This window comes from Bifidobacterium tibiigranuli (assembly GCF_022655035.1).
Taxonomy (GTDB): Bacteria; Actinomycetota; Actinomycetes; order Actinomycetales; family Bifidobacteriaceae; genus Bifidobacterium; species Bifidobacterium tibiigranuli_A.
Window position 1 is genome coordinate 57046 of sequence record NZ_JALCUA010000008.1, and the last position, 57671, is coordinate 114716.

The 57671-nt window shown below is 61.6% G+C and carries 43 protein-coding genes and 1 pseudogene (1 of these 44 running past the window's edge); 18 read left to right on the top strand and 26 right to left on the bottom strand.

Annotated features, from left to right (window positions below):
• The first annotated feature begins 301 nt into the window (after positions 1-301).
• From LKK40_RS08440 to LKK40_RS08460, 5 genes are all read left to right on the top strand, one after another.
• Positions 302-985: an MptD family putative ECF transporter S component gene (locus LKK40_RS08440; protein ID WP_304310261.1), complete on the top strand. Its 684-nt coding sequence runs from the start codon at positions 302-304 to the stop codon at positions 983-985.
• 74 nt (positions 986-1059) lie between these two features.
• Entirely contained in the window at positions 1060-1821 is a 762-nt protein-coding gene (locus LKK40_RS08445) for an energy-coupling factor transporter transmembrane component T (RefSeq protein ID WP_304310262.1), read from the top strand.
• Positions 1818-3650, top strand: coding sequence for an ABC transporter ATP-binding protein (locus LKK40_RS08450; RefSeq protein WP_304310263.1), 1833 nt, complete (start codon positions 1818-1820; stop codon positions 3648-3650). The genes LKK40_RS08445 and LKK40_RS08450 overlap by 4 nt, the downstream gene beginning before the upstream one ends.
• 131 nt (positions 3651-3781) lie before the next feature.
• On the top strand, positions 3782-5758 hold the full coding sequence (locus tag LKK40_RS08455) for an ABC transporter ATP-binding protein (protein WP_304310264.1): 1977 nt from the start codon (positions 3782-3784) through the stop codon (positions 5756-5758).
• Positions 5755-7485 (top strand): ABC transporter ATP-binding protein, encoded by a 1731-nt coding sequence (locus tag LKK40_RS08460; RefSeq protein WP_304310265.1) that lies wholly within the window; start codon positions 5755-5757, stop codon positions 7483-7485. Before LKK40_RS08455 ends, LKK40_RS08460 begins: the two co-directional genes overlap by 4 nt.
• A gap of 466 nt (positions 7486-7951) precedes the next feature.
• On the opposite strand, the gene LKK40_RS08465 is transcribed toward LKK40_RS08460, so the two are convergent.
• The 4 genes from LKK40_RS08465 to LKK40_RS08480 form a co-directional block, all read right to left on the bottom strand.
• On the bottom strand, positions 7952-8701 hold the full coding sequence (locus tag LKK40_RS08465) for a YaaA family protein (protein ID WP_152581620.1): 750 nt from the start codon (positions 8699-8701) through the stop codon (positions 7952-7954).
• 252 nt (positions 8702-8953) lie between these two features.
• Positions 8954-9898, bottom strand: a complete 945-nt coding sequence (locus LKK40_RS08470) for a class C sortase (RefSeq protein WP_152581621.1) — start codon at positions 9896-9898, stop codon at positions 8954-8956.
• Positions 9899-10302: 404 nt separating this feature from the next.
• Complete coding sequence (locus tag LKK40_RS08475; protein ID WP_152581622.1) at positions 10303-11979, bottom strand: SpaH/EbpB family LPXTG-anchored major pilin; 1677 nt, start codon at positions 11977-11979, stop codon at positions 10303-10305.
• A gap of 241 nt (positions 11980-12220) precedes the next feature.
• Positions 12221-14050, bottom strand: a complete 1830-nt coding sequence (locus LKK40_RS08480) for a Spy0128 family protein (RefSeq protein ID WP_304310266.1) — start codon at positions 14048-14050, stop codon at positions 12221-12223.
• Between the two features lie 778 nt (positions 14051-14828).
• On the opposite strand from LKK40_RS08480, the gene LKK40_RS08485 reads away from it, so the two are divergent.
• Together LKK40_RS08485 and LKK40_RS08490 are read left to right on the top strand one after the other, a co-directional pair.
• Positions 14829-15275, top strand: coding sequence for a hypothetical protein (locus LKK40_RS08485; RefSeq protein WP_304310267.1), 447 nt, complete (start codon positions 14829-14831; stop codon positions 15273-15275).
• Between the two features lie 125 nt (positions 15276-15400).
• Positions 15401-15793, top strand: coding sequence for a hypothetical protein (locus LKK40_RS08490; RefSeq protein WP_304310268.1), 393 nt, complete (start codon positions 15401-15403; stop codon positions 15791-15793).
• A 207-nt stretch (positions 15794-16000) separates the two neighbouring features.
• Here LKK40_RS08490 and LKK40_RS08495 read toward each other — a convergent pair whose 3' ends face one another.
• The 10 genes and pseudogenes from LKK40_RS08495 to LKK40_RS10725 form a co-directional block, all read right to left on the bottom strand.
• Positions 16001-16345, bottom strand: a complete 345-nt coding sequence (locus LKK40_RS08495) for a lectin-C (RefSeq protein ID WP_152581453.1) — start codon at positions 16343-16345, stop codon at positions 16001-16003.
• 111 nt (positions 16346-16456) lie between these two features.
• Positions 16457-16936, bottom strand: a complete 480-nt coding sequence (locus tag LKK40_RS08500; RefSeq protein ID WP_162000788.1) for a Fur family transcriptional regulator — start codon at positions 16934-16936, stop codon at positions 16457-16459.
• A gap of 493 nt (positions 16937-17429) precedes the next feature.
• Positions 17430-18197 (bottom strand): siderophore-interacting protein, encoded by a 768-nt coding sequence (locus tag LKK40_RS08505; protein WP_162000789.1) that lies wholly within the window; start codon positions 18195-18197, stop codon positions 17430-17432.
• Positions 18198-18599: 402 nt separating this feature from the next.
• Positions 18600-19046 carry a 50S ribosomal protein L9 gene (gene rplI, locus LKK40_RS08510; RefSeq protein WP_152581456.1) on the bottom strand — a complete coding sequence of 149 codons (447 nt, stop codon included), beginning with the start codon at positions 19044-19046 and terminating at the stop codon, positions 18600-18602.
• 14 nt (positions 19047-19060) lie between these two features.
• On the bottom strand, positions 19061-19309 hold the full coding sequence (gene rpsR, locus LKK40_RS08515; RefSeq protein ID WP_152581457.1) for a 30S ribosomal protein S18: 249 nt from the start codon (positions 19307-19309) through the stop codon (positions 19061-19063).
• A gap of 203 nt (positions 19310-19512) precedes the next feature.
• Positions 19513-20163, bottom strand: coding sequence for a single-stranded DNA-binding protein (locus LKK40_RS08520; RefSeq protein WP_152581458.1), 651 nt, complete (start codon positions 20161-20163; stop codon positions 19513-19515).
• Positions 20164-20253: 90 nt separating this feature from the next.
• Positions 20254-20550 carry a 30S ribosomal protein S6 gene (gene rpsF / locus LKK40_RS08525; protein ID WP_152581459.1) on the bottom strand — a complete coding sequence of 99 codons (297 nt, stop codon included), beginning with the start codon at positions 20548-20550 and terminating at the stop codon, positions 20254-20256.
• A gap of 300 nt (positions 20551-20850) precedes the next feature.
• Complete coding sequence (locus LKK40_RS08530; RefSeq protein ID WP_162000790.1) at positions 20851-22314, bottom strand: zinc ribbon domain-containing protein; 1464 nt, start codon at positions 22312-22314, stop codon at positions 20851-20853.
• Positions 22315-22449: 135 nt separating this feature from the next.
• Positions 22450-24948 (bottom strand): PASTA domain-containing protein, encoded by a 2499-nt coding sequence (locus tag LKK40_RS08535; protein ID WP_304310269.1) that lies wholly within the window; start codon positions 24946-24948, stop codon positions 22450-22452.
• Positions 24949-25083: 135 nt separating this feature from the next.
• Positions 25084-25197 (bottom strand): annotated as a pseudogene (locus LKK40_RS10725) (hypothetical protein); the annotation flags it as partial.
• Positions 25198-25312: 115 nt separating this feature from the next.
• Here LKK40_RS10725 and LKK40_RS08545 point away from each other — a divergent pair.
• On the top strand, positions 25313-27223 hold the full coding sequence (locus tag LKK40_RS08545) for a zinc ribbon domain-containing protein (protein ID WP_162000791.1): 1911 nt from the start codon (positions 25313-25315) through the stop codon (positions 27221-27223).
• Between the two features lie 244 nt (positions 27224-27467).
• Here LKK40_RS08545 and LKK40_RS08550 read toward each other — a convergent pair whose 3' ends face one another.
• Complete coding sequence (locus LKK40_RS08550; RefSeq protein ID WP_152581463.1) at positions 27468-28721, bottom strand: pre-peptidase C-terminal domain-containing protein; 1254 nt, start codon at positions 28719-28721, stop codon at positions 27468-27470.
• Positions 28722-29154: 433 nt separating this feature from the next.
• On the opposite strand from LKK40_RS08550, the gene LKK40_RS08555 reads away from it, so the two are divergent.
• Entirely contained in the window at positions 29155-30168 is a 1014-nt protein-coding gene (locus LKK40_RS08555) for a ribose-phosphate diphosphokinase (RefSeq protein WP_152581547.1), read from the top strand.
• A 603-nt stretch (positions 30169-30771) separates the two neighbouring features.
• On the opposite strand, the gene LKK40_RS08560 is transcribed toward LKK40_RS08555, so the two are convergent.
• A complete protein-coding gene (locus tag LKK40_RS08560) occupies positions 30772-31575 on the bottom strand; it encodes a potassium channel family protein (RefSeq protein ID WP_152581464.1) in 804 nt (267 codons plus the stop codon).
• Positions 31576-31685: 110 nt separating this feature from the next.
• Here LKK40_RS08560 and LKK40_RS08565 point away from each other — a divergent pair, with 110 nt between their 5' ends.
• On the top strand, positions 31686-32027 hold the full coding sequence (locus LKK40_RS08565; RefSeq protein ID WP_152581465.1) for a hypothetical protein: 342 nt from the start codon (positions 31686-31688) through the stop codon (positions 32025-32027).
• Positions 32028-32074: 47 nt separating this feature from the next.
• Here LKK40_RS08565 and LKK40_RS08570 read toward each other — a convergent pair whose 3' ends face one another.
• A complete protein-coding gene (locus tag LKK40_RS08570) occupies positions 32075-33148 on the bottom strand; it encodes a YeiH family protein (RefSeq protein WP_152581466.1) in 1074 nt (357 codons plus the stop codon).
• Between the two features lie 283 nt (positions 33149-33431).
• The gene (locus LKK40_RS08575) at positions 33432-34247 is read right to left on the bottom strand and encodes a LysR family transcriptional regulator (protein WP_304310271.1); all 816 of its coding nucleotides are present in this window, start codon (positions 34245-34247) and stop codon (positions 33432-33434) included.
• A gap of 111 nt (positions 34248-34358) precedes the next feature.
• Here LKK40_RS08575 and LKK40_RS08580 point away from each other — a divergent pair, with 111 nt between their 5' ends.
• On the top strand, positions 34359-34673 hold the full coding sequence (locus tag LKK40_RS08580) for a chorismate mutase (RefSeq protein ID WP_152581468.1): 315 nt from the start codon (positions 34359-34361) through the stop codon (positions 34671-34673).
• A 111-nt stretch (positions 34674-34784) separates the two neighbouring features.
• Here the strand turns inward: LKK40_RS08580 and LKK40_RS08585 are convergent, their stop codons facing one another.
• The 5 genes from LKK40_RS08585 to LKK40_RS08605 all read right to left on the bottom strand — a co-directional run bounded on the left by LKK40_RS08585 (position 34785) and on the right by LKK40_RS08605 (position 42633).
• Positions 34785-36365, bottom strand: coding sequence for a bifunctional phosphopantothenoylcysteine decarboxylase/phosphopantothenate synthase (locus LKK40_RS08585; protein ID WP_152581469.1), 1581 nt, complete (start codon positions 36363-36365; stop codon positions 34785-34787).
• An 83-nt stretch (positions 36366-36448) separates the two neighbouring features.
• Entirely contained in the window at positions 36449-37153 is a 705-nt protein-coding gene (locus LKK40_RS08590; RefSeq protein WP_304310272.1) for a Type 1 glutamine amidotransferase-like domain-containing protein, read from the bottom strand.
• A 15-nt stretch (positions 37154-37168) separates the two neighbouring features.
• Complete coding sequence (locus tag LKK40_RS08595) at positions 37169-38386, bottom strand: MalY/PatB family protein (protein WP_152581471.1); 1218 nt, start codon at positions 38384-38386, stop codon at positions 37169-37171.
• 286 nt (positions 38387-38672) lie between these two features.
• Positions 38673-39758 carry an alpha/beta fold hydrolase gene (locus LKK40_RS08600; protein ID WP_237564508.1) on the bottom strand — a complete coding sequence of 362 codons (1086 nt, stop codon included), beginning with the start codon at positions 39756-39758 and terminating at the stop codon, positions 38673-38675.
• A gap of 253 nt (positions 39759-40011) precedes the next feature.
• Positions 40012-42633, bottom strand: a complete 2622-nt coding sequence (locus LKK40_RS08605) for an alpha/beta fold hydrolase (protein ID WP_304310273.1) — start codon at positions 42631-42633, stop codon at positions 40012-40014.
• A 435-nt stretch (positions 42634-43068) separates the two neighbouring features.
• Here LKK40_RS08605 and LKK40_RS08610 point away from each other — a divergent pair, with 435 nt between their 5' ends.
• From LKK40_RS08610 to pknB, 7 genes are read left to right on the top strand one after another with little or no spacing between them, the layout of a single operon-like run.
• Positions 43069-43770 (top strand): FhaA domain-containing protein, encoded by a 702-nt coding sequence (locus tag LKK40_RS08610; RefSeq protein ID WP_152581473.1) that lies wholly within the window; start codon positions 43069-43071, stop codon positions 43768-43770.
• Between the two features lie 24 nt (positions 43771-43794).
• Positions 43795-44406, top strand: coding sequence for an FHA domain-containing protein FhaB/FipA (locus LKK40_RS08615; protein WP_304310274.1), 612 nt, complete (start codon positions 43795-43797; stop codon positions 44404-44406).
• Between the two features lie 8 nt (positions 44407-44414).
• Positions 44415-46061 carry a protein phosphatase 2C domain-containing protein gene (locus LKK40_RS08620; RefSeq protein ID WP_152581475.1) on the top strand — a complete coding sequence of 549 codons (1647 nt, stop codon included), beginning with the start codon at positions 44415-44417 and terminating at the stop codon, positions 46059-46061.
• A complete protein-coding gene (locus LKK40_RS08625; RefSeq protein WP_304310275.1) occupies positions 46061-47515 on the top strand; it encodes an FtsW/RodA/SpoVE family cell cycle protein in 1455 nt (484 codons plus the stop codon). The genes LKK40_RS08620 and LKK40_RS08625 overlap by 1 nt, the downstream gene beginning before the upstream one ends.
• Positions 47512-48978 (top strand): peptidoglycan D,D-transpeptidase FtsI family protein, encoded by a 1467-nt coding sequence (locus LKK40_RS08630; RefSeq protein ID WP_304310276.1) that lies wholly within the window; start codon positions 47512-47514, stop codon positions 48976-48978. The genes LKK40_RS08625 and LKK40_RS08630 overlap by 4 nt, the downstream gene beginning before the upstream one ends.
• A complete protein-coding gene (locus LKK40_RS08635) occupies positions 48975-50024 on the top strand; it encodes a serine/threonine-protein kinase (RefSeq protein ID WP_304310277.1) in 1050 nt (349 codons plus the stop codon). The genes LKK40_RS08630 and LKK40_RS08635 overlap by 4 nt, the downstream gene beginning before the upstream one ends.
• Positions 50021-52084 (top strand): Stk1 family PASTA domain-containing Ser/Thr kinase, encoded by a 2064-nt coding sequence (gene pknB / locus LKK40_RS08640; RefSeq protein WP_304310278.1) that lies wholly within the window; start codon positions 50021-50023, stop codon positions 52082-52084. Before LKK40_RS08635 ends, pknB begins: the two co-directional genes overlap by 4 nt.
• Before the next feature lie 565 nt (positions 52085-52649).
• Here the strand turns inward: pknB and LKK40_RS08645 are convergent.
• The 3 genes from LKK40_RS08645 to LKK40_RS08655 form a co-directional block, all read right to left on the bottom strand.
• Positions 52650-55472: a leucine-rich repeat domain-containing protein gene (locus LKK40_RS08645; RefSeq protein ID WP_304310279.1), complete on the bottom strand. Its 2823-nt coding sequence runs from the start codon at positions 55470-55472 to the stop codon at positions 52650-52652.
• Between the two features lie 843 nt (positions 55473-56315).
• Positions 56316-56963, bottom strand: a complete 648-nt coding sequence (locus tag LKK40_RS08650) for an anthranilate synthase component II (RefSeq protein WP_152581479.1) — start codon at positions 56961-56963, stop codon at positions 56316-56318.
• A gap of 261 nt (positions 56964-57224) precedes the next feature.
• Positions 57225-57671, bottom strand: the final stretch of a protein-coding gene (locus LKK40_RS08655) for a class E sortase (RefSeq protein ID WP_304310280.1). It continues 837 nt past the right edge of the window; only the last 447 of its 1284 coding nucleotides appear in the window; the start codon falls outside the window, past its right edge — the gene reads right to left on this strand; the stop codon is at positions 57225-57227.

Here is a 57671-nt window from a genome sequence, read left to right on the forward strand (position 1 = left end):
ACGCTCCGAAAAATAACGCCTCACGTAACGCAGATAGACCTCCGCGCGACCAAATTAACGCCTCATATAACGCAGATACACAAGAAATCGGCACTCCATGCCGTGAAAGTCGGAGCCTTGCCGCAAAACGCTACGGCTGGCACAGATAGCGCAGATAGAGAACGAGCAATCGCAAGGAAGCGATGCGACAGACGGCAACGGCTACGTCCCAATCCTTGACACGTAACATGCCGAGCTATATCATTTGCGTTGGAAACAAAACGAGAATCATTATCATGTATATGTGAAAGAAGTATTGGGCATGAGTTCCAGCAACGCACCATCCACACCATCCACGTCCCCCAGCCAAGACAGCACCGACGCTGCAGCCACAACCAGCCGCACGCCCGTCGTCACTACCAAGGCTGTCGGCAAGCTCGAACCGCGCACGCTTATTACTATTGGCGTCTTCGCGGCCATCTACTTCGTCGTCGCCTACGCCACCGGCATGCTGGGCCTCGTCAGCCCCATCGGCGAGGTGGCAGGGTTCATGCTCGGCACGCTTATCAACGGCACCGTGATCATGCTCTTCCTGGTCAAAACCCGCGCATTCGGCGCGATGACCATACTCGGATTCCTTGTCGGGCTGGTGATGATGCTGCTCGGCGAATACTGGGCGGTGCTGCCGATTTCCATCATCGTCGGGCTGCTCGCCGACCTCATCGTGCGCTCGGGCCGCTACCGCTCCAAAGTCCGCAACATCCTCTCCTACCCGGTCTTCCAGCTGTGGCTTATCGGCTGCATTCTGCCAATCTGGCTCAGCCCGGCGAGCTACCGTGAGCACATCAGCGCATCTATGGGCAAGCAGTACGCCGATGGCATGGTCAGCATCTTCTCCTCGCTCGGAATCGTTTTTATTGTTCTTATCGTCCTCATCGGCGCTCTCGCGGCGTGGATTGGCACGCGCATCCTCGAACGCAATCTGGCGCACGCCGGCATTCTGTGATGACTGCGGCAGATACCTCAGCTTCGCGCGTTTCACCTGCCGTGGTAGCTGGCAGAGTGGGTGAAACGCCGTCAATGGCTTCTCCGGCCGCAAACGCCGCCAGCGTCTCCCCCACCAGCCGCCGCCATCAAATCTGCGATCCACGCACCACGCTGCTGACGCTGATCGTCATTAATGTGCTCGCGTTCGGCAGCGTTCCGCCCGAAATCGTCGCCTTGTCCGCCACCTTGGCGGCCGTGCTGCTGGCCACGCAGATCCTAGGCAAAAGCTTCTGGACGTTCTTGGCCGTTGCGTTCGGCTGCATTGCGCTGTATGTCGGCTTGCCGCTGCTCGTGAGCGGCTGGTTCGCGGCGATTATCGTGACCATCGCCTATTGGACGTCCCGGCTTGCAATCACCTTCGGATTGTTCGGGTTCCTGTTCCTTTCCACCAGCGTGAGCGCGCTGATCGCCGCGCTGTCCGCGCTGCGACTACCCCGCGCGCTTATCGTGCCGCTTGCGGTGATGCTGCGCTTCATCCCGACCGCGATGGACGAACTCAAGGCCATCATGAACGCGATGCGCCTGCGCGGCGTCGTCTCCGGGCCGACCGACATGCTGGTTCACCCGGTTCGCATGGCCGAGTACACCGTGCTGCCGCTGCTGGCCTCGGTCACGCGCATCGCGGACGAGCTGAGCGCTTCGGCGCTGCTGCGCGGGCTGGGCCTGCCCAACCGGCCCACCTCGATCGTGCGGCTGCGCGTGCGCTGGACCGACGTCGCCATTCTGGCAGCCGTCGCAGGAATCGTCGCGCTGCATCTCATACTTCAGTCCATAGAATGGACGGTGCTTGGATGAGCGCAACCAGCAGCAGCGAACAAGGACGGTCCCAGACCGCCGAGCCGATCATCGACGTCGACAATGTGCAGTTCACGTATTCGTACGAGAATCTCGACGCCTCGCCCTACGGGCCGGAGGAGAACTCTGCGGCCCAGCCCCGGTCGCGGCAGTCCGACGCCGATACGACCCCTGCGCTGCAGGACGTGAGCTTCACCGTGCCGCGCGGCTCGCTCACGGTGCTGTGCGGGGGCAGCGGGTCGGGCAAGTCCACGGCCCTGCGCCTGCTCAACGGACTGATTCCGCAGTTCCACAGCGGCGAGATGTACGGCGACGTGAGGGTGTGCGGGCTGGGCATCCCCACGCTCGACCTCGCCCGGTCCGGCGGCGTGAGCGCGACCGTGTTCCAGAACCCGCGCAGCCAGTTCTTCACCACCGACGTGCGCAGCGAGCTCGCCTTCCGCAACGAGAACCACGGCATCGACCCAGCGGAAATCAGCCGGCGCAGCAGTCTCGCCGCCCGCCAGGTCGGCATCGAGAGCCTTGTGAATCGCAGCCTGACCGAATTGTCCGGCGGCGAGCTGCAGAACGTGGCCTGCGCCCAGGCCATCGCGCAAGGCACCGAGGTGCTGCTCTTCGACGAGCCGACCTCGAACCTCGACACGGCCGCCATCGCCCGCTTCGGCGAACTGCTCTCACGGCTCAAGTCGATGGGCAGGACCATCGTCGTGGCCGAGCACCGGCTCTACTCCCTGCGCGACCTCGCCGACCAGGTCATCCACCTCGACAACGGCCGCATCGCGCACCGCTGGACCGGCGAGCAGTTCGCCGCCTTGAGCGCCGAAGCGATACGCGGCCTCGGCCTGCGCACCATCACGCCGCCAAAGTCCCTGCCGCTCATGCAACGGATCGTCGAAGGAAATAGTGGCAGCGAGGTAGCGGACGGCAGCGCACATGCCGAGACGACGGCGAGTGCAAGCCACGAGACGAGCACCGCCGCGAACGCAAACGATTATGCTGCGTCGTCGTCGGCCAATGCATCCGGCGAACACCTTGCAGCACCGTCAGTTGAATCCACCGACACGGCATCTGCCGCTCCTACCGCCGCAACATCCGGAGACTCGACCGTTGCATCTGCCACACCCGCCGCAGCTCCACAAGGCAGCGGCTTGCGCCTTGAGGACATCCGCGTGCATTACGGCAGGCGGCTGGTGCTCGACATCCCCTCGCTGGACGTGCATGCCGGCGAGGTCACGATGCTCGTGGGGCCCAACGGCGCGGGCAAGTCCACACTGGCAAGCGTCATCTGCGGGCTGCTCGCCCCCGACAAGGGCGGCCGCATCCTGCTCGGCGGCAAGGCGATGAACGAGCGGGCGCGGCTGGCGGCCAGCGCCATGGTGATGCAGGACGTCGAACGGCAGCTGTTCTCGGCCACCGTGCGCACGGAGGTCTCGCTCGGCACGAGCGTGGCCGACCCGATGCCATTGCTCGAACGCTTCGACCTGCTGGATTTCGCCGACCGGCACCCCCTCTCGCTCTCCGGCGGCCAGAAGCAGCGCCTCATGATCGCCGCCGCAGTGGCCCGCGACGCGGCCGTGTACCTCTTCGACGAGCCGACCTCGGGCGTCGACCGCCGCCACCTCGACGCCATCGGCCAGCAGCTGCGCGAACTCGCCTCCGCGGGCCACGTCGTGCTCGTCATCACCCACGACCCCGAACTCGTGGACGCCTGCGCCGACACCATCATCGCCCTGCACCCGCTTGCCACCACCGACACGAACACCACTAAAGCCAAGCGCCCGGCGCCGCAGAACAGGCACAATCGCGTGGAAAGCATCACATTGGGCTGACAGGGCTGACGGAGCATGACGGAACAGGCAAGTCAAGCACCACCGAGCACTTCAACACCGAACGCCGCCCGCCTCACGACCTATCCCAAGGCCATACGCACTTCATATCTCACCAATCAGAAAGGATCATAATGACCAACGCCACCGGCACTCCACCGGATTCAGCAACTGCTGACGCGGTTAACAACACAGTTAACGACACGGCCAATAACGCGGTCAACGACGCCGTCAGCGACACCAGCAATACCGCCGCTGACGGCCAACAGCAAGCACAGGCACAATCCGAAACCGCTCCCGCCCCCACCCTCGAATTCACCAAGGAGGCGAAGCAGCAAGCCAAGCAAGAAACGCAGGAACGCAAGCGGCAGCTGAGCGACATGCTGCGCCCGGTACGCAGCGCGACGAATCTCGCAGTCGTATGCCAGGCCATAGCCTCGTTCTGCACGATTCTGCCTTTCGTGGCGATCACGCAGATCGCGAACGCGCTTATCGCCGGACGCTCCGGATTCTTGGGGCACGGCGCTCCGGTCACGGATGTGCACGGAGCCGTATGGGCCGGCATCTGGCTCGCGCTCGGCGGACTCGCCGGACGCGCCGTGTTCTCAACGCTTGCGCTGGGTATCACGCATTTCGCGGACGCACGGATGGGCACCTTCCTGCGCCGGCGCATCGTGAAAACGTTGAGCCACGCGCCGCTGGGATGGTTCACCAGCCATTCCTCAGGCGTGGTGCGCAAGGCGGCCATCGACGATATCGCTTCGATTCACTATCTCGTCGCGCACGCCTCCGTCGAGACCACGGGCGCGGCCTGCACGCCGATTTTCGCGCTGATCTATCTCTTTGCACTCGATTGGCGGCTGGCGCTGCTGAGCGTCATTCCGCTGCCAATTTACGCGCTTGCCTACGCCTATATGGCCAAGGATTGGGGCGCGATGCAGGTGAAGGTGAATGCCATGATTCAGCAGATCAGCGAGGCGGCCATCGAATTCGTCTCCGGCATCTCGGTCGTCAAAACCTTCGGAAAGACCGGTCAGGCGCATAAGAAATACCGCGATACCGCGCAACGCCTGAGCTCCGAATACACCGAATACTGCCGGCCGATGATCATGACCGACGCCATCGCATCCGTCTGCATCATGACCCCGGTCATGCTCATGATCGGCCTGGCTGGCGGCTTCTGGATGATGGGACTGGGCTGGGTCAACGCGATTCAGGTCTTCGCGGCTTCTCTGGTGGCGGCGACGCTGCCCGCCGCGCTCATCACCGTGAGCTTCGGCATACAATCGCGCACCGAGGCCTCCGCCGCGGCCATGCGCATCCACGATCTGTTGGAAACGCCGCAGCTGCCAGCCCCCAAGGTGCCGAAAGCGCCGGAGGGCAACGCCGTGGTCTTCGACCACATCGATTTCTCTTACACGCCGGGCAACCCCGTGCTGCACGACATTTCGCTGGAGCTCCAGCCCGGCACGGTCACCGCGCTCGTCGGCCCGTCCGGCTCCGGCAAAAGCACGCTGGCGACGCTGCTGCCAAGGTTCTTCGACCCCGCGTGCGGCTGTGTGCGCATCGGCGGCGTCGACGTGCGCGAGATCGAACCGACCGAGCTGTATAAACACGTCGGGTTCGTGCTGCAGGACGTGCAGCTGGTGCACCTGAGCATATTGGATAATATTCGTCTCGGCCGCCCCGATGTCACGCTTAATCAGGTGCGCGAAGTCGCTAAGCTCGCGCAGATCGACGAGCGCATCATGCAGCTGCCGCGCGGCTACGATTCGGTCGTCGGTGAGGATGCGATGCTCTCCGGCGGCGAAGCGCAGCGCGTGTCAATCGCTCGGGCGCTGCTCGCCGATCCGCCGATTCTGGTGCTGGACGAGGCCACGGCCTTCGCCGACCCTGAATCCGAGGCGGCCATCCAATTGGCACTATCCCATCTGACTGCCGGCCGCACGCTGCTGGTCATCGCGCATCGCTTGGCGACCATCGCCGGCGCGGATCAGATCGTGGTGATGAAGGACGGTCGCATCGCCGAGCAGGGCACACAAAGCGAATTGGTTGCCGCAGGCGGGCTGTATAGCTCGATGTGGCGCGAATATGAGGAGGCAGGGCGATGATCGGGGATTTGCTGACCATACTTGGCGACAAATACAGCGGCATGTTCAAGCGCGCGCTGGTGTGGATGGTGGTGGCCGCAGCCGCCGAAGGCGCAATGATCGTGTCGGTGCTGCCCGTGTTCAAATCGCTGTTCGACGGCACACTGACCTGGCGGGCGTTCATCCTGCCGCTGGTGCTGACGGTTGTTGCGGCGCTGGTGCATGTGCAGCAAGCCGCGCAATCGTACCGCGTCTCCGGAGCGGTGATGAGCGTGGAGCATGAGCGGATAGGCGACAAGCTCGTGCGCCTGCCGCTCGGCTGGTTCCACCCCGACACCGTCGGCCAGGTCTCGCAGATGATCACGAAGGGCACGATGTTCGTGTCCACGGCGGCCGCGCATCTGGTCAATCCGCTGATTCACGGCATCGTGACGCCCGCGATCATCGCGATAGGCGTGCTGTTCTTCGACTGGCGCATGGGTCTGGTGATGATTGTCTTCGCCCCGCTGCTCTGGCTCGCATCAAAGGCTTCCGCGTCGCTTATCGGCAAGGCCGATGACATCCTGCACGTCGAAAGCGTCAAGGTTGACAACCGTCTCATCGAATTCGCCCAAGCCCAGCGCGTGCTGCGTGCTTTCGGCCGTGGCGAGGAAGGCTATGCCCCGCTTGAGGACGCGATGAGCGACGAGCTGCAGGCGCACCGCAAGAATCTGTGGATCAGCCTGGCGGGCCTTGCGATATTCGGCATCGTCACCCAGCTTGCCTTCACCGCGCTGATTGTGGCCGGCGGACTGTTTGCGCTGAACGGCATGAGCAATGCGGCGCTGATGTGCGCCATACTTGCGCTGACGGCACGGTTTATTCAGCCGCTTATGGAGGTCGGCGACTACGCCGGCGCCATCCGCATGGCGCGTAACGAGCTGGATCGCATGGCTGATGTACTCAACGCCAAGGAGCTGCCCGAACCTGCGCAGCCTGCGGCGTTCGACCAGTCGCATGCCAACGAAGTCGAGCTGCGCGACGTGAGCTTCACCTACCCCGGCACCGACCATCAGATACTCGATGATGTTTCGCTGCGCCTCGAACCCGGCACGCTGACCGCGCTGGTCGGCCCGAGCGGGTCGGGCAAAACCACCGTCACGCGGCTTATTGCGCGGTTCTTCGAGGTGGACGATGGCGCGGTGCTCGTCGGTGGCACGGATGTGCGCGAGCAGACGACCGAGCAGCTTATGAGCCAGCTTTCGCTCGTTTTCCAAGACGTGTATCTCTTCGATGACACCCTGTACGAGAACGTGCGGCTCGGCCGGCCTTCCGCCTCGCGCGGCGAAGTGCTTGCCGCCGCCGAGATGGCCGGCGTCTCGCAGATGCTCGACTACCTGCCTGACGGCTGGGAGACGCGGGTCGGCGAAGGCGGCACCGCGCTGTCCGGCGGCGAGCGCCAGCGCGTCTCGATCGCCCGCGCGCTGCTCAAGAACGCGCCGATCGTGCTGCTTGACGAGGCCACCTCGGCCATTGACCCGGAGAACGAAGCGCATCTCAAGCGCTCCTTCGCCCAGCTGTCGCGCAACTCGACCGTGCTGGTCATCGCCCACAAGCTCAGCACCATCGCCGACGCCGACCAGATACTCGTGCTCGACGGCGGTCACATCGTCGAACGTGGCGAGCACGCCGAGCTGCTGGCAAACGGCGGCCTCTACGCCTCGTTCTGGCATGAGCGCGAGCAGGCCCAAGGCTGGCGGCTGGCGTAGGGCTGCTGGCTGGCTGAGCCAGAGCGGCTGACCGAGCTCATGCAAATGGGGGCTGTGCGATTCCAATCGCGCAGCCCCCATTTGTTTACGTGCTATAAAGCGTCACAACTCCCGCATCACAACCAAGGATGTGCGGGATTCGTGACGTATCTCGGCATCCAAACGATGCAATTCCTGCACTAATCTGACCTTTGTGCGGGCGTTGTGATGATTAACCGCGCTGAGACGTCACAACGCCCGCACAAGCCTCGTGATGATGCGGGAATTGTGATGTTTGCGTCCTAATCATTGCCGCCCGCGGCAGTCCCACCTGGTCAGTGTTCCCAGCCATTTGCGTCGCCTTTTGTACGCTAACTCGACCCTGCCGTGCAGAATGCAACGTTTTGGGGGGGTCAATATCGTTGCCTTTTGTACGTTAACCACGCGATAGCGTACAAAAGGCAACGCTTTGGCGATTCAAACCGACTTATTCGAGCATCAGCGTGATGTGGCGGCGAAGCCCGTCTTGCGTGACTTCGACGCGACCCGAAGCTCCGGCGACCCGCGCCACATCGAGAGGCGTTGCATTGCCCGGCACCGCCCCTTGCGCATGCTCGGCGTCGAGCAGCGTGCGGGTCAGCAGTCCGCGATAATGCTTGGCCGCATGCGTGATCACCTTGCCGCGCGAATCGACAACTCGCAGGTCCCACCAGTCCCCGCTCGGCGTCGTGACTTGGTATGCGCCGGAACGCATATCGACCGTGGTCTGCGCCATATTCGTCTCAGCCGCACCCGCCGTCTCGTCAAACCCTGACTGCGCCAATTGCCGTCGCCAGAACGTCTTGAGGCTGCCAATCCCCGGCAGCGAAACGTTCATCGAGAGTCGATATGTCGGGATGAGGTCCTCGCCAGTCGTGACGCCGAACAATCCTGAGAAAATACGCACATCGTCGCCGCTGCGCAGTTGCGCTGCCTCATACAGCACGCCGGTGTACACCCCGCGAGCCGGAGCGCATGGCGCAGCCAGGATATCGCGCTGGGCCACGACTTCGGGCATAATCCGCTTGCCCACGCCCAGAATCTCGCCCGCATCGTCCCGCTTCGACACGGCAATCAGCGCTTCAAGCACCCGCCGCCGAGCAGCCGTGAGCTCCGGATATGACAAACCTTCAAAATCAAGAACTGGCCCGTCGGCAGGGGCCGTTTTGCCTTCGGAAGGCGGCAGCAGAATACGCACCCCGCCATTCTAGCGACATGCCAACCTACCGCCACGTCACAGCCCAAACCCAGCGGCCGATTCACGCCAACAGCCCGTGCAACTGGATAGAATAAGCCACTGACAGCAATTCAGCGTACGTTTCGCGCCAACTGTCCACCCAACTGGCGGGAAAAGGCCACTGACCGTCACTCAACGGTCGTTCACCGCCAGCAGCCCACCTAACTGGCGCGAATGCGCCGCCGCACCACAAGCCGCCGCACACCAATGCCGCTACTGGCGAAACACCCTGGTGCTGTGACGACCGGCAGCCGGCGAGCTGCGCAGCCATCGCACTATAGCGGTTGCCGCCACGCCCAGCGCCACGAGACTGCCCATAGCTGTCCACAGCAGTGTCAAGTCCTTGGGCGCGTCGTCAAGAGGAGGCGCCTGGCCGGGGATCGCGGCCCGCTCGCCGGAGACCAGCAGCCGCATGGTGTTGACGCCATACGGGGTGCAGGTCATCAGCGTGACGCGGTCCTCACCCGGCACAATCTTGAGATCGCCCTTCGCATTGTCTGGGCTGACGACGGTGATTTGGTCGACTTTGTACGCCAATGTGGTGCCCAGCACTTTGATGTAGAACACGTCGCCCTTGTGCATCTCATCCAGCCGGGTGAACAGCAGCGCGTTGGGCAGGCCGCGATGCCCAGTGAGCACAGCGTGCGTGGAAGCGCCTCCCACCGGCAGCGATGTGCCGTAGAGATGCCCGGCCCCCTGAGCCAGTACGGCGTCCGATGTGCCGTGGTAGATGGGCAGATCGACGGAGATCTTCGGGATGACAACCGACCCCATGATGCCGCCGCCGGTGTCAAGCAGCCGCTGGTAGGTCTTATTCGTTTCGGATTGCGATTTTGCTTTGCCGCCACTGCCTGTGAAGGGGTCAGGTGCCTCGCCCAGCACATTCTGGGGTTTCGCGGCGAGCTGCGCATTGTAACGCTGCGCCGCGTCGTACTCGTCGGCCACCTTGCCTTGCGGCCAGAGCGCCACCTGGGATGTCGCATCGTGCGCCGCATGGGTCTGCCGCCATTGGGAGACCGCCTGCATGGTGAAGGGAAGCAGCAGCGCCACCAGCGAGCCGATAAGCAGCAGAGCGGCAACGATATACCACGCCTTGGCCTTCGCCGCTGAGGATTCGGGCGAGATATGCCGCAGCGGGCGCGACTTCTTGTCCGGCATCTGCCCTCGCCTTTCCTGATTAAGACCTGATTAAAACTTGATTACGCTGGGAGCCTACCCAAGTGGGGAGCCTACCCAGAGGAACCCACCCAAGTTGCAAACTACCTCGGTCGGAAACCATTCAGACCGGAACTCAGACCGGAATTCCCATAAGTTCCAGCCACATATATAACAATCGTATACAACGATATATGAGAAACCCGATGCGCTCCCCTGCGGATGAAATCCTAGGAGGAACACATCGGGTCATTCATGGAATCAGCCCAGCTGCACGGTTTGCCGCGCATGCGCCGATTTCAATGCGCCGATTCCGCGAGCCACAAGCGGCCAGCGCCTACCAGTCGCCTCAACGACGGCTGGCAGACAGCCAACCCGCGCTCATGACTGCCAATCAGCAATCAGCCTCAGCGTACCGAAGCGCTGCGAGCCTTGCGCAGCACCACGAAGCCAGCGCCACCGAGCACCACAGCGAGGCTGAGGAACAGGATGATGCCCGCGCCACCGGTAAGCGGCAGCTGGGTGAGCGAAGACACGTTGTTGACGATGTACGTGCTCGTCGCGTCCTCATGGCTTACCAGACCCCACTGGTCACCTGTGAAACCATAGTCAGGAGTCTGCACCGTTGTGTCATCGACAGTACCCCTGCCCGTGATGGTGACGGTGAAGCTCGGCAGCACCGTGCCCTGGTAGCCAGCCGGAGCCTGGGTCTCAGTAACCGTGTAGGTTCCCGCGTTCAGGCCGCCGACGGTGATGTAGCCGTCAGCACCCGTGGTCAGCGTCGCGCTGCCGTTGGCGGGATCGAGAACGTATCCGGTGGGGACCGTGGAGAACTTGAGCGGATCGGAGCCGCCCTGAGCCGTGATGTTGAATTCAGCGCCAGCCAGCGGAGCGCCGGTGACCTTATCCTGCTTGAGAACCTTGAAGCCATAGCTGAAGAGGTGCTTGATCCACGGCGGAGTTGTGCCGTGCCTTCCATGTCCGTTTTCGCCGGGCTGGTTGGAGTACGTCAGGCTCGCCTTGTTGTTCAGGATGCTGTTGATGCCGTCGGTCAGCGGAAGATCCTTGTTGACCGTCGAGTGGTAATCAACCGTGATGCCCTGGCCCACGAGCGCGGGATTGGCCGTCACGTACTGCGACAGGTCGATGCTGAGCGACGTCGAGCCGTCCTCGTTGACCGTGGAGGTGATCGTGTAATCGGAAGGCTGCAGCGTGGTGCTGCCGACCTTCACCGTGACCTGCGAGTCGCCCGCATAAGTCAGACCCTTGGAAAGAGTGTCGTTGATTGTATAGGTGTAAGAAGGATTGCCGTTCTCATCAACGTAACCGGTCGTGTTCGGCACCGTGCCGGTGATTCGCCAGTGCACATCGTCACCAACACCGACATATGGCGGGTTGGGGCTGATGAGCTCCTTCGTGATGCTCGGCTTCTCGTTCTTCACATTGATCACGCCCAGCGTTTGACTGGCGAGGTCTTTGCCGTCGATCTTCGTGCCGACCAGCATCGGAATGGACTGGCTGTAGTCGTTTTCCGACAGGGGGAGGGTCGTGTCGACGATCACATAGACGCCGTCAGGGCTCAGGCTGCTGAACGCCGCAGTGCCGTTGGCACCGGGCACGTTGTTCGCCGCGACGCCCTTGGCTGCCGTCAGGGCAGTCTGGAAAGCGCTGCTGCTGGCAAGCGTGGTCACGAAATTGCGCAGGTTGCCGGTGTAGGGAGACGTAGCGCTGTCAAGGAAGTTGGTATCCTTCACCACGGATTCGAGCGGGTTGGACGCATCCACTGTGAGCTTGGAGTCGGCCGACGTCGCCGCGCTCGCGATGGCGCTGCTCAGGTCGCTCTGCGTGGTCACATTGATGCCGTTGTAGTTGCCATTGGCGTCGGTGGTGATGCCAGTGGTGTCGTACGCACCGAGCAGAACCGCCGTGAACGTGTGGCCATTCACTGCTGCGGGATCGCTCGCGTTGATGGTCAGCGGAGCCGTGGCTGCTGAAGCCGACGTTGCGGTTACTGCGCCAAGCCCGACAAGCGCGGCGAGGGACGCAGCTGCGGCAATGAGTTTCTTCACTGCATGCTGTTTCATTGTTTCCTTACTTTCCCCTTCACGGATATGCCGCCGATTGTGACCGCATCCAATGAAAGACAATTTGAAATATTGAAATGTTTAAATTTTTAGTTGATAGCCGTTACCGGCCGTTATTCACGTGGCCGATATGGACGATGTAACCGATATGCCCGATACCGGCAATACGTACGATTGCAAAGTTGTGGCTAAGGCGAGGCGCGGATGACGCCAGCGCCTTTGCGATATTGATTCGCTCCCATCATCTGGACATCAGCGCCCCCTTCCCCTTGCGGATGGCAATGCCTGCGCCAGTCATCAAAGCGACGCCAATGAGCATCGGCAGGCCCCACGCACCGAAGCCCGCGCCGCCGGTAAGCGGCAGGTTGGAAGCCGGAGGAATAACGGTGACGTTGGCGAATGTTGGGGTGCCGCCCACCGCCTGCGTCAGCGCGGCATCCGTGTACCAAACAGGTGCGGCGGCCGCATACGTGGTCGTCGAGCCAGACGTGGTATAGGTCACGGCCACCTTCGCATAGAAGGTCTGCGAGTTTGTCTCATAGCCCGCGCCCGCGCTGTTTTCCACCACCTTGTAGACGTAGATGCCATCCGTGCTGTACTGCTCGATGTTCGGGAAGGAAATGCTGCCACCGTTGTTCGACACGGTCTTGCTGGTGAACGCCGCCGCGCCGCTAGGGGCTAACTGTCGTGTCAGGGCGAAGTTGAACTGTTGGCTACTCGTAGGCGTCTTGCCATCCACCGTCTTCGCCAGCGACAACGACTGCGTCGCGGGAACTATCGTCTTCTTCGTGACGTTGGCGAATGTTGGGGTGCCGCCCACCGCCTGCGTCAGCGCGGCATCCGTGTACCAAACAGGTGCGGCGGCCGCATACGTGGTCGTCGAGCCAGACGTGGTATAGGTCACGGCCACCTTCGCATAGAAGGTCTGCGAGTTTGTCTCATAGCCCGCGCCCGCGCTGTTTTCCACCACCTTGTAGACGTAGATGCCATCCGTGCTGTACTGCTCGATATTCGAGAAGGAAATGCTGCCACCGTTGTTCGACACGGTCTTGCTGGTGAACGCCGCCGCGCCGCTAGGGGCTAACTGTCGTGTCAGGGCGAAGTTGAACTGCTGGCTACTCGTAGGCGTCTTGCCATCCACCGTCTTCGCCAGCGACAACGACTGCGTGGCGGGAGTGGTTGTTGGGGTGGTCTGGCCGCAAGGCAGATTAGGAAGGAAATTCAGCTGATGGACTTCCTCGCCGTCGGAGCTGGATGTCACAGTTATGTCTTTGCCCAGAATTTGCGAGTTCACTGAAAATTGGATATTCAACGCCAAGTTGGCGTTTGGTGCATAGATCGCACCACCTTGGAAATTGTTGAATGTTACTGTGCCCGTGACCTGGGAAAGATCCCACAAGACCGATGTCGACGGGCCTGACGGATCAGACTTACCATTCAGAACACCTGCGAACGGATCATTGATGGTCGTAGTTCCACTTGGAACCCTAACCACCAGTGGGCTGTTCGGAGACGGGGTTATATTGCCTATCGACCCGCTCACGCTATTTGACCAGTTCAGGTAGTTGACCTTGCCGTTGGTAAATCCTTGGATGCTCCCGTTGCCATACGAGGACGCGTAAGTGACCTGGTTGGCCTCCGGAAGGCTATACATACCTGCAAGGCACTGATTGGTGGCCGCAATGTTGGTACTCAGTTTGGTGAAGTAACCACTGACAGGTGATTGCTTGGTACTGAAATCAGACAACTGTGCGTTCTGCAACTGATTAACGTTAATTCTGTTGGCATTCCCAGAGGAGTTGTTAATCTGAACTGCACCAGGACCAGTAGCAACTAGCTTCAAATTCGATATATCACCGAATTTCACATAATCCTGAGTAACCTCGAATAACCCATTGCCACCAGCGAACTTCTGCGCAAGAAGGCGAAGCGGTACCCCATCGATGGTAGGCACAGCTTCGGAACCCATTCTTGCGTTACCGTTGTTTTGATGCGCATTAGTGAAGGTGCCAAAAGCTGCCATCGCCGATTGGTTGTGGCTGTTGTTCAGGACCAGGTTGCCCTGCGCCAAGACGCCGAAGGTCGCAGTTTGCCCGTCCGGGGCATTAGTAACAAAAGGATTAAAGGTCGTAGAGGCGGCAGAAGCTTCGCCTACAGACCCCCCCCGATGCTGGCGGCGAACACTCCGAATACAGATAATGCGAATGCAATGAATGCAGCAACGACCGCTCTGAACGCGCGTGACCTCAGCGACGTATGCCTCATTTGTCACTCACCTTTCATGTGCCGCAGCTTCCCCGGGGCTTGCGGCATCCCCCTTAAAACTTTACTCATACTATAACCCCGGTGCATCATCCTTCCAATTCGTCATAATGCCTGATTTTCGTTGTAATACCAGTCATACGTAATCGATTACGTTGCTGGAATTCTGCGGAAAAGAGCATGTCAACTCTTCCATTTTCATCAACTAGCAATATATGTGATATAACACACATTTAATAGGTAAAACTCATCCTTCGCTCCAAAAATGCCTCATATGCAATGCCCACGAAGCGACCGTTCTGTTCCAGTACTCCATCTAACTGGCACAAATCAGCCACTGACCGTCGGACAGCGTCCGTTCTCTGCCAGTAGCCCGTACTACTGGATAAAATGCGCCACTGACAGCAACTCAGTGGCCGTCCTCCGCCAGTTGACCATGGCAACTGCAGGGAACGGTCGCCGACATGCAGCCGACACGCGGAGGAGCGGCCATTCTGCGCCAGTTAGCGAGACTGGACGGCAAGCCTTCGACCACATAGGCCGGAATGGGTTGTGGGGTACCTTGCGACACAGTTACGGTCATTGCTATGAAACAGCATCCCGGCGTACAGAACCTGCTAAACCGCGCCAGACTTGAGCAGCGGTGCTGCTTTGGCACAAACCAAAGCGAGCAGAAGGCGTTGCGCCGCCGCCTTAAGACCGGCGAACTCGTCAGCCCGCATCCGGCGCTGTACGCCGCACCCAAGGAATGGCAGGCGCTGAACCCCGTCGAGCAATGCATGCATATGGTGCGAGCGCTCGCACTGCGGCATCCGAACTGGGTTTTCGCTGGCCCTAGCGCGGCAGCAATATGGGGCCTTGACCATCCTTGGTCGATGCATGACGGCAGCGTGGCGATTATCAGCTCAACGAGCTCCCGGCATTCTGCCCATCGCAGACTTACCTATATATATATGCATCGTCCTTCGACGTGCATGAATGCCGAGGGCTGCGGGTCACGAGTGTGGCGCGCACGATTGTGGATTGCGCGCTGAGGCGTTCCTTGCGCGAAGGCCTGCCGTTCATTGATTCAGGATTGCGGGCCGGGCTGGTAACGACTGCAGACGTTCTCACTGAATGCGAACGGCTTCGTGAGAGTTGCGCCCACATCCGTGGGCTGGTGAAGCATGCTAGCCCCGCGAGCGAGAATGGCGGGGAATCGTTCTGCCGCGGCACTGTTATCGAAGAAGGTTTCCCCGTTCCCGAATTGCAGGTTGTGCTTCGTGACCCGGACGATCCGAAGGCCGTGTGCCGCGTCGATTACTTGTATCGTCTGCATGATGGCAGGCTCATCGCGATCGAGTATGACGGCATGCGCAAATATGTCGACCCGAGCATGACCGGAAATCGAGAGATCAGGGAGGTAGTGCGCGATGAGCGGGAACGCGAGGCCCTGCTGAAGCGCGCCGGCGTCACCGCTATCATCAGGCTGGATTACACCGAGGTATTGCAGCGCATGCCGCTGGTCCGCAAACTCATGGCCGCAGGCATCCCCCGGCTGTTCCGCCACTGACCGCCACGCCACCAGCGGCTTTCTGCCCCAGTAGACCCTGCAACTGGATGAAATAGTTCACTGACCGCTACTCAGCGGCTGTTCTCCGCCAACTATCCCATTCAACTGGAACGAAAGAGCCACTGACCCGAAGATCAGTGGCTCTTTCGTTCCAGTCAGCCGCCTAGGAGCGGCCAGGACAGTAGCAGCTCAGGCAGCTCAGCAAGCTCAGGCAGCGAGGGCAGCCTTCAGCTCGACGAGATCCTTGATGATCTCCTCGTGCGAGGCCTCGTCGGTGTCGAAGGCGAGGTGGCAGAAGGCGCAGTCGTGGTGCTCGTTGTTCTCGGTGCAGGCCTTGTCGCAGTCCTTGGCGTTGCATTCCTTGCCGCTGACACAGTCGGAATCGTTGCAGCAGTCGCCGGTGAAGCAGCAACCACAGCAGCCACAGGCGGCCGTGCCATGCACATGCTGCTCAGGGTCGAAGTTCTTCAGCGTCTCGGTGTCCACCGCGAGCCGGCCGGCGCTCTTGGTGTCGATTGCATAAGCGTGCTCGTCATATCGCGTGATATCCATGTTCATTCCTTATCGATCATATGCTGCAGGCAGGCATGCCCGCGCACCGTTGTTCGTTACCTAGAACGGTACGTGCGTGATCGGCACAAGGCTAATTGTTGAAAGTGGATATCACTTCGTTTGCTCGCTGCGAGGCGCAAGACCCAGACGGGTCGCTAAAATGTCGGCTTGCTCAGGGCTTGCATCATCATCCGTTGCCTTGCGATCCTCAAGCTTCCGGCACCGCGCGCACAGGCCGAATATCTCAATCGAGTGCGTAACGTCAGAGAATCCCAAGGATTGCGCCCGGCTGTTCACCCATTGCTCAAGCCCGGGAATCTCAAGCTCGACGGCCCGCCCGCAGCGCCGGCACACGACGTGATGGTGGTGATGCCGATCGCGACACAAACGGTAGTAAACCTCGCCATTCTGCCGGACGGAATCCAGCTCGCCATCCTGAGCCATGATCTGCAAATTGCGGTACACCGTAGCGATGCCGACCCGGCGGCCTTTCTCAAAAAGCCGGTTATATACGGTCTGCGCGGTGGCGAAGGTATCGTCCTCCTGCAATTGCTTCACAATCTGCATCCGCGCCCGGGTGACTCTTTGCATCGTAGGCATTCAGCGCTTCCCGTCAAGCCCGAAGGCATATCGTTCCCGTATCGTCATGCCTTTAACTATATGTAACGATATTCGTTATCACAAGTTATGAGCGCAATACTGTCACTTTTGCTTCTCTTTTGACTGTCTCAGCCTGCCTTAGCCTGTCTCAGCCTGTCGCCGACATTTATTAAGCAGTTTTTTCGCTTATTCAGCACTTCGCAAAGTAGACATCATTGTCAGCACAGAGCGTTTTAGCGGAATTCCGCCATTCCTGTGCGCCCATATGCAAGCGCCGACAGGCATGAAGCCTAGCAATCGCCGAAATGTGCTTAATTAATTCGCATGGCCCCGGTTATGACCCCCGCCATGCCCCCGCAAGCCACACCCTGCAAGTCACGGCGCAGATCCCGCCCCGCAAGTCAGGTACATTGCACGGTTACATAGCACATGCGGGCCAACGCCTATGCGTCAGCATCCCAACCCTGTGCTGATTCTTACAGCGTCAAAACCTCAGCACTGCGCGCTGCGCCCAGTAGCCCTGCACGTGCGTATCGCCTTTTGGCAGAGCGCCACGAATCGACGCGCGAATCGAGCGCATCATCGAGGATTCGCCCGCCGCCCAGCAGAACCATGCCTCCGGCTGCGAGTCATGCAGCATGTGCAGTTGCTCTTGCAGCTTCCTAAAGGCATGCAAGGCTTTAGCCGTCGGCACGTACCGCACCTCGACCCGTTCATCAGCTTCGATGAACCCGCTGAGGTCATGCGCTCCCGTGAGCATCACATAGACGCGAACACGATTCGGCAGACTGCTCACAATCGCCCTAATCGCCGGAAAAGCCGTTTCGTCGCCCATTAGGACAACGCCTTGGCAGCCTTCGGCAACGCTGAAAGGCTGCGAGCCGGCCATAGTGGCGACCAGTTCGCTGCCCGAGCGCACATGCAACGCCCACGCCGCCGCCGGCCCGCTCGTCTGGTGCAGGTAGAAGCTCACGTCCACGCGGCTGCGATCCGGGGGATGCCCGGCAATCGTATATCCGCGCTGCACTTCGCGGCCCGAACCCATCGGGAACCACAGCCGGACCCAGGCGGCAGGCTCGAACAGACTCTCCGGCAGCGCATCAGGGCTGGCGAAGGACACCCGCTTCATCAGCCCGCCGCATTCGAGCGCCGTGGAAACGACGCGGAGCCGGAACTCCGGGGCGCGCATCGCTTTGAGCACGACCCCCTGGAATCCGCGGCTCACCGAGCCGACTCCTGCTCGCAGCCGCATGACCCTCCGCACAGCTCGCAGCCGCATGATCCCCAATTACAGCAGCGCTGGAATCCTCGCATCGAAGCGTCTCCAATCCGGCCAAGAGCCGATATCATGCGGCGACGAGCGATGCCGTTTTCGCCGCGCACAATCGCGCACAGTCACGCACAGCCACGTATAGCCGCGCATAATCCCCATAATCCATGCTGATACACACCGTGCCGAGCGCATGACGCGCCTTCAGACACAAAAGAAACAAAAGATACAAAAAGCACAAAGGCATAAAAAAGTTCGCCGTCCATGCGCAGGGCATGAACGGCGAACCGTATGCTTAAGCCCGAGCCTGCTGGGCTACTCGCACATGCATATATGTATATACAGCAGACGAGCGGCCCATTAGGCGGTAAAGAAAACCGAAAACTACTCCGCGACGACCTTGACGGTGAAGGAAGCGGAGATTTCCGGATGAAGGGCCACGGTGGCGGGGAACTCGCCAGTGGTCTTGATGGTCTCGACGGCGATGCTCTTGGGATCGACGGCGGCCTTGGGAGCCAGCGCGGCGGCGATCTTCTCGGCGGACACGCCACCGAAGAGCTTGCCGGATTCCGACACCTTGGCGGCGACCTGAACGGTCACGCCTTCGATGGCGGTCTTGGCGGCGACGGCATCCTCGCGGGTGGCGACGGTCTTGGCCAGACGCGCACGGCGCATCGACTCGATCTGAGCTGCGGCACCCTTGCTCCACGCGAAGGCCAGGCCCTGCGGGATCAGGTAGTTGCGCGCGTAGCCGGGGCGCACCTCGATGACGTCACCGGAGTGACCGAGGTTGGCGACGGTTTTGGTGAGAATAACCTTGGTTTCAGCCATGTTCTCTTCTCCTATCAGCGACCGGAAGTGGCGTACGGCAGCAAAGCCATCTCGCGGGCGTTCTTCACGGCCTGCGCGATTTGACGCTGCTGCTGGATGTTGACGCCGGTGATGCGGCGAGAGCGGATCTTGCCACGATCGGACACGAACTTGCGCAGCAGCGCAACATCCTTGTAATCGATCTCGTGGATCTTCGCCGCGCTGAGTGGGTTCGGCTTCTTCTTAATGGGTTTGACCGGTGGTTGCGGCCTCTTGCGTGACATGTGATTGTCTCCTTATTACCAACTGATTATTGAGAGCTGCATCCGTGAGCCGCGGCTGTGTCTTATCGACACTGTTTTTGTAAACACTGTCGTATCAATACCGTGCTTCATGAATGCGATTGCCTATGAACTTGTGTGAACACGCGAACGTACGAATCTGTGGACGCACGAACGCCGAACGCTAAGCGGGGAAGTCGGAACTCTCAGAACTCCGGCTCGTCGCCGTCGCCGCCGAAGTCCGAACTCCCGCCGAAGGACGAGAATCCGCCACCATTCGACTGCGCGGGCGAACCCCAGGGGTCGGCCACGGGCGCGGACTGCGACGGAGCGGATGCGCCGCCGGAGTAGCCCGAGCCGCCGGAGTAGCCGGCACCGCCCTGATACCCGCCATTGCCGCCGTTGCCGCCGGAATTGCGATTGCCGCCGCCGTTGTTGCCGCCGCCATTACCACCCGCGAAACCGCCGCGATTGCCGGAGAATCCGGAACCGGAGCTTTGGCGAGTCACTTGGGCCGTGGCGTAGCGCAGCGAGGGGCCAATCTCATCGACCGTCATTTCGACGACCGTGCGATTCGTTCCGTCGTTCGCCTGATACGAGCGCTGGCTGATGCGGCCCTGCGCGATTACGCGCATGCCCTTGGACAGGCTCGACGCGACATGATCGGCAAGCTCGCGCCACGCGGCGCACCGCATGAACAGCGCCTGGCCGTCCTCGAACTGGTTCGTGTCGCGGTTGAACGTGCGCGGGGTGGATGCGATGGTGAAGTTGGCAACGGACGCGCCGCTGCCGATCGTACGCACCTCGGGGTCAGCCGTGAGGTTGCCCACGATGGTGAGAGTTGTTTCACCTGCCATGACGTACCTTCTTCCCAGTCATTATCGTTGCGAATGCACAGAATGCACACGATGCAGCGCCTATGCGCCGTATCAGCGAGTTGTTCGGCGTTACTTGGTGTCCTTGCGCAGGATCTTCGTGCGGATGACAGACTCGTTGAGGTTGAGCACGCGGTCGAGCTCATTGCTCACGGCCGGCTCGCAGGCGTAGTTCACCACGACGTAGTTGCCTTCGTTCTTGCCATCGATCTCATAGGCAAGCTTGCGGCGTCCCCAATAATCGGGATCCTCGACGGAACCCCCTTCGTTGGTGACAAGTTCCAGATACTGCTCGGTCAGCTTCTTCAGACCGCGCTCATCCAGCTCAGGATCGGCTATGAACATCAGTTCATATTTGTGTGCAGACATCACCCACCTCCTTTGGACAAAAGGCTGCGGTCGTTCCGCAGCAGGAGTGTGTATGCAAAGCACGCAGCTTGACGCTACGCGCAACCTCACAAGAATAACCCCATGTTGGGACTTCGAGTAAGCGGTTGGAGGCCGGCGCATTGGGAAGTCGGCCCGTTGGACGTCAAGGAGACCGGTACCGTTGACGGCTGGTGCAGTTCAGTTGCGAGTCGGTTGGGTGATTGGTTGGCGGAGCGGCAATCAGCGCAGCCCTTCGCTGCCTGTGCATACCTACATATGCCCGCGCGAGCTTACGACACGCTAGGACAACTGAACCGGCATGCAGTTGTCCGCAGTCAGGCCGTTGGCGGAGCACCATCCTTTGGCCTCGTCAGCCGAGCCGAAGGATTCGCCGGAAAGGATGACATAGAAGTTGGCGTCGAAGCCGCGAGCCGTATAGTAGCTGTATTTCGAAGCCCAGATGAGGATGGCCTTGGGGTGTGCGATGCGCATCTGCAGGAACTGCTCCATGATGTCGCGATACTGCCATGTCTTGCCTTCCGCCTGCAGATCCTTCTTCTTGCTGGAAAGCTGCGTGGTCGTCGTGGAGTAGAACTGGTTGGCGGCATCCGCATCGTTGTCGAGCTGCCAGTTGAGCGCGGATTGGGCGTTGCTCTCGATCTGCGCGTCGTCGATGTTCGCGCCGCCCAGCGCGCCACTGTCCGAAGGGGCCACAGTGCCGTTCGGGGTGCCGTGCGGCTGGACGGTGACATCCGTGTTCGAAGTCCTGATCGCGTCGTACGGACGCCAGTACTGCATCGTGGTGAAGGCCAGCTTGACCGTGGACGTGCCGCCGCTGAACGATATTGGCGAGTGCGAGAAGTCATAAACCGCCGACGCCACGACATCGCCGCCGTCCTTGATGGTGACCGTGACTCCTGACTCGGCGAATTTCGCATTCTTACTTGCGCAATTGCTCTGCGCAGAGAAAGTCACGATGAGCGTGGCATTGCTGTGATCCACCGATTCAAGCGAAAGATCCGGCGCGCTGGTGCATGCCTTGGCAGCCGTGCTGGGTGACTTCGACGAGCCGTTGGACTGCGCCGTGGCATTCTGCTGCGTTTGCGAGGCATTCTGCTTCGCACCATTATTCGAGCCAGAGCCGCGCAAAGCGAACCACCACACGCCAAGCCCCACCGCCAGCAGCACGAGCAGGGCGCATACGACGGCGATGATTCTGCGGCGCGATGCGTCGCCTTGCTTCTGCGTATTCGCATCCTGATTACTTCCGCTGCCACCAGGGTACGTGGCAAAAGCGCCAATCGCCGCAGGCGGGAGCGCCGGAGGGATTGCCGGAGGAGCCACTGCGGGAATCATCGGCGGAACTTCGCCGTTCTTCTTGTCGGCGGGCGTTAGAGAGAACTGCGTTGCAGCGGGAGCGGCTGCTGCAGTAGTGGCGCCAGCGCCGGCGGCTGCAAACATAGGCATGGCCTGCGTTGCGCCCACCGGCATGCCCGTATTGGCCGAACCAGCAGATTCGGCTACAGCGGGCGAAGCGGCAACACTCAGCCGCGCCCCACAGGATTCGCAGAAGCGCATATCAACGGTAATCGGAGTGCCGCATTGCGGGCACGTCGGCGCAGCAGCAGGAGCGACGGCGGTCACAGCAGCAGCGTTGGCAACAACAGCGGGCGGCGCAATCTCCGGCTGCTCGGTGCCACAACTCGCGCAGAACCGGTCATCATCGTCCATCTCGGTCCCGCAGGACACGCACGCCTTCGCCATTGATGCTCCCTCCGCCATACTGCCGTCACACTCAGCTTATATACAGCTACCCTTTATCCTTGCACAATCGTTAAACCTTGCGCTGTAGGTGTTCAGTTTTGATGCTTCGCCGTTGAAGGCAGGCCATGAGCCACCTCAATCCTGCGGAGCGAAGAATACCCCGCCAACATTGCTATTGAACAGCTCACCATTCTTGGCTTCCGAACCGGCTATCACCGGAGTGGATAGCGCACTTCCATCGGGAAGGTTGTTCATACCACCAAAACTCCGTATCGAATCACCGAGTTGAGCCACCGGAAAACCTTTCGGATACAAAGTAAACGACCCACACGAACCAATGCCCGTCGTGACTTCCGACTTATCGACCGTGAGAATTCGCATGCCCTTGTCTGTGTTTTGGTCAACATAGGAATCTCCTGGCTTCCCCTCAAAATGCAAGGCACCAGCATCGCACTGCAAGGCGTATGAGCCATCCGTGTTCTTCGTTGCCGAAGCGAATCTGCCTGTAAAACGGCTCTCCCTAATCGTCCCCTGCGGGTGCTCGGGAGTGGTGTCACCGTCACCTGTCGCGTTGTATCTCATCGCTCGTCCTGAGAAACTGCCATCGCCATTTACGGTCAGCTTTGATTTCCACATGGTGCCCACGTCATACACATACTGCCCCGCGGCCTGCTGCATCGCCGCCTTCAGCACCACTTTTGCCGCGCTGTCAGCAGCCGCATTATTCTTCGGCTTAGGCGGGTTCTTGACATCGGGCAGCGCGTCCCAATCGACCGACGCGGAATCGACAAGATAATATGCCGTGTCATCCGAAGGGGCAGGCTTTACTGGTTCCATTGAAGAACCGTTGCCCCACGGCAAGAACGGATTGGGAGTCGTTAATGATGTAATCGGAATGCTGGAAGAGTCATACAGGGTCTTGTCACGACGAATAAAGAACGGACGCGACGTATCCACCGGTTTGCCTTTTTTCGCGTCGGCAACGGATTGCTTGTCGAAATATCCCGAAGCGACAACTTTATTGACATCAGCGCCAACTGGGAAATAGACGTAGAGCGGTCCCATATCGTAGCGTGCTCCCGACCACTTGCCATCACTAGGCGCACCTTCTGTTATCCACTTGCCACCGATACAATTACCGCCTTCACGCCCCAACTTATACGTGTCACCGCATGTAAAGCCAGTAAGAGTGGAAAGCGGCAGCAGTTCAAAAGCACCAGTGTTGCCTGTGAATAAGTTGTTAATCATGCTATCGTTCGGGCAAGCACTCTGCTGTCCCGAAACACAAAACACCAGATTATCCTCGAAAGTCCAGCGCTGATCCGGTGTCTGATACTCGGAACTCGACACACCATTCGTCTCGCCATCCGAATTTTTCGTAAAGTCGACGCAATCATTCTTGCTATTGCAGTAGCGTCCCTGCACCGGTGCTGTCATAGGATTAAGACTGTCTGGGTCATATTGTCCAGACACCGCATCCTTCATTCCCGAAGCGTCGATACCGTAGAACAGCGTGAGCGCACCGCCTTGCGCGGGGGTGCCGGGTGCGGGGTCGGAATCGACGACTTTGCCGAGCATGTTCTTCGCGGAGAAGCGGGGGCGCAGGGTCACGTCGAAGCCGAGCTTGCCGTATTGGCTTTGCGCGGCGTTTTTGTCGGTGCCGATAATGTCATAGCTCACGCCCGTTCCCCGCGCGGCGACGGCGAGCTTGATGCCGGACGCCGGGTCGGTCACCGGCTGACCGTCAGCGGGCTGCGAGGCGACAACCGTGCCCTCTTTGATCTTGCTGCCGTTGACCACGACCTGCTTGTACGCCACCGGCACGCCCATATCCTGCACTGCGGCGGCCGCCTTGCTAAGGCTCTGCCCGGTCGTGCCCTTCGGGACGCCGGGGCCTTGCGACGAGAGCACGGTGACGGTCGTGCCGCGATAATGCTGCCCGGCGTGAACGTTTTTGTACCCAAGGAAGGTGCCGCTCTTCTCGCGGGAGAACTGCACCGTAACCTTGGGCGTGAAGCCTTGCTGGCTCAGCGCCTTGGACACCTCTTTCGCCGACGAGCCGGACTTCCCGCCAGCGGATACGCCCGCCGGATCGGGGATGGCGTTTCCGCCCCACAGACCGGCCTGATAAGTGCCGAACAGCGCTGCGACGACCACGGCAATCACGGCTACTAGCGCGATGATGATGCGAATGCGCCGCGATGGCGAAACTGCTGTGGTTGCTGCGGTTACTGGTGCAGCGGTTACAGTTGCGGAGATTGCAGTCGCCGCTGGCGCTGGTGCTGCGCCCTCGGCTACCTCGGCCTCGGCGACCTCACCTATCTCATCTATCTCGCTGACAGGTGGAGTCGCGCCATTCGGCTGTGCTTCCGCCTGCATTTCAGCCGGCGCTTCGGCTTCCCAAGCGGATTCGGCCGCTTGAGGCTCCTCGACTGAATCAGACGACGCGACTGATACAACCGGCTCAGCTGACTCACTTGACGTTGCGTCACCGACAGCAGCATCGTCATCGGGGTCGCTGCTGTCAATGTCGACGCCGCTACCGGCGTTGTCATCGACGCTGCCATTGCCGCCATCGACACCATCACCGCCATCAGCATCAGCCTCGCCGGCATGACTGTCAACGGTATCCATCTCACCGACACCAGTATTATCGACATTCGTAACAGAAGCGAGCGAAGTCGAATCGTCGGCTGCCACAGTTTCGGCATCACCCAGCGAAGCACCACTCTGCGCAGTCGCTGCGCCGCATTGGTCACAGAAGGCAGCATTGTCATCGATTTTGTGGCCGCATTGCGTGCAGTACATGCTTGCAGACTCCTTTGTGTCGCAACATTCCCTGAATTGGCAGGTCTGCGCCGCACGTCGGCCTGTCGCGGGCATCGCATGGCTGCGAACACCAATATGTGCCGCATCCGTGACGATATCTGCTGATAGTCTACACGTAACGTTCAGAAATCTTGTCAACGACGTTCAGGAAACGAACGAAGGGGAAGTTATGTTCTGCAGCCAATGCGGCACGAAACTCAACGACAACGCGAAATTCTGCTCCCGCTGCGGGCAGCGGGTCGCCATGGCAGCGCCGCCGCAAACGCCCACGCCGGTTACAGCCGTGCAGCCTACAGCCGCGCCGGTTGCTGGCGTCAGTCAAACCGTGCCAGTAACCGCACAGATCAATCAAACCGCCGCCTCAGCTCCGACTGGGCAGACAGCTCCCTTGGTCAACCTCGCTGCATCGGCAACTCCCGTCACGCCCGTGCAGGTTCCAGCCATGCCTACCGCAACAGTCCCCGCACCCATAGCACACACACCCGTGGCACCCACACCTGCACCCACCGCACCAGCTACCACTGCTCCCGCACCCGCAGCCGTGCCGCCCGCAATCTCGCCAGCCACGTCCCCGATCGCTCCAACCGCCGCCGCACCCGCGAACCCAATCACGAGCAATCCGCTCATCGGCCGCCTGTTCAACCCCGCCAGCCTGAAAACCATGCTTGTTTCACTTGGCACCGGCCTAGGGGCGGCGCTGGCCGTGGGGCTCGTCGCCGCGCTATGCATATCGATTGTCATTCCGCCATCGTCGTGGCTGTCCGCGCTGTCGTCATCGAATTCCAGCGTCTCCTATGCGCTCGACGGCTCAGATGCGTATATCGCCATGCCGAATTTCGTGCAGATTCTCGTCGCGATAGTGATTGCGGGGCTCTCAGGAAGCTTCTCCGTGCAAGCTTCAGGCCCGGTCGGCAGCAATAACGCATACGTCTCGCTGCAGCAGCTCGGCGTACACACCTCAATCTGGCTCCCGGTAGGCCTGTCCGGGCTCGCGCTGCTCATCGGCGCGGCATTCGGCTCATACATGCTCGCCCGCAAACGCGAAGCCCCCGTGCAAGTACGCTGGGATGGAGCCGCGAGCGCCGCGATAATCGGCCTGGGCTCCGGGCTCGTTCTGCTCATACTGGGTGCGCTGTTCCCGCTGAGCATCAAGGGGTCGGCGGATCAATTCTCCGCATCCGGCGCATTGGACGGCGCTTCGCTGCGCACTTTCGCTATGGGCTTCCTGCTCGCAGGCATCGGCGCGCTGATTGGCTACGCGATGGCGCGGTTCGCCCCGGACAGCAGCAATGTCGCCCTTGCGCTGTGGCGCTGGACGCACCGCACCCGCGGATTCGTGCGCACCGTCGTTGAATCGTTTGCCATCTACTGGCTGGTCTTCACCGTCATCGGCGTCGTCGTATTCATCTGGCTTATCGCGCAGACGCATCAGCCGAAACTGTTTCTGCTGCTGTTCCTCGCCTTCCCCTATCTTCCGGTTGCGCTGTTCGCCTTGGCCGCATTCGGCACGATCGCGTACAGCGGCTACGGTCCGGCGCTGAATTTCTCTCTGTTCGGCTTCGCCAAGCCTGCCGGTTCCAGCACCTCGATTGACTCCTCCCCTGCCGTTGCCGTCGGATGGCAGCTGTGGCTGCTGTTCCTCGCCTTCGTCCTCGCCACAATCGTCATCGTGCTGCGCACGTCCTTGCGCAATATGCAGGATCCCTGGTACGCCGCGTGGAAGCACACGTGGAAAAGCCCGGTTGCAGTCGGCGTGCTCTGGATTGTGTTCACCGTAATCATGAGCTTCGGAGCCTCGCTGAGCTTCAATGGCTTCTCAGGGGCGCTGAGCAGCATTCTGAGCAACTACGATCTCACGAGCGAGATTCACCCCTATCATTTCTCCATCGCCATCGCGGCATGGTTCTTCATCATCGCGGGCCTGTGGGCCTTCATCATCGAGGCATTGGCGATGCGCGTCGGGCCGACCATCATCGCCTCCATGCCGGGAATGGGCAAGTTCCTCGCCGGCGGCTACGTTCAACCGACGCCCGCGCAGATTGCAGCGCGCGCGAAGGCAAGATTAGCGTCCGTTTCGTAGCGCTAACTATGCCCTAACGCTACAATCCGGACGCTAACGAAGCCTTACAGACCGTTGTGTAGCGCTACCCGAGGGCTAATCGAACGAAACGGACGCTGAGTGCTCATCAGCGTCCGTTTCGTGCCATTACAGGAAGACTGTCGCTACAACCCGGACGCTAACCAAAAGAGGGTGCGGGCGAAAAGCATTCCAACTTTTCGTCCGCACCCCTGAGTCTAGAGATCAGATTGTGGCGACAGCCGGTTTACAGTCCTTTCCAGGCAGTGCCTTCCTGATGCCAGCCGGCCTTGCCGACAGCCGCATACTCCGTGGCACTCGTCGTGTAGACGTGCTCGCCCGAATGCGGGTTGTACAGGCGGTACACGGTCACCGGGCCGGCCGGATTCGCATACCACGCCACGCCCTCGCTGCGCCAGCCCAGACTCACAAGCTTATTGTGCTCCGCCTGATTCAGCGTCCAGTTGTGATTGCCGTTGTGCGGGTTGTACTCGCGATATACCGGCACCAGGCCCGAGGCGGAGCCCTGCTTGGCCGCGTTGAACGACACGCCCTCGTACTTCCAGCCCAGCTTCACCAGCGCGTCCTTCTCACCCAGGCTCGTCGTGTAATGATGCAGCCCGGAGTTCTTGTTGTACACGCGATACACCGGCACCGGAGTTCCCTTCCCCGCCGGAGTCGGCTTAGATGTCGGCTTAGGAGCAGGAGCAGGAGCGGGAGTCGCGGGGGTGTAGCTGACCTTCAGCTGATAGTCGGCGTCATCCCAGGAATAGCCGGCGTTCACTTTGACATAGTACGTGCCCGCTGCAAGGGAGTGCGCCGGCGTATTGCAATAGCCACTACCCGAACTGCACCGTACATAGTCAACGGGATCGTAGTCGGCATAACCGCCCGGGGACGTATACATGCTCAAAACATAGTCACCGCTGTCTGTGTTCGTATTCATGTCGAGCCGCACACTGCCCTTCGCGGGAACCGTGTACTTGAACCAATCCGTATCACTGCCGCTGGCGATATTGCCGGCGTAGAACGTGTTCAGCTTGACAGGCGTGGCGGCAGAAGGATTGTTGTCCGGCTCGACCTCGGTAAGCTTACTGCCCTCGTTCACATAATTGACGCGAAGCGTATAAGAAGTCTTAGGAAACCAAGCTTGTATACGCACGTAATATGTGCCAGCGGGAAAACGGTGAACGTCAGAGGCAGCGCCATTGTCATCGTGTTGCTGCGTGCTACCAGCGCTCGTGAATAAACGAACATCAGGGTCGCTTAGATTACTACCGCTTATCCAGACCTTGCCTTTCGCTGGAATCGTGTACTTGAACCAGTTGTTATCATAGCTACCATAGTCAGTACCTACGGCGCCCGACACAGTCGTATTCACCGCGATGGCCTTGGCCGTATCGGACGTATTGCCCGTATCCGCCGACGCGGACGGCGCGACGAACGCGCCCGCCACCAGCATCGCCGCCGTGGCAAGCACCGCGGCAAAACGCTTCTTCATGGAAACCCCTTTGCTTAAAGATTCTCTCGAAACCGCTCATTTCGCGCAGGCACCCCACCGCCACTATGCATATGCAGCACCAAGGCTCACATAACCTGTTCCCGCCTCAAAATACCCCCCCCCGTACAATTTAGGCCCTTCCATACGTCAGCAGACCTCACGTACCACCAAAACGCCCGCCGCGCACCGGCATGCCCGCAATCGTGGAAGCAGCATTGCACGACCTCTGATTCGCATTCAGTTGCGTTCATCTCACGTTTTCTCCATATTTTCCGTGCGTTTGGGCAACATTTACCACACGTTTGGGCAACCCGCCGTCTGATGATGCTCCGAGATGCCTGTATATTGGAAGGCGGCTCGATTTCGGCTCAAGCGTGATGAAACCCGAACACCAAGCAGTGCACGTCACATTCATGTCATGGGAAGGCGAAACATGTCGGCGATTCTCGAAGGCACTCCGGACAGGCGGCTGGTCGTTGTGACGGGTCGCGCGTACCCGGAACAGGCGCAGGCGACCGCAGCATGTCTGGGCTCGAAGCTGGTGGACACCACCGCCTATGACTTCGCGAACGGCGAGATGTACGTGCGCTTCACCGAACCGGTGCGCGGGGCCGATGCCTTCGTCATTCAGGCGCATACCGACCCGATCAACACATGGATCATGGAGCAGCTGCTCATGGTGGATGCGCTCAAGCGAGCCTCCGCCCGATCAATCACCGTCGTCGCACCATTCCTGGGCTATTCGCGCCAGGACAAGAAGCATCAGGGCCGCGAGCCCATCACCGCCCGGCTCATGTTCGACCTGTTCCACGCCGCCGGCGCCGACCGCATCATGACCGTGGACCTGCACGCGCCGCAGGAGCAGGGCTTCTTCGATGGCCCGGTCGACCACCTGACCGCCATGCCGGTGCTGCTCGACTACGTGCGCGGCAGCGTGCCGCTGGCCGAGGCGACCGTGGTCTCCCCCGACGCCGGGCGCATCAGGGTTTCGGAGCAGTGGGCCGCCAAGCTCGGCGGGCTGCCGCTCGCCTTCATCCATAAGACGCGCGACATCACGCGCCCGAACCACGCCGAGGCGCATGGCATCATCGGCGATGTCGAAGCACGCGACTGCATCGTTGTGGACGATATGATCGACACGGCCGGCACGATCTGCGAGGCCGTGCGCACCCTGCACGACGCCGGCGCGAAAAGCGTCACGCTCGTCGCCACGCACGGACTGCTTTCCGGGCCAGCCGTCGAACGGCTGAAAGACTGCGGCGCGCGCGAAATCGTCCTCATGGACACCGTGCCCGTGCCTCAGGAGAAGCGTCTGCCGAACATGACCGTGCTGTCCGTCGCCCCGCTGCTGGCCGCCGGCATCCGCTCGGTGTTCGAATCCGGCTCCGTGAGCACACTGCTCGACGGCCTGCCGAACGACATTCGCCCGCGCAACATCTATGCGTGATTGATGTTCTGTCGCCTGCACTGCTTCGCCCACGCTGCTTCGCTTGCTTCACCCGCACCCTTCACCATTAACTAAGCACATTTCTTCATGCGGATGCCTGCGCAGGGTCTTTTGTGGCTTTGCCAAGCATTCAGGATTGGCGGAATACCAACGATTCCGGTAAGCGCATATGAGGCGTCTACTTTGGCATGTGCTTAATAGAAGAAAAAAGTGCTTAGTAAACGTGTGGGGCCGGTGACGGTTGAGCCAAATGCGTGAAGACACCGCTGCAAGGCCGCAACCATCTATTAAGCACTTTTTTCGTCTATTAAGCACTTGGAAAAGTATGCCGTGAATCTAACGTCAACCATTTTGGCGGAATACCAACGATTCCGGACTTTGCCGTGTAGCCGTTGCGGCGCGCGCGAACCCTTGATTCGCTCGAATCTGCTTAATTAATTTCACAGTGCATTCGCAGAGCTGCCGCATACGCCTCGGCAGGTGCCTCGGAAGGCCAATGCGAGCTCACAATATGTCAACCGAGGAAGCGCGACCCATATCCGCCGTAATCAGGAAAACTATCAGGGCTTTGGTTCATTTGACTTGGTGCTGATGCCAGCTATCTCAGGTATTTTCAGCAATGCTGTCACTGATAGCGGCGCCGCCGGCATTATCATCCGCACCGGCCACATTGCCGCCGTTAGCGCCGTCGTGCATCTCCTCGCGGACTTCGGCGATCATGCGCTCGATGCGATCAAGGCGCGCCGCCACAGCCTCGACTTCCTCACGGGTGATTTCGGTGGTGCGCTCCGTCTCAGCGCTCACCTCCTCCACGATCCACGAGCCGAACGTGCCCGTAACCACGCCGATGATGCCGATGCCCGCAATCATGAGCACGAATGCGATAAGACGTCCGGTGGCGGTCACCGGCGTGTAGTCGCCGAAGCCGACCGTGGCTATCGTCACGAAGGTCCACCACAGCGCCTCGGGAAACGTCCTGATCGTCGCGCCGGGGGCATAGCGCTCCGCTTCGAGGACGGCGAGCGAGCCGACGAGTACGAGCAGCACAGCGGAGGCCGTCACATAGATGATGATCTTGCCGCGCAGCGCCATGCCGGTGGTGCGGTGCAAGGCGTTGAGCGCGGTCAGCACGCGCAGTGCGCGCAGCGGCCGGATGATGGGCAGCAGCACGACCGCAAGATCGAAGATATGATGCTTGAAATACTCCTTGCGGTCCTCCGCCAGCACAAGCGCAACGACGTAATCCAGCGCGAAAATCAGCCATAACGCATTCATCGCAATATTTGCCGCAGCGTTCCATGAACCACGCGGCTGCGCGAGGATCTGCCCCGCATAGACTCCGAGGAACAGCACCGACAGCACTGTCAGCGGCCATTCCGTCAGCGACTCCCATTTTGTCAATTTCATATCAGAAACAATAACGCTTTGCGGCCGCAGCGCGCCGAAGCGTGGCGCAATACGGACGGCAAAACAGACAGCAAACGCAGAGACAGTAACCGACGCGATAGTGTAGAGCTATGGCAGATGACAATACATGTGAAGACGGCCCCGTGATTCTGCACGCTTCGGACGACGGCAGCGATGTCGCGCGTGGCCTGGCGCTGGCATCCGATATTCTTCATGACCCGGATTGCGACGACCGCGTTCTGCTCGTCGTCAATCACACTGCCATCGAGGGGACACGCGCGCTCAACGGCGCGGACATCCCCGAGGGACTGACGGTCGTCGCCTGCGCTAAAGCGATGCGCACCCACGGCATACCGGCCTCGGCGCTCGACCCCCGCATCAATGTGGTGCCCTCCGGCATTGTATTTCTTGCTCAGCAGCAGCGGTCGCACGGCTGGTACATCAGGCTTTAGCATTGGGCGCAAGCCGCATTGGGCACCGGCACGGCAAGCAGCACACTTTAGAAGAGCAACACGGCGATGCCGGCGGCTAGGAACATGAGCAGAATCGAGGCGAGGAAGCTGGCCAGGAAGACGCGGCGACCTTGGACGGCGATGGCCTTGAAGTTCACGGTCAGGCCGAGGGCCGCCATGGCCATGCCGAGCACGATGTAGGCGATGTTCACCAGCTGCGCGGTAATTGCGGCGACGAAGGGCACGAAGGTGCCGATGACCGAGGCCGCGATGAAGCCGAGCATGAACCACGGGAACGCAACCACGCGCTTGCCGTCGCCGGCTACTTGGCTGTGGCGCTTATCCCACCAGACGGCGATGATAATGGCCGCGAACACCAGCATGAGCACGCGCGACAGCTTCATGATCGTTGCGATATCCACCGCGCCGAATGCGGCTCCGGCCGCCACGGCATGCGCGATCTCGTGCAGGGATGCGCCGGCCGTAATGCCAAGCTGCGTGTGGCTCATGCCGGTCAGCGGGCCGAGCGCGATCTCGGCGAGCGCGAACACCGTGCCCATAATCGCCACTGTCGCCACGGCCATGGTCACGTCGTCGGCCTTCTCCGTTTCGCGTTCTTCGGGGACTCGTATCGCGCCGGACAGGCCCATCACGGCTGCCGCGCCGCAGATGCCGGTGCCGCCTGCGACCAGAATCGCCAGCATCGGGTCGACGCCGAGCCTGCGCGCGATGGCGTAGGTCACGACGATGGTGAAGGTGACGACGAGAGCCGCGATGGGCAGGCATTTGAGGCCCTGGGTGAAGAGCACGGTGAGGTTGAGCTTGAAACCGAGCAGGATGATGCCCAGGCGCAGCAGCTTGTTGGAAATCAGTCCGGCAGCGTCCTTGACACCGGCACGGCGTTGCTGCGAACTCTTGGAAGCGCCGACGTACCACCGACGAATCGGGAACTGCAACAGCATACCGATAAGCAGTGCGATAATCAGTGCGCCGAACAGGCTGAACCCCGGATATTGCTTGAGCCAAGCGCCGATCAGCGACGCGACGAGCGTCACGACAGCGACGAATAGCATGTCAACGGTGAAGACGCGCTGCGCCCATTTCTTCTGGAACTCTCTCATGGACGACCATTCAACCAGACGCAACAAGTATCGGTCAAATCAAATCAATCAATATTTATCATTGGTTATTTCGATACCATGTGGGTTACTGCGGTTACCACTCGTACATTCATCGGAAGAATCAGCCACCCCCCGTGGGCACCCCAATAACGCCTCACACAAGCGAGATGCACGGTTCTCATGCAAAAACTTCAGGATTCCCAGCCACCTCGGACACCGAAAACAGCTCAATCACACGCAACCACGCACTCAGCGAGCAGATTCTCGCTCAACCACCTGCCGTTCACCCGCGCATCGCGTCGACCATTGTGTGGGCCAAGACTCGTTGCACCCGCGAGAGGCCGGAGCGCGGTATCAGCGCGTAGAAGCGCCGCACGAATTCGCCGCTCAGCTCGCGCGTCGGCACATGGGCGGGCACGGCGGCCTGCGAAACGATCGACTGGCCGAATCCGGCGGCAAGGGAAGCCACGATCGCCGCATTGCTGGCCACTTCGATGCTGTGCGCTGGAACGGTGCCAAGGGTTTTGAACAACAGGTCAGTGTAATAGCGCACGCCGGAGCCGTGCTCGCGCACGAGCCACACGCCATCTTGCGCCCCCGCCCACACAAGCCGGTCCGCGCGCAGGGTGACGCGGCTCACCGACTCGTTGACGATGGGCTTCTCCACGATGCCCAATTGCGCGGTCTTCATGCCGGTGCGCTCAAGAATCGCGTCGGAATTCATCGTCGCCGTGCGCAGGTCAAACTGCGCAAGCTCGGGCGTCGCGGCAGCCAGCGCCGAGGGCAGCAGCACCTCGGATGCGGTGTGGGAGAACAGCGCTAGAAACGGCTCGCGGTGCTCACGACTTGCCGCGATCTGCTCGCAGGCTTCGCGCCACGAGTCGCCTATGCCGGTCGCCGCGCGATACAGCAGCAGCCCCGCTTCGGTCGGCGTCACATCGCTTTTCGCATGCCGCTCGAACAGCGGCGCCCCGACCATCCGCTCCAACTGCGCGATACGCGAGGAGACCGTGGACTGCGAGACCTTGAGCTCGTCGGCGGCCAGTGTGAACTGGCCGATCTCAACCACGGCGACAAGAGTCTCAAGCAAGGGGAACATGGGTCAAGCCTAGCGCAGCGGTCTCTCTGATGAAATCTCAATCGCAGTGATTCGAGCGGCAGCACAAAAGAATCCATGTTCCGACGAACAGACCGCAGTACCATGAAAGCCATGAGTGATTCAGATTCAGTTAACGACATCGCTGAGGCCCGCGCCAAGATCGACGGTATCAATGAGCAGATCATCAGGCTTATCGCCGAACGGCAGCAGTGGGTCGCCGCAGTCGGCAAGCTCAAGAAGGATGAAGGCGCCGTGCACGCTCCAGACAGGGTCGAGCAGGAAATTCGCAAGGTTCGCCAGCTCGCCACGGATTTCGGCGCGTCGCCGGACGTCGTCGAGGCGACTTTCCGCGCAATGATCGCCGCGTTCACCGATTTCGAACTCGATGTGCACCGGAACGCCGCGAGCCAAAGCCAACAGCTATAGGTGTAGATGTAGGTTAGTCTGAGCTGTCGCAAAGGCAGTGAACTATTCAGTTACAAAAGAACGCATCAGCATAGTCCGGTTGATACCACAAATAAAACAGTTATGCATGGCTCACGCCGCTGCCTGCGCCCGAATGCCCGCCAAGCGCCGCAGAATCACCGCCGCCAACTGCGTTTTCGGCATTTGCGGCAGACGCTCGGTGCGCACCTGCTGATTGGGTAGACCGTTATCGTCATCATCCCCGCAGCCGCCGGCCGGAGTCAGGATCGTGACGACGTTGGTGTCGGTTGCGAAGCCCGCTCCGGGTTCACGCAGGTCGTTCGCCACCAGCATGTCGCAGCGTTTTGCGAGCAGCTTCCTGGCCGCATTATGAATCAGATCCTGGGTCTCCATCGCGAAGCCGCACAACGCCTGTGAGCCATCGGTGCGCCGATGCCCACCCATCCACGCGAGAATGTCGGGATTGGACACGAGCCGCACCGTCAGATCAGCACGACCCTGCTTCTTGATCTTCTCGGCATCCGCATGCTCGGGCCGGAAATCGCCGACCGCAGCAGCCATGACTACGATATCCGCCGAGGCGAAATGCCGCTGCACGGCCTCGAACATATCCTCGGCGCTGAGCACGTGGACCACGTTCACGCCCGCCGGCTCGGGCAGCGCGACTGGCCCGGACACCAACGTGACCTCAGCCCCCAATGCCTTGGCGGCCTGAGCAAGCGCATACCCCATTTTGCCGGTCGAATGGTTGGTGATGTAGCGCACCGGGTCGAGCGGCTCCTGCGTCGGACCGGCGGTAATCAGCGCGCTCAGGCCCGCAAGCGGTCGCTCGTCGCTGTCGTTGTCGTCAGCATTCGTCGTCTCGCTTACGGTACCGTCAGTATTCGTCTCGTTCACGGCGTCCGCCGCCTGCCCATTTCTGCCGGATTCGGGTGCGCCGGCACGCGATGATGTCTGTCCATACCCACTCGATTCGGGCGACATATAGCCCGACGGCGCCTGCGACGATGCACTCACCGGCACCAGCACCAGCAACGCTGCTCGCAGCATATCGGCAATCGCACGTTCAATGGTCGCGACATTCGCGAGCCGCCCCTTGCCGACGTCCTGGCAGGCCAGGATTCCCGTCTCCGGCTCCACCAGCCGATACCCGAGCTGCCTGCAAACAGCAAGGTTGCGCTGCGTCACCGGGTTCTCGTACATGTGCACATTCATCGCGGGGCACACCAGCTTCGGGCAGGTGGCGGCAAGCATCGTCGTGCTCAGATAGTCGTCAGCCAGTCCTGCGGCCAGCTTGGCGATGCTGTTCGCTGTCGCCGGTGCGATGACCGCGATATCCGCCCATTTGGCGTCTTCGATATGACTGATTCCCACGCCAAAATCGCGATTGTCGGCGCCGTCGCCTTCCATCGAGAGTGCGTATTCGGTTTCGGGGAACATCTCGGTCCGCGTCACGCTATGGGTCAGCGCGTCGAATGTCGCCGTGCCGACGAACTGCCGCGCCGCAGCGGTCATGATGACGCGAACCCGGCAGCCGGATTTGGTCAGATCGGAGGCGAGCTGGCATGCCTTGAACGCTGCAATCGACCCCGTGACGCCGAGCAGCACATGCGGCGCGCGATGCCGAAACGATTGATACGCGGCGGCAACCGCGCTGTTTACAGAGTCATCAGAGCCCTCAGAACCATCCATAACGGCAAGCATACTCACACGCTTTCCCGTGGATTGCGCTCAGTTCCAGGAGCAACAATGCGCCGCTAAGCCCGCTAGGCCCGCTAAGCCTGCCGTCGGTAATGCGCGCGCGATGCGACAGTGCTGGTTTGCGCGCCTCGCACGGCGATGGCCTGCCGGTTGGTGAGCGCCCTGAGATCGAGTCGCGCATCGCCTCGGGCAAGGATGCGCTGCGCGGCCTTGCCGAACAGGATGTCGCCGCAATGGGGCATGACCGAAAGCGCGACAAGGTCCAGACCAGCGAAATCGCCGCGCAGCCCGGCACCCTTGCGATGGTCATCCATGGGTTTGATGTATTCGATATCCGGCCCAGCGGCGACCGCGCCCGCGGAGATGCCGATGTACAGCTTGCCCTGGGCCACATGCTCGGCGATAAGCCTGTCCGCGCCGGAGCGTTTCAACTCCTGCAGCAGGAAGAAGGTGTTGCCGCCGCTGACGAATACGATGTCGGCCGCGCGAATCGCCTGCGCGATTTCGCTGTGCGATGCCGAGGAAATCTCGAGTTCCTGAGTCGTCACGCCAAGTCTGGCAAGCTCTTTGACATGCAGGCCGACGGGCAGCTTCACCCGGCTGACGATGCCGGCGGTCGGGATGAGTACCGCCCGGCGCCCTTCGAGGCTTCCGAACAAATCAGGCAGCCGCCCTGCGACCGGGAAAAAGCGCGAGGCAAGAAACAGGTTCTTCATATGCACTCCTTCGCCGTCCGATCGTTCCGCCCGCCCGCGCACAATGTTCGCGAGCTGCTCCATACAGCGTCATTCTACTCATGCATTAATGAACACATATGTACTCAGCCGCGCCATAGCCTCTTTCACCAGGCTGAGCGGCAGCGCGAGGTTCACACGCAGCGCGCAGGGGGCGTTGAACTGGCGGCCGTCCTGCACGGCCACGCCGACCCTCCAGGCCCGATGCTCCACCTCGTCGATGCTCTCATGGTGCTCGGTGCACCACTGCGTGCAATCCAGCAGCAGCATGTACGTGCCTTCGGGCCTGAACACGTCAATCCCGGCGAAGTGCTCTGCGATGTAGTCGCAGGCGTAGTCCACATTGCCCGTCAGCACTGCGCGCAGCTCGTCAAGCCATGCGTGGCCCTCGGGCGAATACGCGCCGACCAGCGCATGCATCGAGAGCACGTTCATATCGTTGTAGTGCGACTTCGCGCCCTTCGACACCACGCGGTCGCGCAGCGCCGGATTGTAGATGATGTGGTAGCTGCCGACGAGCCCAGCCAAGTTGAAGGTCTTGCTCGGCGCATAGAAGGCCGCCGTACGATTGCGGGCATCCTCGCTCACCGACTGGGTGGGGATGTGCCTGTGCTCGCCCAAGGTCAGGTCGGACCAGATCTCGTCGGAAATCACCACGCAGTCATTGGCGCGGTACACCTCCATCGCCCGCTCGATCTCCCAGCGCTCCCAGACCCGGCCGCACGGATTGTGCGGACTGCAGAACACCGCCACATGAATCTGATTCTCCTTGAGCCTGCGATCCATATCCTCGAAATCCATACGCCACACGCCCTGCTCGTCCCTGACCAGCGGGCTGTGCACGATATGGTAGCCGTTCGACTCGATGCTGCGCGTGAAACCGACGTAGGTCGGGCTGTGCAGGAGCACCGCGTCGCCAGGCGCGGCGAAGGACGTCAGCGTGGAAATCACGCCGCCCAGCACGCCGTTCTCGTAGCCGATGGCCTCGCGCGTCAGCCCTTCGACGCCGTTGCGGCTGCGCTGCCAGTCGATTATCGCATTGAAATACTCGTCCGTGGGCTCGAAGTAGCCGAAGGCCGGATGCTGCGCCCGCGTGATAATCGCGTCCGTAATCGTGGGAACTGTCGCGAAGTTCATATCCGCCACCCACATGGGAATCGCATCGAAGCCGTCCTGCGGCGCGTCGGGCGCGATGCCCCAATGCGCTCCGCCCAAGCCGTCCACCGCGAGCGCGTCTTTGCCGTGCCGGTCGATGATCGAAGTGAAATCGTATGTCATGCCTGTTTCCAGTCCTTACTCTTATGGCTATTGCCTTGTGGCTCCTGTTTTGCGACTGTTGCGCCGTTTCCTGCCTGCGTCCCTGCCCTCTTGCCGCTGCCGCTCTCTTCGCGCCGCGCGCTGCTGTCAGCGTCTGCCGGCGAATCACGCCACCCACTGTACTGGAAACAGGAACCAAAGTCGCCTGCGAGCGCGGCGGCCTTGCGCTTGAACCTAAAGGAGCCTATACGAAGCACGTTACGCGGTTGATTCGTGTCTACTTATTCGATGTCTACCAAGTCGATACCTACCGAGTCGAATCGCCGAGGAAGCTGAACAGCGTGTTGAGATACGGGCCGAGCGCGCGATTGGGCATGCAGAACATGTTGTGTGCCGAGTCGGCGAAACGCACCATGCGCAGGTTGCCGCCCGCGTCTTGCACCTGCCGAACGAAGCGGTTCTGCGCCTCGTTGAGCACCCAGATGTCCTTGCCCGCCTGGCAAAGCAGCGTCGGGGTCTCGATTCGCTCGCATGCCGAGGGCCGCAGCGCCTCGCGCGACATCCTCAGTGCCTCGCGCACCCAGCCGTAGGTGGCCGAATTGCTGTGGTAATGCACATCTTCGGCTCGCCGATCGTAGTACCAATGCGCCCGCGCCTCGCTCATCGCCTCCTCGCCCTCGATGCTGAATTCCGCAGGGAAACCACCTTGCCCGAAGACCACATGCTTCCCCTGCCCTATGCCGCACATCAGCGACATGAGCGGCCGCGCAAGCCATGTCGGCATGCCCGTCTGCGGGGCGATCATCGGGCTGGACAGCACCGCCTTGTCGAACAGCGCGGGGTAGCGCTCCACCATGATGGCCCCGATGCCGCCGCCCATCGAATGCGAGTACAGGTACAGCGGCCGGCCATCCGCACTTTGCTTGCCTATGGTGGTGACGAACTGCGCCAGATCGGCGATATAGCGGCGGTAACCGTCAATCCACACCAGCGCTGGATCGTCGATGTCGCGCGGCGAATAGCCATGCCCGCGATGCTCGAGCATGCAGATCGAATAGCCCTGGCACAGGAAATACCAGATCATCTCGCTGTATTTCGCGGCGAATTCCGAGAACCCGTGCACTATGACCACGGTGCCGCACGATCTGGCCCCGGCGTTGCCTTGCGCGGCCCTGAATTCCGCTGCGTCGTAGCACAGATAGTGCAGCTTGCCCGGCGAAGGCACCGGTGCGAGGCCATCGGCCTCAGCCGGCTCCATCCAGCCCTCGCTACGGCACCGGGCCAGCGCAGGCAGCACCTTGCCCCGCATCTCGCCCGCATAGTTCGTCTCATCGATCAGGGTTTCATCAATCGGTGTCTCATCAATCAGTGTCTTGACCAGTGGCATCTGCATGCCTTCATCCTAATCGCCCAAGTCGCCTACGCATGTACACGCCGTCACGACGAACGCAAGCAGCGAGTAGCTTGCAACTCCTAGTACTTTCGTCACGCTACAAGGCTGCTTTGCGTGACAAGAGTCCGAGGAATCGTCTCTTCTAGTACGTTTGTCACGCAAATCCCATGTTTTGCGTGACAAACGTACTAGTTACGCATGCATACACATACAGCGGGCCTCGCGGACCCCACCGGCCCCACATCCCCGGATTTCAGCAGCCTTCGGACAGGCGCGCCGAGCGGGCGTTCATGCCCAGCGCGTTGTAGAGGAAGTCGCGCTGCAGGGTGAGCAGGTTTTCGGCGACCGCCTCATCGTTGGTCATATGCGTGATGCCGGTCAGCGGCAAGTAGGTATGAGGACAGCCGGCTGCCATCAGCGCCTGCGAGAGGCGCAGGGAATGCGCGATGGTCACGTTGTCATCAGCGAAGCCGTGGATGAGCATGAGCGGGCGGCGTAGCTTCGGCGCGTCCGCGATGATGCTGTTGCGCTCGTACACCGCCGGGTCGAGGCCGAGGTAGCGCTCGGTGTAGTGCGTGTCGTACAGCGTCCAGTCGGTCGGCGGCGCGCCGGCGCAGGCGGCATGGATGACGTCCGGCGCATCCAGCACGGCGAGCGCGGAGAGGTAGCCGCCGTAGGACCATCCAATCATTGCGACCTTGTCAAGATCTGCCTGCGGCTCCGCGCTGGCAAGCGCTTTCACCGTTTCGACCTGATCGGCGAGCGAGATTTCCTTCATATTCTCGAAGATCTCGCGATCCCAACGCGGGCCACGGCCAGTGGTGCCACGCCCATCGGAGGTGACGACGAGGAAGCCCTGATCGGCCCACCACTGCGACTCCCAGTAATAGGACTCGCTGAACGCGACCTGCTGGAAGCCCGGCCCGCCATACGGCTTCAACAGCACCGGCAGCTTGTCGGCATGCGCGTACGGGCTTTCGGCGCTCGGCCGTGTGATGGCGGTGAACAGCCGATGCTCGCCGAGCTGCATGAACGTAGTGTTCGGCGTGAAGCCGGGAGTCGCCGCGTGGTTCTCGATTGCGGCGCGGAAGGTCTTCGGAGCGGCAGCATCCAAAGCGGCAGTCTTATCACCTAACGCCTCAGTGCCATCCGCCGCCGCTGCCATGGCAATATGCGTCATCGTCGCGTGGGGACCATGCATCGAACGCCCGGTGACGACCAGTCCGCAGCCCGCGCGAGACGCCGTGTACACGCCAGGCTCGCCGGTGAGAGGGGTGACATTCCCCTCGTAATCGAAGGCGACCACATCAAAGCTACGGGCGTCATGCTCGGCAAGAGATACGTCCGAACCGTCTCCTGCGAGATCATCCAATTCCGGCGTGCGCTGCACAACCGCCAGCACATTATCGTCGCGCACGTCGAGCACTTCGCGCACCTGCCATCCGGCCGGGGTGAAGGCCTTGCCGTCGATGGTGAGCCGATTGGTGTCGGCTGCCATATCATTCGCCGCGCACAGCAGCCGCCCGTCCGGCGTGTAGGCCGGCGTGCCGGGAATCAGGTCGAGCCACTGCTCGTTGGCATGCTCCTCAAGCACGCTCGTCATGCCGGTAGGCTCTACGGCAAGCACCTGATCGCGGTTCTGCCGCCGGTTCTGCACCAGCAGCAGCGGGCGATGCCCAGCCGACCAGCGCACCGCCGCCACGTATTCGTAAGCCTTACGATCCCAAGCGATGCGCCGCACGTCCAAACCGCAGGAATGTCCGCGCCCGTCAAAGCTGAGTCCGGCCAGCGTCAAGTAGACATCGGCATTGCGCGTCAGCGCGCGCGGGTAGCGCCGAGCGCTTGCGGGAACCTCAGGGTCGGCGGGGTCGCTGATATGCCATACCGGTTCGGGCGCGCTGTCGAAAGTCTCGAAGATGATGCCGTCCGAATCGGGCGACCACCAGAAGCCGTCGTAGCGGTCCATCTCCTCGCCCGCGACGAATTCGGCCAGGCCGATGCGCCAGGTGTCATCCTCCTCGTCATCGCCGCCGATGCCCCACAGCGCGGAGACGTGGTCGCCCGCCGACACGACCTCGTCCTCCTCCTCGCCGCAGCGATGGACATGAGAATACGCGGCATGAGCATGGCTTATCGCCGCCATATTCGCAGCGTAGTCATCGTCGCCCGCGTCATCGGATGCACCCGCATCGGAGTCGCCAGTACTGCTGAGAACGTCGGCGTCATCATGCGCGCCAGAGACATCGGAAAAACTGGCTTCGTCTGTAGTGCCATCGCCAGCCTCGGCAACATCGCCAACCTCGCCGACCTCATCCACATCATCCCAATCGGCGATATCGACCATCACCAAATGGCGCCCAGTGGTATAGAGCACATGCCGGCCGTCGGGCGAAATGCGCGGGTTGAGCACCGGCGCGTACTCGGGATGCTCCTCAGTCAGATCGGCTACGCCCAGCTGTCGCGTCCTCGCGCCCTGGCCGTCCGCGTCGATGTGGGCGAGATCAGTGAGAAACAGTCTGCCGTCGATGGTGAAAACCACGCGATTGCCAGCCGCATCAGCCGAATACGACACGATGCCACGCCCACCTTCGCGCGCGCGTTCGCGACGGGCCAATTCCTCGGGCGGCACATCCTCGCCCTCCGCGTCGGCCAGCAGCTCGCGCGGGTCGGCCAGCAGCAGCTCATGATGCCCGCCATCAGGCCCGACAACGCTCAGCCACAGCGCGGTCACGAGGTCTTCGGGGCCGTCAGAACGCAGGAACAACGCGCGCGTGCCGTCGCCGATAGCCGTCGCCGACCGTGGCGCGCCGCAGGTGAAGCGCAGGGTGCGGGCCTTGAGGCGGGGAAATTCTCGTATCGCTTGTGAAACACTCATGCTCTCTAGGCTACTGCCTCGGTGCCACAAAAAACCGCTCTCGGCCCCCGCCTCCCGGTTCCTGCGCCCTTTCGCCATTCGTCACTACGGAAGCCGCAACACATCGACCGTCGCCTTTTGTACGCTAAGACGACACTGCCGTACAAAACGGCACGTTATGCAGGCCATGAACGTTACATTTCATACGTCAGCCACGCGATAGCGTACAAAAGGCGACGCAGAACATGCACAGACCATAATATGTGAGGCCCGCACCCACGCAAACCCATAGCAAATGCATGGCAAATGCGCAGCGAATACATGGCAACCGAGTAATAGGTAGGCCTATGACGTATGATGGCATCCCCAGCGATGAAGAATTTGCACGTATCCGCAACGTTTTTTTGCCCATTTCGCCTTGCCGCGTAGGATGGGTGAGGATAGAAAGGGATCACTATGAGCGTTCTCGACCGTTTTGAAAAGAGCGTCGAAGGTGCCGTCAACGGTGTGTTTGCGAAATTCGGGTCCAAGGACCTGCAGCCCGTCGACCTCTCAAGCGCCCTCGAGCGCGAGATCGACGCCGAAGCCATGCCTGTCGGCCGCGACCGTACGGTGGCCCCGAATGAGTACCGTTTCAAGCTCAGCACCCCCGACTTCGATCATATCGAGCAGTGGGGCAGCGAGACTCTCGCCAATGAGCTGGCGGACAATCTCACGCAGTACGCGAAAAGCCAGCATTATGCCTTCGTCGGTCCGGTAGTCGTGATCTTCGAAGAGGATCTGGACCTGGGCAAGGGCAGCTTCAACCTGTCTTCCGAGTCGGTCAAGGGCAACGCGGTGCCGGTCACCACGGACGATCAGGCGCAGGACAGCCCGATGCTTGAGATCAACGGCAGCCAGTACCTGCTCACCAAGGAGAAGACGGTTATCGGGCGCGGCTCCGGCTGCGATATCGTCATCGACGACCCGGGCATCTCGCGCAACCACTTGGAAATCGACATCACCGACAACGGCGTCATCGCACGCGATCTGGGGTCCACCAACGGCACGTACGTGGAGGGCCATCAGGTGCCCGCCGCCACGCTGCTCGATGGCAACACCATCACGATCGGCCGCACCCGCATCCTGTACTGGGCCTCTTCGCAGGATCAGGACTGACGCGATAAGCCACCGCTCGAAGCTATGTTAACCGAACTGACATTCGCGATTCTCAAATACGGATTCCTCATTCTGCTATGGGTGTTCGCCTGGCTCGCCGTGCGCTCGCTGCACCGCGACATCACGTCGCTCAGCCCGCGCAAATCCCGCGCCCATCGACGCGCCGAGCGTCGGGCCCGCAAGGCCGCCTCCGCACCGGTCGCGCCAGCCCCAGCGTCGGCACCGGCCACCGCAGCAGCAGTATCCGCAACACCGGTAACGCCCGCGACGCACCCGAGCACCACGCAAATGCCCGAGTCGGCAATTGCATCGGCTGGCGCATCTGCATCTCAACCCGCGTCCAGCCCGGCGCTGCTCGTGGTCATCGACGGCCCGCTGGCCGGCTCCTCGGTGCCGCTGGGCGATGAGCCGATCACGCTGGGCCGCGCCGCATCCAACACGGTGGTCATGAACGACGAATTCGTGTCGTCGCATCACGCACGGGTCTATCGCGACCCGGTTTCGGGCGATTGGGCCATCGAGGACTTGGGCAGCACCAACGGCACCGCGGTCAATCAGCGCCGCATCAGCGAGCCGACCGTGCTTGCAGCCCGCGTGCCGGTGCGCATCGGCGCCACGACCTTCGAGCTGAGGTGACCAGCCACATGCCGCAATCCGACGCCTCGCCAACCCTGTTCCTGTATTCCACGACCATTTCGGACGTGGGCACCGTGCGCAGCAACAACCAGGACTCGTCGTTCGCCGGCGAGCACTTGGTCGCCATCTGCGACGGCATGGGCGGGCACGCGGGCGGCGACACGGCTTCGACCATCGCGATTCGCTCGCTGGCCCATATCGAGCGCGATGACGTGCGCAGCAATGTGCGCACGGTTTCCAGCATGATGGAGACCTCCGTGATGGCCGCGCATGACGCCATCGTGGGCAAGGCCAAGCGCGAGCGCAAGCTGGCCGGCATGGGCACCACCGTCACTGCGGTGACGCTCGTGGGCGGCTACTGGATTCTGGCGCATATCGGCGATTCGCGGGCCTACTTGCTGCGTGACGGCACGCTGACGCGCATGACGACCGACCACAGCTACGTCCAGCATTTGATCGACACCGGCCGCATCACCGCCGCCGAGGCGCGCAACCATCCCCAGCGCAACGTCGTGATGCGCGTGCTGGGCGATTTCGACATCGACCCGCACCCCGACATCGCCATCTGCGCGGCACACCCGGCCGACCGGTGGCTGCTGTGCTCGGACGGGTTGGACGGCGTACTTGAGGATTCGACAATCCAGGAGACGCTCACGCAATGCGCCGACCAGGGCGAATGCGCGCAGCGGCTCGTTTCCATGGCGCTCAAAGCCGGCAGCACCGACAACGTCACCGCCGTAATCGGCGACGCGACGCTCGCGCTGGATGCCGATGCCTTCGATCTGCCGCATCAGACGCCGCTGATCGGCGGCGCGGCGGCGGCAAGTCTCGAAGCCATCGCCGACATCATCAACGAACCCGTGGCTTCAGCGCCCAATCTGCGCCATGACAACGATTCCCCGGCGCAGCGAGCAGCGGCGCTCGCGCAGAACCCGGATACGGAAACCCAGCTCGCCGAGCCCCGCGTGGCGCAGCCTTCGGCGATGCGCGAGAAGACCAGCGACGAGGGCGAAACCAATACCGGCGAGATTCCGGTCGTCCAGAAAAGAGACGGCCGACTGTCCGCCGACCCCAATGATCCAGAAGTCGCCAAGGCGATGCGGCGCGAGCGAGTCCAGGAGCAGCAGGCCTCCCGTTCGCGCCGCATGCGCCGGCGCATCGTCGTGCTGATTGGCGTGCTGGTGCTGCTGGCCGCTGTGCTCGGCAGCTCCTTCGCCGCGTGGCGGTGGAGCCAGAGCAAGTACTATCTGGGCGAAGCCAACGGCGTGGTGTCGATCTATCAGGGCGTGAACACGAATCTGTTCGGCTATCCGCTGTCGCATAAGGTCGAAAACACAAGCATCAAGATAAGCCAGCTGCCGCAGTCCTGGCGCGACCAGCTCGCGCAGGGCATCGCCGTCGACAGCCTGTCGGAGGCGCACAGCCACGCGCAGCTCATCGAACGCGAGGCCAAGAGTCTTCCCGAATCCTCCACTGATGGCAGCAGCAACGGCAGCAATGGCACGAACGGTGCTAAGAGCGGTTCCAGCGCCTCGCCATCGGCATCCGCAAGCCCATCAGGCCAGTCAAGCCCGTCAAGCTCCGCTAAATCCGCCAGCTCCGCCACATCCCCAAGCCCATCAAGCCCTGCAAGCTCGTCGAAGGGGGCCAAGTGATGATCGCCACCCGTCTGCGTCAGGTGTCGTTGCTGGTTTTCGCGATGTTGTTGAGCTTCATCGCCTTCTTTCAGATGTTCGAGCGCACCGCCGGCGCATTCCCCGTGAAATTCGCCGGCATGCTGGTTCTGGTCGGCGTGCTGTTCCTTGTGCTGTGGGGGCTGCTGCTCAAATTCCAGCCCTATGCCAGCCAGTCGATTCTGCCCTGCGTGCTGCTGCTGACCGCAATCGGCACGATGATGATTGCGCGCATCGACGATGCGAATGGCACCGACGTGGCCTTCCGCCAGCTGATCTGGCTGTGCGTGGCGCTGGTGCTGACCATGCTGCTCATCGTGTTCCTGCGCGATTACCGCGTGCTGCGGCGCTTCTCGTACGTCAGCATGGTCATCGGCCTGGTGCTGCTGCTCTCGCCTATGATTCCGGGCATCGGCAAGGATATCGGCGGCGCGCGCATCTGGATCGGCTTCGGCAGCCACACCTTCCAGCCGGGCGAGTTCACGAAGCTCTTCCTGGCCTTCTTCTTCGCCGCGTACCTCTTCGATCACCGCGACCAGCTGGCCGTGGGCGGCCGGAAGGTGCTCGGCATGCGTCTGCCCCGCATCAAGGACACCGGCCCGATCATCGTGGTGTGGCTGGCGTCGATGGGCGTGCTGGTGATCCAGCAGGATCTGGGCACCGCGCTCATGTTCTTCGCGATGTTCGTCTCCATGCTCTATGTGGCGACCGGCCGCAAAAGCTGGGTGGTCATCGGCTTCCTGGCCTTCGCAGTCGGGTGCGTCACAGCCGCGAAGCTGTTTGCGCACGTCGAATACCGCGTGCAGGCCTGGCTGCATCCGCTTGACCCGGCGGTGTACAACCAGTATCCGGGCGGTTCCTCGCAGCTGGTCAAGGGCATGTTTGGTATGTCCTCCGGCGGCCTCATGGGCACCGGCCTCGGCCAGGGCCATCCGGCGCTCACCCCGCTGGCGAACTCCGACTTCATCTATTCGTCGCTGGGCGAGGAGCTTGGATTAACCGGACTGCTGGCGATTCTGGTCCTGTACCTCGTCATCATCGCCTCGGGCCTGATCACCGCAATGCGCATCAAGGACGGCTTCGGCAAGCTGCTGGCCGCCGGACTCGTGTTCACGATGGCCTTCCAGGTCTTCACGGTGGTGGGCGGCATCACGCTGGTCATCCCGCTCACCGGCCTGACCCTGCCATACATGGCCGCAGGCGGCTCCTCGCTCATTGCTAACTTCGTGCTGGCCGGGCTGCTCATCGTCATCTCGAACGCCGCGAACAAGCCCGAGCCGGACACGCTCTCCGACACCTTCCAATATGAAGCGCTGGTCGCACTCGGTGAACGAGGGCGCGAACAAGGCCGCGACCAGGGCCGCGAACGCGGTCAGCAAGGGCGGCACGGGCAGGACCGCCAGCGCAGCACTGACGGCAAGGGGGAAGCGGCATGAACAAAAGCCTGCGCCAGCTCTTCACCGCCGTCATCATCCTGTTTACGATTCTCGGCCTGTCCAGCACCATCATTACCGCGATTCGCGCGAACCAGCTCAATGCCGACCCGCGCAACAGCCGCACGCTCTACCATGAGATCGGCGCGCCACGCGGCCCGATTCTCGCTTCCGACGGCACCGTGCTCGCCAAATCGGAGCCCACCAACGATTCCTTCGCCTACCAGCGCTCCTATGCGAACGGGGCACTGTATGCGCCCATCACCGGGTACTTCTCCATCACGCACCCGGTCGACCGCGGCTTGGAGATGTCGCGCAACGACCTGCTCGCCGGCGATTCGAATGCCTTGTTCTGGCAGAAATTCAAGTCGCTGTTCACCGGTGCCGAGAACAAGGGCGCTTCGATCGAGACTTCGATCAACCCGAAGCTGCAAGGGGCCGCCTATCAGGCCCTCGCCGGCATGGATGGCGCAGCCGTGGCGATCGAGCCGAAAACCGGCCGCATTCTTGCTATGGCAAGCACGCCGAGCTACGATCCGAACCAGCTCGCGCAGCACGACACCAACAAGGTCAATAACGTCTATGCGCAGCTGACTTCCGGCGACAACAGCCCGATGATCAACCGGGCCATCGCACAGTACTATCCGCCGGGGTCCACGTTCAAAACCGTCGTGGCCGCGGCCGCGCTGGAAACGGGCAAATACAACCCGGACACGTCGATTCCGGCAGGCGCAAGCTACACGCTGCCCGGCACGGCGACCAACCTGACGAACGCGGAAAGCTCGGCTAACGGCTCGAACGGCCAGATCTCCTTCGAGGATGCGCTGGCCTATTCGTCCAACACGGCCTTCGCGCAGCTTGGTGTCTCGCTGGGCGATCAGGCGGTCGAAACCCAGGCCAGAAAGCTCGGCTTCGGCAGCTCGATCACCGTCGACGGCTCGGATTCCACAGGCGGGCCGATGAAGGCGATATCCTCGCTCTTCCCCACGGGGCTGACTCCCGACAAGCTCGCCTTGGCCTCAATCGGTCAGGGTGATGTGAACGCGACGCCGCTGCAGAACGCGCTCATCGCCTCGGCGGTGGCCAACGGCGGCACGCTTATGCGCCCCACGCTCGTCGACCGCGTGCGCTCAAGCGATCTGTCGGTCATCTCGCAGACCGATCCCGCAGTCATGTCGCAGGCATTCAGCAAGGACACGTCCGACAAGCTCGGCCAGATGATGCAGACGGTCGTGACCAAGGAGAACCCGAATCTGGCCATCCCCGGCGTAAAGGTCGCCGCGAAGACCGGAACCGCGCAGATCGGCCAGAACAACAGCAGCATCGACGGCTGGGTGATCGGCTTCGCCCCCGCCGACAATCCGAAGATCGCCGTCGCCGTGGTCGTCCATAATACCGATGTGCTTGGCTCCTACGCAGCCGGTCCCATTATGAAGCAGATCATGCAGGAGGCGTTGCAGCAATGAAACTCATCGAAGGCCAGCTCATCCACCGGCGATACCGGCTCGACTGCCGGCTCGCGCAGGGCGGCATGGGCGAGGTGTGGAAGGGCTATGATATTCAGCTCGGCCGCCCGGTGGCCATCAAGGCGCTGCGCGGGGATGCGACCAACGCCGAGGCCAAGCTGCGTCGGCTGCGTGTCGAAGCGCATAACTCCGCGAATCTCGCGCATCCGAATATCGCCGCGCTCTTCGAATACTACGAGCATGACGGCATTGGCTTCCTCATCATGGAATATGTGCCGAGCAAATCCCTGGCCGACATCTTCCACGAGAAGGGCGCGATGGACCCGATCGAGCTGCTGCCGATTCTTGAACAGACGGCACGCGGCCTGTTCGTCGCCCATTCGCATGGGGTCATCCACCGCGATGTGAAGCCGGCCAACATCATGGTTTCGGCTGATGGCGACGTGAAGATCACCGATTTCGGCGTCTCCTACTCCACCAACCAGGAGCAGATCACGCAGGACGGCATGGTGGTGGGCACCGCGCAGTACATCTCCCCCGAGCAGGCGCAGGGCAAGCATGCCACCGCGCAGTCCGACATCTACTCGCTCGGCGTCGTGGCTTACGAAGGCCTGTGCGGTCACCGGCCCTTCACCGGGGCCACGCCGGTCGATATCGCCGCCGCGCATGTCAACGACCCCGTGCCCCCACTGCCTGATTCGGTGGATGTGCAGCTGAGCCAATTCGTGATGTCGATGCTTTCGAAGGACCCGCTGGACCGGCCGGGCGATGCGCTTGTCGTTTCGCGCATGCTCTCGAAGATCGAGCGCCGGCTGCTCGACCAGCAGACCATGCTGAACAGCTCGACCAAAATCATGCCCCCTAGCAACCGCATGCCCCGGCGCATCATGAGCGCACCGCACAGCATCCTGGACTCACGCCTGCGCGCAGCTGCCGGCCAGACGCCGATTCAGGACGTCGGGCAATCCCAGGTGTTCATCAGCGGCACGCCTGCACCGCGAACCGCAAGTTCGCAAGCAAGGTATCTCGACAAGGAGCAACAATGAGTAGCAACCTGCCTTCGTCATTGGCCAACGGCCGGTACCAGCTCGGCCAGCACCTCGGCCGTGGCGGCATGGCCGAGGTGCGCGTCGCCCTCGACACGCGCCTGGGACGCACCGTCGCCATCAAGATCATGCGCGCCGATCTGGCGAACGACGATATCTTCCTGACCCGCTTCCGGCGCGAGGCGCATTCGGTCGCGCAGATGAACAATCTCAATATCGTCAATATCTACGATTCGGGCGAGGAGACGATTCTCGACGAGTCCGGGCACACCGAGCGGCTGCCCTACATCGTCATGGAATACGTCAAAGGCCAGACTCTGCGCGATATCATCAAGGCGAACGGCCCCTTAAGCCAGCGCGACGCCGAACAGGTGATGCTCGGCGTGCTGGGTGCTCTGGAGTATTCGCACCGCGTAGGCATCATCCACCGGGATATCAAGCCCGGCAACATCATGATCTCCGAGCAGGGCATGGTCAAGGTCATGGACTACGGCATCGCCCGGGCGCTCGACGATTCCGTGGCCACGATGACGCAGTCGCAGGGCGTCGTGGGCACCGCGCAGTACCTCTCCCCTGAGCAGGCGCGCGGCGAGAGCGTCGACATGCGCTCCGACCTGTATTCCGCCGGCTGCGTGCTCTACGAGATGCTCACCGGCCGGCCGCCCTTCACCGGCGATTCCGCTGTCGCTATCGCCTACCAGCATGTCTCCGAAGTAGCCACACCCCCGAGCGCCATCGTGCCGGGGCTGCCCAAGATGTGGGACCAAATCTGCGCGAAGGCGATGGCCAAGGACCGGCAAAACCGCTATGCGACGGCCGCTGAGTTCAAGAACGACCTGCTTACCTTCATGAATGGCGGCGTGCCCGTCGCTGCGGCTTTCAACCCGCTCACCGATCTGGCGAACGTCAAGACGCGCAAGCAGGCCGAGCAGACGGCGGCGACCCGGGCGATGAATCCGGTGGCCGCCACCGAGGCAACGCAGGCCTTCAACCCAGTGACCGGGCAGTTCGAGGCGGTTCCGGTCGCAGCGAACAGGCCTGCGGAGACCGCATTGAAGTCCCGCGCCGAGCAGCGTGCCGCCGCTGCCAAGGCCAAGCGCAAACGCCGGATTATCATATCGGTTATCAGCGCCATCGTGCTCATCGCCGCAATCGTCGGCGCACTGGCATATGCAAACCGCGCCAAAACGCCTGAAATGGTCACCGTGCCGACTTTCACTGAGCAGACCACCAAGGCCCTCGCCCAGGAGAAGCTCACCGCAGTCGGGCTGCGTTTCCAGGCCGAAACCGACACCAATTCGACCCAGCCTCAGGGCACGCTCACCAAGCAGAGCCCCGCAGGCGGCGCCAGCGTGGCGAAAGGCTCCACGGTCAGGGTGTGGTTCTCCGCAGGGCCGCAATCCGCCGCCGTGCCCGACGTCAAAGGCATGACGCAGGACGAGGCGCGCTCCGCCTTGGAAAGCGCCGGATTCAAGGTGGGGCCCACCACGCAGAGCGAGATGAGCGCCGACGTGGACAAGGACCGCGTCACCCGCACCGACCCCGCCGCCGGCACGCAGCTAGCCAAGGGCGAGGTGGTGACCCTGTTCATCTCCTCGGGTATGACCCAGGTGCCCGATGGGCTCGTCGGGCAGCCGCTGGACGCGGTAATTCAAAAGCTGAACAGCCTTGGATTCAGCACAAATCAGGCACAGGAGCATTCAGACACTGTGGGCAATGGCTTGGTCACGCGCACCGACCCGCCTTCGGGCACTTCGGTGCAGCAGCGCAGCACGATTACGGTCTACGTCTCACAGGGCAAGGAGCAGGTCACCATTCCCACCGATATCACTCTGGGAAGCACCACTTACGCCGAGGCCGCAAACAAGCTGCAGGCGGCAGGATTCAAGGTGGCGCTCGACGGCGGAGCCGATCCGGCTAAGGCCGACCCGTCAAGCATTGTCATGGACATCAATCCGGCTCCGGGAAGCCAGGCCGACAAGGGCTCCACGGTCACACTGAAGCTCCAAGCCGCTTCACCTTCCCCATCCTCCAGCCCAAGCAGCTCAAAGTCACAGTGAAACACGTGCGCTGCCGGCACACACCGCTCTGCGGAGGCGTTAAACTCGCAGCGCAGTGCTGAGCCGTAAAGCGCATAGTCCAGTGGACTATGCGTAGGCGAAGTGAGCGCCCGCGAAGGGCGCGAAGGACGGTGCTTTGCACCGTCGGTCCGTAGCCGACGCCGAGGGCCCACCAAGGGCCCGAGGAAACAACGGAGTTCACCCTTAGTCATGAACGTCACAACCCCCGCGTTTTCTCGACCATTATGCAGGCATTGTGACGTAAAACTGCGGTTATACGTCACAATTCCCGCATGATTACGAGGGCTATGCGGGGATTGTGCCATTTCCGCACGGTTTTACGTCACAACGCCCGCACAAGGGTCGAGAAGATGCAGGGGTTGTGGCGTTTGCACGTTGAGTTCTGCGCGGCTGTCGCGTCGTTGCCTATGCGCCGTAATGTGAAGGCGGGCGGGCAATCCCCCTTGCCGGGAAACAGCCCGCCCGCTTTCGCATCAGGCACCTGCAGCAGCCGCGAAGCCGCCGCTCACACACAGCAGCAGCCGCGCCGCCGCATGACCCGGAGTCATAGTCCTTTCCAGGCGGTGCCTTCCTGGTGCCAGCCGGCCTTGCCGACCGCCGCGTATTCCTTGGCGCTGGTGGTGTACACGTGCTCGCCTGAGTGCGGGTTGTACAGGCGGTAGACCGTGACCGGGCCGGACGGGTTCGCGTACCATGCCACGCCCTCGTCCTTCCAGCCCAGTTTGACGAGCTGCTTGTGCTCGGTTGGGTTCAGGGTCCAGTTGTGGTTGCCGTTGTGCGGGTTGTACTCGCGATAGACGGGCTTCAAGCCGGAGGCGGAGCCCTGCTTGGCGGCGTTGAACGAGGCGCCTTCGCTCTTCCAGCCCAGTTTGACCAGCGCGTTCTTCTCAGCCAGACTCGTCGTGTAATGGTGCAGGCCCGAGTTCGTGTTGTACACGCGATAGACCGCAACTGGCGTGCCCAGCGATGGCTTGGGAGCCGGCTTGGCCGCAACCCACTGCGCGTACAGGGTGCGCGAGCTGGTGGCCGTTAGCGTGCCGGTCACCTTCGAGCCGCCCGTCTTGGCCGTGAACCAGCCCGCGAACGTGTAGCCCGAGCGCGAGGGAGCGGCAGCAAGCGCGTACTTCGCGCCCTGCCTGGCCGACACCTGCTGCGAAGCTGAGCCATTAGCGAACTTGCCGCCGTTCGCGTCGAAGGACACCGTATAGACCGGGGTGGGCTTGGGTGCCGCCTTGGTGGTGAACGAGATCGGCAAACCCAGTGCGCTGGCCGAATGCTTCGCATCGCCCGCATACTTCGCGCCCACGCTGTACTTCATGGACGCCTTCAGGCCGGTCAGGCTCGCCTTGGCGACGCCGGAGGCGTCCGTCTTCGCGCTTGCGCTGGTCTTGCCGTCGGCGGTCGTGAACGTGACTGCTGCGCCCACGACCGGCTTGCCTGCCGAGTCCTTGAGCGTGGCCGACACACTCGCGCTATTCACCGTCACATTGGACGAGCCGACGGCGGAAAGCACAGTCGCGAGCTTAGCCGGGGGAACGGCCTTCCACTGCGCGTACAAGGTCAGGTTCGCACTCACCGCCGTGCTGAAGTCATACGGCTTCGAGCCCGTCTTGTCGCTCGTCCAACCGTTGAACGTATAGCCCGAGCGCGATGGATTGGCAGGTTTGGTCGCTTTACCACCCTTGACGACCGACTGCGAAGCCACGGCCGAGCCGCCCTGCGCGTCGAACGACACCGCATACTTCACTGCGGGAGCCGTCGGAGGCGTATACGGCTGCGTGATGGTCACATCGAACGACAGGTAGTCCGCTGTGCCGATTGTCACTGTCGTGCTTGCATGCAGGCTGACGCTGCCCGACCCGCTCAGGCCCTTCCACGAGACCCTGCCTGTCTTCGCGTCATAGGAGCCAGTTGAGGGGGTCATCGTGTCGGGCTTAATGAACGAGCCGTCCACGCTCCTGGCCGTAGGCACCGACAGCGAAGAAGCCGCCACCGCCGGCAATGATACCGATTGCGAACCGAGAGTCCACGCCGTATTGTCTGCAGCGGTGTTGATGTTGGGGTCGGTGGTGAGGTTGAGCTTGGACAGCGAACTGACGTCGCTAATCTGATTGCCGCCGAGGTTCAGCGTGGTGAGGTTGATGAGTCTGGCTAGTGGGCTGATGTCGCTGATCTGATTGTTTTTGAGGTACAGGTCGGTGAGCTTGGTGAGCTTGGACAACGGGGCGATGTTGCTGATCTGATTGCCGTCGAGGCGCAGCTCGGTGAGGTTGGTGAGGTTGGACAACGGGGCGACATCACTGACCTGATTGCCGTCGATGCCCGAATAGTTGTTGAGGCCCAGTGTGGTGAGCTTGGTGAGCTTAGCCAGCGGGCCGACATCACTAACCCGACTGCCATCGAGGACCAGGCCGGTGAGATTGGTGAGGTTGGACAACGGGCCGACATCACTGACCTGATCGCCGCTGAGGACCAGCGTGGTGAGGTTGATGAGCTTGGACAACGGGGCGATGTTGCTGACCTGATTGTAGCCGAGGTACAGCTCGGTGAGGTTGGTGAGGTTGGACAACGGGGCGACATCACTAACCTGAATGCCGCTGAGGTCCAGATTGGTGAGGTTGGCAAGCTTGGACAACGGGGCGATGTTGCTGACCTGATCGCCACTGAGGTCCAGATTGGTGAGGTTGATGAGGTTGGACAACGGGGCGACATCACTGACCTGATTGTAGCCGAGGTCCAGATTGGTGAGGTTAGCGAGCTTGGACAACGGGGCGATGTTGCTGACCTGATCGCCACTGAGGTCCAGTTTGGTGAGCTTGGTGAGGTTGGCCAACGGGGCGACATCACTGACCTGATCGCCACTGAGGTCCAGATTGGTGAGGTTAGCGAGCTTGGACAACGGGGCGACATCACTAACCTGATCGCCACTGAGGTCCAGTTTGGTGAGCTTGGTGAGGTTGGCCAACGAACTGACATCACCGACCCGATTGTAGTAGATGCCGCTCTCGCCATTAGGCGGGAGACCGATGTCCAGTGTGGTGAGGTTGGTGAGGTTCTCGATGCCTTGTAGATTATCGACATAATTACCGGTCCCGCCACCACTATTATCTAGATCAGTGATGCTGGAGATGTCATGCCTAGTCAGCGGTTGGCCAACGTCATGGTTAGCGGCCTGCGCCACGGTCTTGGCGAGCCCTGGGTCTGGGAAGCATTGCGCGATGGTGCTCACGTCCGGCGTGCACATGCTGGTCGCCGCTGTGGCGGCCGGGGCGACAGCACCCGCGCCTAGGGCCATCGCCACTGGCAGCGCTATGCCCAGCGCGACCCGTCCCAGCCGGGCTCCTTTGTATGGTTTGCTTCTTTCCATGTTCTCTGCTCCTGACTCGAAACTGCATACGGATACCGCGGCACCAGGGGTGTCAAGACACAGCAAAGCACGCAAAAGACGATTCGCCAAAAAACTTTTCATCTTTTTTGCCCCGGACATGTCACACCGGAAACCGCTCGGCTCCCTGCGCCATGCGAGAGCCATGAAAAGCAGGCGAGCCGCCCCTCCCACGCCACAGAAGCAGCAAACGCACATGCAAACCAGCCGCCCGACACCTAGGCAAACGAGCCGAAGAAGACCAGCTGCTCCAGGACAGGCAAGACCATCACCGCGAGCCGCAGCCCACCCGACTGCACGCCCGGCCCGGCCAACAGGGAAACCACGCAGGAAGGCGACCGCGAGCTCGCCGCGGACGCTCGGGCTGCCACAGCGAGCCAAAGCAGCCGCGACCCGGCTCGGCGTCGCCTTGTGCACGCCAACCCAAGCCTGCCGTACAAAACGCAACGTTGCGAGGTCTGATTCCGTGACATTTCATACGCCAGCGTCAAGGTAGCGTACAAAACGCAACGCCCGCACACACGACCGTCACGATTCCTGCATGATTACGAGAGCTATGCGGGGGTTGTGACGTTTCTGCACGGTTTTACATCACAATGCTCGCGGAGGCGTTAGCGGACAGCGCTGTGCGCTGTCCGTAGCCGACGCCGAAGGCCCCGCTAAGGGGCCGAGGTAGCAACGGAGTTCATCCTTGGCCAGTCGTTGAAGTCGGTTTTACGTCACAAACTCCGCATAATGGCTAAGAAGATGTAGGGGTTACGCCGTTTGCACGCCGTTTGCACGCCGGCTGTTGCGTAGTTGCCCACGGCAACCGCACGATTGCGATTATCGAGCCGCGACCTTGGGCTGCAGGCCCTGGGAGCGCTCGACGGCATCGCTCTGGCCGCAGATGGCGAGCCAGTTTGCCAGCAGGCGGTAGCCGTCCTGGGTCATCACCGATTCGGGATGGAACTGCACGGCGAACAGCGGCAGGTCCTTGTGCTTGAGCCCTTGGATGATATGGTCGTCCTTGGTCCATGCGGTGACCACGAGATCGTCGGGCACGGAATCCGGCTCGACGGCGAGCGAATGGTAGCGGGTCGCGGTCATCGGCTCGGCCACACCGGCGAACACCGCGTCATCGACATGCTCCACGACGCTCGTCTTGCCGTGCATAATCGTCGGGGCGTGGTCCACCGTGGCCCCATACACTTCGGCGAGCGCCTGCAAGCCGAGGCAGACGCCGAACATCGGCGTGCGCGTCGTAGCGCACAGCCGGATAAGCCCTTCGCTGGCCCCGGAATCCGCCGGAGCGCCCGGGCCGGGCGAGATCAGCACGCCATCATACCCGTCGAGCACACTAGGCGCGGAGGCGTCGATCGCATCGTTGCGCACCACGTCGACGGTGGCTCCCAGCGTCTTGAGATAGCCGACGATCGTGTACACGAAGGAATCGTAGTTGTCGACCACGAGGATATGCGCGGAATCGGTCATAATCGCCCTCTGCCTGTGTTGGAGTTGCTGGCCGGCGTGCGCCGCCGACCTTTCGACGCCATTGTAGTCCAAAGGCGGCAAGCTGCGCGCGAATCGGCCATGGGTGTGGAAACTATGCGATTACAGAACAGTAGCTTGCACTTTGTTCAGAACGCCTTGGTCGATTTTGTCTTACTTCGATTTGGCACTCGTTGACTTCGCGACCTTAGCGGTCGCTCAGCATCGCCTACGAACAAGCCACTGGCTTGTTCGCTTAACGGCTCAGACAGTTACATAATTCGACATCGCGCGCAGGTACGGGATGGTGCTCGCGGCCCAAGGGTAGGCCCATTGCATCAGCGCCGCAATGCCTGCGACCAGCAGCAACAGCAAGAGCAGTACGCGTATCGGGGCCACGCCCGGCTGCCAGCGCAGCAGGGTGCCGTAGATGCTGATGTCGGGCCTGCGGCGGCGACGCTGATGGATGTCGCGCAGGACAGGCCAGCGCCAGGCCACGGCGGCCGCAATGAACAGGACGAGGTAGATGGTAAGCGTCACCGCGATAACCGGCTGCAGCGAAGGCAGTCTTGCGGCGAGCGAGGGCTGCTCGTTGCTGGTGAATTTCACCGCTCCCGAAGCGTCGGTCGTGGCAAGCTCCTTGGGTACGCCGTCGGAGACTTTCGCCCAGTAATCAAGCTCGCCGTAGCTGATCCAGCGGTGCGTCGGCGT

Bases quoted from the DNA above. Each gene is read 5' to 3' on its own strand.
- LKK40_RS08440 (WP_304310261.1), top strand. From the start codon at position 302: ATGAGTTCCAGCAACGCACCATCCACACCATCCACGTCCCCCAGCCAA.
- LKK40_RS08445 (WP_304310262.1), top strand. From the start codon at position 1,060: ATGGCTTCTCCGGCCGCAAACGCCGCCAGCGTCTCCCCCACCAGCCGC.
- LKK40_RS08450 (WP_304310263.1), top strand. From the start codon at position 1,818: ATGAGCGCAACCAGCAGCAGCGAACAAGGACGGTCCCAGACCGCCGAG.
- LKK40_RS08455 (WP_304310264.1), top strand. From the start codon at position 3,782: ATGACCAACGCCACCGGCACTCCACCGGATTCAGCAACTGCTGACGCG.
- LKK40_RS08460 (WP_304310265.1), top strand. From the start codon at position 5,755: ATGATCGGGGATTTGCTGACCATACTTGGCGACAAATACAGCGGCATG.
- LKK40_RS08470 (WP_152581621.1), bottom strand. From the start codon at position 9,898: ATGCCGGACAAGAAGTCGCGCCCGCTGCGGCATATCTCGCCCGAATCC.
- LKK40_RS08475 (WP_152581622.1), bottom strand. From the start codon at position 11,979: ATGAAACAGCATGCAGTGAAGAAACTCATTGCCGCAGCTGCGTCCCTC.
- LKK40_RS08485 (WP_304310267.1), top strand. From the start codon at position 14,829: ATGAAACAGCATCCCGGCGTACAGAACCTGCTAAACCGCGCCAGACTT.
- LKK40_RS08495 (WP_152581453.1), bottom strand. From the start codon at position 16,345: ATGGATATCACGCGATATGACGAGCACGCTTATGCAATCGACACCAAG.
- LKK40_RS08500 (WP_162000788.1), bottom strand. From the start codon at position 16,936: ATGCAAAGAGTCACCCGGGCGCGGATGCAGATTGTGAAGCAATTGCAG.
- LKK40_RS08505 (WP_162000789.1), bottom strand. From the start codon at position 18,197: ATGCGGCTGCGAGCAGGAGTCGGCTCGGTGAGCCGCGGATTCCAGGGG.
- rplI (WP_152581456.1), bottom strand. From the start codon at position 19,046: ATGGCTGAAACCAAGGTTATTCTCACCAAAACCGTCGCCAACCTCGGT.
- rpsR (WP_152581457.1), bottom strand. From the start codon at position 19,309: ATGTCACGCAAGAGGCCGCAACCACCGGTCAAACCCATTAAGAAGAAG.
- LKK40_RS08520 (WP_152581458.1), bottom strand. From the start codon at position 20,163: ATGGCAGGTGAAACAACTCTCACCATCGTGGGCAACCTCACGGCTGAC.
- rpsF (WP_152581459.1), bottom strand. From the start codon at position 20,550: ATGTCTGCACACAAATATGAACTGATGTTCATAGCCGATCCTGAGCTG.
- LKK40_RS08530 (WP_162000790.1), bottom strand. From the start codon at position 22,314: ATGGCGAAGGCGTGCGTGTCCTGCGGGACCGAGATGGACGATGATGAC.
- LKK40_RS08535 (WP_304310269.1), bottom strand. From the start codon at position 24,948: ATGGATACCGTTGACAGTCATGCCGGCGAGGCTGATGCTGATGGCGGT.
- LKK40_RS08545 (WP_162000791.1), top strand. From the start codon at position 25,313: ATGTTCTGCAGCCAATGCGGCACGAAACTCAACGACAACGCGAAATTC.
- LKK40_RS08550 (WP_152581463.1), bottom strand. From the start codon at position 28,721: ATGAAGAAGCGTTTTGCCGCGGTGCTTGCCACGGCGGCGATGCTGGTG.
- LKK40_RS08555 (WP_152581547.1), top strand. From the start codon at position 29,155: ATGTCGGCGATTCTCGAAGGCACTCCGGACAGGCGGCTGGTCGTTGTG.
- LKK40_RS08560 (WP_152581464.1), bottom strand. From the start codon at position 31,575: ATGAAATTGACAAAATGGGAGTCGCTGACGGAATGGCCGCTGACAGTG.
- LKK40_RS08565 (WP_152581465.1), top strand. From the start codon at position 31,686: ATGGCAGATGACAATACATGTGAAGACGGCCCCGTGATTCTGCACGCT.
- LKK40_RS08570 (WP_152581466.1), bottom strand. From the start codon at position 33,148: ATGAGAGAGTTCCAGAAGAAATGGGCGCAGCGCGTCTTCACCGTTGAC.
- LKK40_RS08575 (WP_304310271.1), bottom strand. From the start codon at position 34,247: ATGTTCCCCTTGCTTGAGACTCTTGTCGCCGTGGTTGAGATCGGCCAG.
- LKK40_RS08580 (WP_152581468.1), top strand. From the start codon at position 34,359: ATGAGTGATTCAGATTCAGTTAACGACATCGCTGAGGCCCGCGCCAAG.
- LKK40_RS08585 (WP_152581469.1), bottom strand. From the start codon at position 36,365: ATGGATGGTTCTGAGGGCTCTGATGACTCTGTAAACAGCGCGGTTGCC.
- LKK40_RS08590 (WP_304310272.1), bottom strand. From the start codon at position 37,153: ATGGAGCAGCTCGCGAACATTGTGCGCGGGCGGGCGGAACGATCGGAC.
- LKK40_RS08595 (WP_152581471.1), bottom strand. From the start codon at position 38,386: ATGACATACGATTTCACTTCGATCATCGACCGGCACGGCAAAGACGCG.
- LKK40_RS08600 (WP_237564508.1), bottom strand. From the start codon at position 39,758: ATGCAGATGCCACTGGTCAAGACACTGATTGATGAGACACCGATTGAT.
- LKK40_RS08605 (WP_304310273.1), bottom strand. From the start codon at position 42,633: ATGAGTGTTTCACAAGCGATACGAGAATTTCCCCGCCTCAAGGCCCGC.
- LKK40_RS08610 (WP_152581473.1), top strand. From the start codon at position 43,069: ATGAGCGTTCTCGACCGTTTTGAAAAGAGCGTCGAAGGTGCCGTCAAC.
- LKK40_RS08615 (WP_304310274.1), top strand. From the start codon at position 43,795: ATGTTAACCGAACTGACATTCGCGATTCTCAAATACGGATTCCTCATT.
- LKK40_RS08620 (WP_152581475.1), top strand. From the start codon at position 44,415: ATGCCGCAATCCGACGCCTCGCCAACCCTGTTCCTGTATTCCACGACC.
- LKK40_RS08625 (WP_304310275.1), top strand. From the start codon at position 46,061: ATGATCGCCACCCGTCTGCGTCAGGTGTCGTTGCTGGTTTTCGCGATG.
- LKK40_RS08630 (WP_304310276.1), top strand. From the start codon at position 47,512: ATGAACAAAAGCCTGCGCCAGCTCTTCACCGCCGTCATCATCCTGTTT.
- LKK40_RS08635 (WP_304310277.1), top strand. From the start codon at position 48,975: ATGAAACTCATCGAAGGCCAGCTCATCCACCGGCGATACCGGCTCGAC.
- pknB (WP_304310278.1), top strand. From the start codon at position 50,021: ATGAGTAGCAACCTGCCTTCGTCATTGGCCAACGGCCGGTACCAGCTC.
- LKK40_RS08645 (WP_304310279.1), bottom strand. From the start codon at position 55,472: ATGGAAAGAAGCAAACCATACAAAGGAGCCCGGCTGGGACGGGTCGCG.
- LKK40_RS08650 (WP_152581479.1), bottom strand. From the start codon at position 56,963: ATGACCGATTCCGCGCATATCCTCGTGGTCGACAACTACGATTCCTTC.